We start from the raw sequence: 56,935 nt of genomic DNA on the forward strand, positions 1-56,935 counted from the left end.
GCCGCCTACCCCTACCAGCAGGCCTACCTGCCCTACAACCGCCTCATCGACGGAACGGTCCACGACTGGTGACCACGCGCTGCTGACGGCCGGTTATTACCGCGCCCGGTCACGAGGTGGCGTGCCCGGGCGCGGCATTGCCGGCATGATTGGCGGGGCAGCCGCGCTGGCCACCACTCCCTTCAGCCCCTGGCGGCCCTGCCGGGAATGCTTCACCGGGCAGCGCATTGGCGGCCGGCACCCCACGACCTGGGATTCCAATGGATGAAAGCCACCTTGGCGTGGGCCGGGGCGGAGGCGGTCCAGCGCCGGCCTCCGCCGGACAAGCCGCCCCCTACGACTCGCACTCCCGGCAGTACTTCTTGCCGTCCTTCTCCCTGGCGAGCTGGCTGCGGTGGTGCACCAGGAAGCAGGACATGCAGGTGAATTCGTCGGCCTGGACCGGCACCACCTGGATCAGGAGTTCCTCGTTCGAGAGGTCCGCCCCGGGCAACTCGAAGCTGTCCGCGAGCTCGGCCTCGTCCACGTCGGCTATAGCCTCCCGTCGGCCAGACTTCTGGGTCTTCAGCTCCTCGAAGCCGGCGTTCGGCTCTTCCTCGGGCGTCACCCGTGGAGCGTCATAGTCAACTGACATTGATGCGTTCTCCTGTCGGCTGGAAGCAGTTCGTTCTGAACAGAGCAACAACATGAAGGCGGGCCGCGTTATTCCCGACGGTTAAGTAGGTAGACTGATCTAACTACTTTTGACCCAAGGAGCCGCTTTGTCCCTCCCGGAGATTGCCCGATCCGCCGCTCCCACTGCTTCCGCCGGTGCAGCCGCCGCCGCGCCAGCCCGTGCCGGCTCGACCAGGCGTAAGGCCCGAATACTGCTGCTTGACGCTGCAGCCCGGCTCTTCTACGCCCAGGGTGTGGGGGCCACCGGCATCGACGCCATCACCGCTGAAGCCGGCGTGGCCAAGAAGAGCCTCTACAACAATTTCTCCTCCAAGGCGGAGCTGGTGGCGGCCTACCTGGAAGCCCGGCATTCGGAGTGGCTTGGCCTCTACCGCCGGCGGCTGGAAACCGCGAAGACTCCGCGGGAACGGGTGCTGGCCGTCTTTGACGCGTACATGGACCACGCGAATTTCGCCTACCGGGACGGGTTCAGGGGATGCGGGCTGCTCAATGCAGCAGCGGAACTGCCCGCGGGGGCGGCCGGGCGGGCGGCGGTCCGGAAGCACAAGGAAGAGGTTGAGGAGCTGCTGGCCGGGCATGTCGCCGAACTCCTGCCAGGGGATGAGCGTGCCGCGGGGCTGGCCCGGCACCTGGCTTTCCTGCTTGAGGGTGCCATGGCCAGGGCAGGGCTGGAAGGGGACGACCAGCGCCTGAAGGACGGCCGGACCATCGCTGCCCGGCTGTTGGAGGGGCTGTGAACCCGGGAACCGGAGATTTCAAAGTGCCGCTCTGGGGCGCTTTATGCGTTGCCGTCGCATCCGTGCTGTGGGGAACCACGGGCACGGCTGCCACCTTCGCCCCGTCGTTGAGTCCGTTGGCCGTGGGCGCGGTGGCCATGGGTATCGGCGGCCTGCTCCAGGCCCTTTACGCCGTCGGTGCCATCGCGGGGCAGTGGCCGGGCCTGCTGGACCGCTGGCGACTGGTGTCCCTGGGTGCAGCGGCGGTGGCCGTCTATCCCCTCGCCTTCTACAGCTCGATGCGTCTTTCGGGGGTAGCAGTGGGAACTGTGGTTTCCATTGGCTCGGCGCCGGTGGCGGCCGCCCTCATCGAGCGCTTCGCGGACGGAAAGCCGCTCACCCGCAGGTGGATGGCCGGAGCTTTCCTGGGTGTCACGGGCGCAGCAGTGTTGTCCTTCGCCGGGCACGGGCAGGCAGCCGGTTCCCCCGGCGAGTCATGGACGCCATTGGCGGGAATAGCCCTGGGCCTGGTGGCCGGTGCCACGTATGCACTGTATTCCTGGGCAGCCCACCGCCTTATCGGCGGAGGGCTGTCCACGCGGGCTGCCATGGGAACTGTCTTCGGCCTCGGTGGGCTCCTGCTGATGCCCGTGCTTGCGGCAACCGGCGCGCCCCTGCTGGAATCCTGGACCAATTTCTCGGTGGGTGCCTACATGGCACTGGTTCCGATGTTTGCCGGCTACGTCCTGTTCGGCTGGGGCCTGGCCAGGATCCGGGCCAGCACTGCCACCGGCATTTCCCTGCTTGAAACGGTGGTGGCTGCGGTCCTGGCGGTGCTGGTGGTGGGTGAACGGCTGCCGCCGCATGGTTGGCTTGGCGCCGCCGTCGTGATTTTCAGCCTGTTCATCCTGACGCCGCGCAAGCCGGCCGCCGGCCCGGAGCCAGGGCCGCTACCGCCGTCGTAGTTCCGCGAACTCAATCGACGGGACGATCGCGCCGGCGTCCCGCTCCACGAAGTTGGTTCCCGGCGGCACAACGTCATCGATGGCGTCCAGAACGGATTCGCTGAGATGGACGTCCGCTGCCCGCAGGTACGCCTGCAGGTGTTCCTCACTGCGGGGCCCGATGATGACACTGCTGATGGCGGGGTGGCTGAGGGCGAACCCGACGGAAAGGTCCACCAGCGAAAGCTCCAGCTTGTCCGCCAGCCTGGCGAGTGCATCGGCAGCCAGGAGCTTGCGTTCGCTGGCGGGCCCGGAGATGTCGTACCGGCCGGGCAGTGAATGCACGCGGGTGGGTGCCTTGCCGGATTCCAGGACGAAGCTGCCGGACAGCCAGCCGCCGGCCAGCGGCCCGTAGGCCAGGACGCCCAGCCCGTATTGCTGGGCAATGGGCAGGACGTCGCGTTCGTTGCCGCGCACCAGCATGGAGTACGGCACCTGGTTTCCCAGCGGCGGGATGAGGTGGTTGGTGGTGGCCAGCCACTGTGCCTCCACAAGCTGCGCCGGGGTGAAGACGGACGTGCCGTAATAGAGGATCTTGCCCTGGCGGATCAGGTCGTTGAGGGTGGTGATGGTCTCCAGGACATCGGTGTTGTAGTCCGGCCGGTGTGCCTGGTAGAGGTCGATCCGGTCTGTCTGGAGCCGGCGGAGGCTGCCCTCCACCGCCTGGGTGATCCAGCGGCGCGAGTTTCCGGAATGGGCCGGGTTGGCGCTCATCTGGCCATGGAACTTGGTGGCGAGGAAGACGTCGTCGCGCCGTCCGCGCAGAGCCTGGCCCACCACCTGTTCCGACTCGCCCTGCGAATAGACATCGGCGGTGTCGACGGCGGTGATCCCGGCGTCCAGCGCAGCCTGGATGATCCGGATGCCCTCATCGGCGCCGGTGGGGGCGCCGTGCGGTCCGCCGCTGCCCTCGCCGAAATTCATGGTGCCCAAAGTGAGCGGGCTGACCGGGGTCCCCGACCGACCGAATACCCGCAGTTCGCTGAGGCTCATCCCCGGTTCCTCCCGTTGCCTTGCCACTAATGCCTTCGATCGTCATGAGGCTACACAGCTTCACGCGGGGCTGGCAGGCATACGCCTTAGTCCTTCGCTTTTCTTCGCACGGAGTAACGCAGGAGCCCGGGCGTGACGAATTATGGCGGGCGTTTCCCCCGCGGATCCGCTTATATTGGTGCATGGGCACCCCGAGCAATGATGAACAGTTCATCAAGTTGCATGACCTGATTATTAGCAGCAGCAACGTGAACGACTTCCTCACGGAGCTCTCCGAAGTGGCTGCATCCGCCCTGAGCGAGTCGGCGGGTTCGCGGGTTGAGTGCGGCGTGACATTGCGGCGACGCAAGCGCAGCGCCACCGTGGCGGGCAGCAGCGACCGGGCCAGGGAACTGGACAGGCTCGAGCAGGCTCTCGGTGAAGGCCCGTGCCTGGCCTCGCTGGAGACCATGCAGCCTGTTGTCCTGGCTGACGTGGACACCGATACCCGCTGGCCGGAGTACCAAAAGATCTTGGCCGCCAACGGCTGCCGGAGTGTGCTGGGCGTGCCCCTCGCCCTGGATGAGGACCAGGCAGCGGCCCTGAATTTCTTCGCCTCGGAATCCGGCGTCTTCTCCGACGCTGTCATCAGCAGGGCCCAGGGTTTTGCCGACCAGGCGGGACGGGCCGTGCGGCTGGCCCTGCAGATCGCGGACGCCCGGAACATGGCAGACGACCTCTCGGCCGCCCTGCAGAACCGCACCACCATCGATCTGGCGTGCGGGGTGATCATGGCCCAGAACCGTTGCTCGCAGGAAGAAGCCATGGCGCTGCTCACGAAGGCGTCCAGCCACCGGAACCAGAAACTGAGGGACCTCGCCGCGGAAGTCCTGAGCCGGGTGAGCTCCGGCTCCGTCAGCACGCACTTTGATCCGTAGCCCCGCGAGGTTTAACGGGTGAAGCCTGCAACGGGCAGCCTGTGGAGGCGCTGCCCGTTGCAGGCTGATCTGCGGCCGGGGCGCTGCGTTACGAAACGGCCGCCAGGGTGTATTCGAACCGGCCGGGCCCGACGTCGGCAGGCGCCCGCCCGGGCAGCTCCACCCTGGCGGTGGTTCCGGTGGGGACTTCGATCTCCACTGTGTGTCCCGTTCCGGTGCGCTGCCAGGAGATGGAAGCCCGCCCGTAGGGCGTTTCGTGGACCGCGGCCGCGGAGGTTAGCCCGCCGCCAGGCCGGGGGCGGAAAAGAATTCGCTTGTATCCGGGCTCCAGGGGTGCAAGGCCCGCCACCGAGCGGTGCATCCAGTCCGCCACCGCGCCCAGGGCGTAATGGTTGAAGGACGTCATTTCCCCGGGATTGACAGTGCCGTCGGGAAGCAGCGAGTCCCATCGTTCCCAGATTGTGGTTCCGCCCTGAGCCACGGAGTAGAGCCAGGAGGGGCACTCCTTCTCCAGGAGCAGGTCATACGCCGTCTCCAGTTCGCCAACGTTGGTAAGCGCATCTGCGATGACCGGGGTGCCCGCGAAGCCGGTGGCGATGCGGTTGCCCGCCTCGCGGACCAGTTCTGCGAGCCGTTTGCCGGCCAGCTGACGGAGTTCGCCGTTGGGAAACAGGCCAAAAACGATGGCCAGGGCGTAGGCAGTCTGGGCGTCACTGGTCATGCGCCCGTCAGGGAGGATGTATTCCCTTGCGAACGCCTCCGAGGCCGCACCTGCCAACTCCAGGTAGCGGAGTTCGTCGTCGGCCTTGCCCAGGACCCCGGCCATCTTTGCCAGGTGCCGTGCCGACCAGGCAAAGTAGGCGCTTGCCACTAGATGGCGGTCCGTTTTGGCTTCGCTCGGTTTCTCCGGGGGTGCGCTGGGGTCCAGCCAGTCGCCAAGCTGGAACCCCGTATTCCAGAGATGGCCCTCGCCAGCCAGTGAGTCCAGCAGATCCACCCAGGCCTTGGCGCTCTGGTACTGGTCAGCCAGGATCTTCGCATCGTTGAACCGCTCGTAGAGCACCCATGGCGTCAGGACCGCAACATCCCCCCAGACGGCGCCCGGGCGTACCGGTGTCCAGTAGTCCCCGCCGGGAATGACGGGCACGTACCAGGGCACGGTTCCGTCCGGCGCTTGTTCCGCCGCCACGTCCTTCAGCCAGGACGAGAGCATGCCGGAGCAGTCGTAGAGGAAAGTGGCAGTAGGCGCGAACACCTGCAGGTCACCGGTCCAGCCAAGACGCTCATCCCTCTGGGGACAGTCAGTGGGAATGTCCACGAAGTTGCCCTTCATGCTCCAGCGGACGTTTTCGTGCAGCCGGTTGAGGTTGGGGTCGGAGCACTCAAACCAGCCGGTGCGGGCCATGTCCGTGTGGTACACCCGGGCCGTCACGTTCGCCGCCACATCTCCGCCTGTCCAGCCGCTGATCTCGGCGTAGCGGAAGCCGTGGATGGTGAAGCGCGGCTCCCACGTTTCGGTTTCTCCGCCAGCCAACCTGTAAACGTCAGTGGCGGCCGCGCCGCGCAGGGGACGGGTGTAAAGCTCGCCGCCTTGGAGGACCTCGGCATGGCGCAGGGTCACTTCGTTCCCCGCTTCGCCCTGCACATTGATTCGCAGCCGCCCCACAAGGTTTTGCCCGAAGTCCAGGATGAGTTTCCCCGACGGCGACGTGGTCACCGTCACCGGCACCACCTCGTCGGTGCATCTCACCGGCGGCCCTTCGGGGGCCACCAAGGTGGCCGGGTCGCGGGGGACCTCGACGACGGGCTGCCACCCGCCGTCGTCATATTCCGCCTTGCTCCAGCCTGCAGGAAGCAGGCGGGCGTCGTATTCCTCGCCTTCGTAAAGGCCGGTGAAGAGAATCGGGCCGAAGGAGGCCTTCCATTGCCCGTCCGTCCCCACCACGGTGACCGAGCCGTCGTCGTGCGTTACCTGCAGCTGGGCAAGCAGCGCCACCTTGTCGCCATAGAGGTTGCGGTGCCCGCCCTGGAACCCGAAGCGGCCCCGGTACCAGCCGTCAGCGAGCCACGCCCCCATTGCGTTCCGGCCCTCGGCGAGGTGGTCGGTGACGTCGTAGGTGTAGTAGCGAAGCCGCTCGCCGTAGACAGTCCAGCCGGGCGAAAAGGCGTCCGTCCCGATCCGGGTTCCGTTGAGTTCCATCTCATACAGCCCGTGGGCGGTGACATACAGGCGGGCGGAGGCCACGGGCCGGGGAAGCTCGAAGCCGCGGCGCAGCAGCGGCGGGCGCCGGTCTGAGTCGCGGTCCTCGTCCCAGGCGGGGCTGACGGGGGTTGCTTCCCAGTCATCGGGGGAGAGGAGGCCCGTTTCGACGGCGGCGGCCCGGCTCCAGTCGCTGGGCGCATCCCCTGCCGTCCCCCAGACCCGGACGCTGACTTCCGCACGCTGGCTGGAGCGGAGCGCCGGGGCAGGCCACGGCTGGAGGACGGATTCCCCGGTCTGGATGCGGCCGCTGGTCCAGCGGCCTGCCTCGGTGGTAATGGCTGCCTCGTAGGCAACCTGTGCCCAACCCGGCGCGGCGCGTGTTTTCCAGGAGAAGCGGGGTGTTCCGGTTCCAATGCCCAGGGCATCGGGGAGATGCTCGAAGGTCACCGGTTGGACGGCGGCTGTCATGGCGTGCCCTCTTCCTTGCAGGGGTGATGAACGGGGAGTGGGAAAGCCCCGCGGATGACTTGGTGATGTTGGGTTTGCCGGGAGCTAGCCCTTGACCGCGCCGGCGGTCATGCCCGCCACGATCTGGCGGTTGAAGAACAGGTACATGACCAGCGGCGGGATGGTGATCAGCAGGATGTTCATGAAGAGCAGGTTGTAAGCAGTGGTGAACTGGCTCTGGAAATTGAACAGGGTCAGCTGGACCGTGGCGTTGGCATCTCCCGGGAGGAAGTACAGCGGGTGCTGGAAATCGTTGAACACGGCAACCGACTGGACCACGATCACCGTGACGATGACGGAGCGCAGCAGCGGGAAGATCACCCGGAAGAACAGCCTTACCGGCCCGCAGCCGTCAATCACTGCGGCTTCGTCCAGTTCGCGGGGAATCGTGGAGATGAAGGCGCGGAACAGCATGATGCAGAAGGACAGTCCGAACGCCACTTCAATGAGGATCAGCCCTGGGAGGGTCTTGAAAAGGCCGAGTCCCTGGAGGACCCAGATCGTGGGAACCACTGCCGGCGGGATGATCAGCCCGGAAAGGATCAGGAAGTTGATGAGCGGGTTCCAGCGGCTGCGGCGGCGCTGCAGGACCCAGGCCACCATGGCCGCCAGGATAACCATCACGGCCACGCTGGCAACGGTGAGGATGGTGCTGTTGACGAAGGCGGTGACCAGCATGAACCGCCTGGCTGACAGGACTTCCTGGAAGTTCTCGACGAGGGCGAAGTTGGTAGGCCAGGAGAACTCCAGCCGGTTCGCCTCCCGGCGGTCCTTCATGGCCGTCAACACCATAAAGAGCAGGGGGACGACGAAAAGTACGAATGTGGTGGCGATGGCCAGGATTCCGAGGCCGTACCGTTTCAGTGCGGTGGTCATGCCTCCACCTCCTTGCGGTTCAGGAACATTGACAGGGGCACGATGACGGCCGTGACGATCAGGAAGAGCACCACGTTGCCCGCCGTGGAGAGGCCGTAGAAACCGGCCTGGTACTGCTTGTAGATGACGGAGGCGATGACGTCGGAGGTGAAGCCGGGGCCACCCTTGGTCATGGCCCAGATCAGGTCGAAGGAGCGCAGGCCGCCGATGAGGGAAAGAATGATCACGGTGGCGGTAGCCGGGCGGGCCAGCGGAACGGTGATGTTCCAGAAGCTCTTGAACGAGCTTGCGCCGTCCACTTTCGCGGCTTCGAAGTATTCCTGCGGGATGGACACGATTCCGGCGATGAAAATCACTGTTGCCAGGCCGACGCCTTTCCAGACGTCCACAAGGGCAACAGACATGAGTGCCCAGGCGGGGTCAGTGAGCCATTTAGGCCCCTCGATACCCACAACGGCCAGCGCTTCGTTGATCATTCCCCGTGAGGGGTCCATGAGCACGGTGAACACGATGCCGACGCCGATACTGCTGAGGAGGACAGGGAAGAAGATCACGGAGCGCAGGTAGCCGCGGGCGATGATCTGGGAGGTGAGCAGCACGGCCAGCAGCATCCCGAGGACCACCTTGATGCTGGAGGTCACCAGCCCGTAGATGAAGGTGTTCGTAAGGCCCTTGAGGAGCGCCGGCTCGGAAAAGAACTGGACGAAATTGTCCATGCCGATCCACGTAAACTCGGTCAGGTTCCACCGGGTGAAGCTGAAGAAGAACGAGGCGAAGGTGGGGACTAGGAACAGGGTTGTGTAGATCAGGGCGGCCGGCAGGTAGAACCAGTAGGGGTAGGGCGACTTGCCCTTGCTCCTTCTGGCTGCCGCTGGTTTAAGGGCCCGCCTGGCCGGAGCGGCCACTGTGGTGTTGGTCATGTCAGTATCTCCAAGGTTGCCGTCCGGGCCGGAGCGCGGCCCGGACGGCAAGGGTGGTAATGAAGGCTAGTTCCAGCCGGGCAGGTTGAGCTGCTGTGCCTGCTTCTTGACGTCCTCGTCGTAGAGGGCGGCGCCGTCCTTGGCGGAGCGGATTCCGGAGCCCACCTCAACGGTTATCTGTTCGAGGGCAGGGCCCTTGACGGGGGACAGGAATTCGAGGGCCGGGCTGTTCCTGGACTTGTCCTCGAAGAACGGAAGCATGTCCTTCACCGCGGTGGGGACGTCTGCGGGGAGGTCGCAGCCCTCCACGAGGTAGGGGCCGTTCGCGCCGACAGCTGCAGTCTGGGAGGCGCAGCCTTCCTTGCTCGCCACGAATGCCAGGAACTTCTTGGCCTCTTCGACGTTTTTCGTGGACTTGGGGAGGTAGATGCCGCCGGGCAGCCAGACAGTCAGCGGGTTCTTGGCGGCATCGTCGCCCGGCAGGGGGAAGAGCCCGATGTCGTTGAGCTGGTCCGGGAAACTCACTTTCAGTTCCGGCAGGGCGAAGCTCAGGATGGGGTACTGGGCGCCCTCGCCGTTGGCCAGCTTCTCCAAGGCCTGCGGATAGGTAGTGGATGCGAAGTCCTCGTTGAAGAGGCCCGCTTTGTAGGCTTCCTCAAGGTGTTCGAAGCCCTTGACGGCAGCCGGATCCGTCGCGAATTTGACCTTGTTGGCGGTGTAGTCCTCGGCGAAGGTGGGATTCACGGCGGCTACGTTCGCGAAGTCGCCCAGGACGAAGAGCTGGGAAGTCCAGGTGGTCTGGTAGGACTGGATGATGGCCGCTGTTCCGGATTCCTTGATCTTGCGGCTGTTCTCCATGAACTGGTCCCAGGTCTTGGGAACCGAGAGGCCGAGTTTCTCGTAGACCTTCTTGTTGTAAAGCACCGCGCCGGCCGAGCCGGTGCCGACAGGAACGCCGTACACCTCTTTGCCGGCGGTCACCACGGGCTTGAAGGAGTCCGAGACGTTGTCCATGTAGGACTCGGCCGTGAGGGGGACGAGGTTCTGCTCCGGGTTGATCTGCTGGAAGAGGGAGCCGGTGTTATAGGAGAACAGGTCCGCCATGTCGCCGGTGGCGAGCTTGGTCTTCACGATGTTGTCACCGTCGCCGCCCTGGGGGCGGGTCTCTATCTCAACCTTGATGCCCGGATTGGCCGCAGTGAAGTCCTCGGCGAGCTTTTCGGCGTAGGTGATGGTGTTTTCCGTGTTGTCGACCAGCCAGGAGATGGTCTTTGCATCCGTGCTGCCGCCTCCGCTGGCGGAACAGCCGGTAAGCACCAACGCCGCTGCGGTGACGCATCCGGCAAGGACGGGCCAGCGCCGTCTGGGGGTGATATTCATCTTTACCTCCTCGTAAAGCCGCAGGTCCTGCCGGTCCTGTGGAACGTTTCAAAACGGATGCTTCCCGGGGGAATGTCCGGAAGTGTGGCTTTTGTAGATCGGTCTACGTTTTTACTGTAAGCGAAGTCACGGAGGTAAGCAAGGGATTTTCGTAGATCAGTCTACAATTTCTTGTGGGGCTACCAGGGAGGCTGGGACGTGAACGGACATCCGAAGAGGGCGACGATCAGTGACGTCGCGGAGCATGCAGGAGTGTCGCGTGCCGCAGTTTCGAAGGTGCTCCGGGGAGCGTACGGCGTAAGCGACGTCATGAAGGCCCGGGTGGAGGCCTCCATGGAGGTGCTGGGATACCGCCCCTCCGCGCTCGCGAGGGGGATGCGGGGCCGGAGCTTCACCCTGGGGGTCTTCGTAGTGGATCTTTCGAACACGTTCGTTACAGTCCTGATCGAGGGCATCCGCGCTGAGGCTGGACGCCGGGGATACCAGGTGTTCATCGGTGAGGCGAACATGGGGCTTTCGCAGCAGCAGGGGATGATCGAGGCAATGATTGACCGGAAGATGGACGGACTGGTTCTCATCGCCCCGTTCGGTCCGGACGAAGAACTGGAAAAAATCGGGCGGATTACTCCAACTGTTGTGCTCGGCCGGCACGGACCAGGACAGAGCTACGACACTGTGGCCAGTGACGATATGGCCGGGAGCGCGCTGATCATCGATCATCTGGTTTCCTTGGGACACCGGCGGATCGCCCACCTCAAGCACGTGGGGAAGGAAAAGAACGAGGCAACCATGCCCCAGATTGTCCGTGCCGAGGGCTACGTTAAGGCGATGGTCCGCCATGGGTTGGCGGACGAGATCGACGTGATCGAAACCAGGTGGAACCACCAGGGCGGCGAGACTGCAGTGGACCTGATGCTGGCGCGCAAGACTCCGCCAACTGCAGTGCACGCCGGCACGGACATGGCGGGGTTTGGTGTGCTTTCGCGGTTGCATGAGCTGGAGGTGCGCGTGCCGGAGGCTTTCTCGGTGGTGGGTTATGACAATGCGTTCGCGGCTTCACTTCCCCAGATCGCCCTTACATCGGTGGACCAGTCCGGGTTCGACATGGGCTCGCTGGCCTCGAAGCTGCTGGTGGAACGTATCGACGGCAGAACTGAGGCCGTATCCACCCTGGTGCAGCCGGCTCTGATGGTCCGCAAAACCACCGGCCCCGCGCCCCTTGGCGTTGTGCCCAGCCGTCGGCTCCTCGGCGAAGGGATAACTGGCTAGCCGGAATCGCCACCTTGTGACCGGGCCGTGATGCGGAACCGGTTTCGTCTCGGCGCCGCCCTGCAATAATCTGAACCAACGGTTGTGCGCGGGGGTGCAGGCGCCCCGGTACAACAGGCAGCAACAGGCAGCACTGTAAGTTCGGGCCACATCACACCAGACGAGGCGGACACGCATGACGGCTTCAGACCAGCAGCACTCATATCGTCCAGGGATGCCAACTGATCCTCCGGGCACCCTCCCTGCTGCGGGGGAAGCTGCTGCCGGCGGAGCCATAGACCCCCACCTGCTCCAGAAGCTCGCGGACGCCCATGGAGTGGGCACTTCCTTCCAGGGCTGGGACGGGCTGCCGCACACTGTGGCAGAAAGTACCCTGATCAAGGTCCTGGCTGCCCTTGGCGTGAAGGCGGACACCAACCCGGCGATTGAGGCCGCGCTGGCGGAAGCGGAACTGGCGCCGTGGCGGCGGATGCTGCCTCCCGCCGTCGTCATCCAGCAGGGCGAGCCGGCGCTGGTCCCGGTCCATGTGCCCGACGGTGCCGCCGTCCGGCTGGGCATTGCCCTTGAGGACGGGGCAGGCACCGTGGACGCCGTCCAGCAGGACGTTTGGGAACAGCCCAAGGATATCGACGGCGTGTCCACCGGCCGTGCCACGTTCGCCCTCCCGCAGGACCTGCCCCTTGGCTGGCACACCCTGACCGCCGAGTCCGGCGGCGCCACTGCCACGGCAACCCTGGTGGTGACGCCGCGCCAGCTCACCACTGCCGAGCCCCTCGAACAGCGCCGCGGCTGGGGGCTTGCCATGCAGCTCTATTCCGTGCGCTCCAAGCGGTCCTGGGGCATTGGCGACTTCGCCGACCTGGCTGACCTGGCTGCCATCAGCGGTGAGCGCGGGGCCGACTACGTGCTGGTCAACCCGCTCCATGCGGCCGAGCCGGTGCCGCCGGTGCAGCCGTCCCCGTATTCGCCGTCCACGCGCCGGTTCTTCAATCCGCTCTACATCCGCATCGAAGCAATTCCCGAGCTGGCCTACCTGAGGCCGCGCAGGCGGGCCGCTGTTGAACAGCTTCGGGAGGAAGTCGCCGGGCTAAACAAGGAGGCCGGCCGGCTGGACCGGAACGCCGTCTATGCCGCCAAACTCCAGGCCCTGGAAATGCTCTATCACGTCCGCCGCTCCCCGGCCCGGCAGGCCGGGTTTGACGAGTTCTGCCGGATCTCCGCGACCGGGCTGGACGATTTCGCGCTCTGGTCCGCCATCCGTGAAGACGTCGCGCCGGACGATCCCCTGTGGACGGACCCGGCCACTTCCCTGGGCACACCGCAGGCTGAAGCACTGCGCGAAAAGCTTGCGGACAGGATCGGATTCCACCGCTGGCTGCAGTGGATCTGCGATGAGCAGCTCGAGGAGGCCCAGAAGGCAGCCCTGCGCTCCGGTATGCGCCTGGGCGTGGTGCACGACCTCGCCGTCGGAGTGGACCACAGCAGCGCCGATGCCTGGACGCTCCGCCACGTGCTTGCTCCCGGCACCAGCGTGGGCGCACCGCCGGACATGTACAACCAGCAGGGCCAGGACTGGGGGCAGCCGCCGTGGCATCCCGCCCGCCTGGCCGAGGCCGGTTACATCCCGTTCCGGAACATGCTGGCCACCGTTCTGCGGCACGCCGGCGGCATCCGGGTGGACCACATCCTTGGGCTTTTCCGGCTCTGGTGGATCCCGGTCGGGAACGCCCCGGGTGATGGCGCCTACGTCCGCTATGACCATGAAGCGCTGATCGGCATCCTGGCACTGGAGGCCCAGCGCGCCGGGGCCGTCGTGATCGGCGAGGACCTGGGCACCTTCGAACCGTGGGTGCGTGACTACCTTGCCGCCCGCGGCATCCTGGGAACGTCCATCCTTTGGTTTGAGTACGACGGCGATTCCCCCCTTGCGCCGGAGAAGTACCGGACGCAGGCACTTTCCAGCGTCAACACCCATGACCTTCCGCCCACCGCCGGCTACCTTGCCGGCGACCACGTGGCGCTCCGCAGTCGGCTCGAACTCCTGGAACGGTCCGAGGAAGAGGAACGGGCCGAGCACAACGCCTCGCTGGAGAAAATGCTGGCCCTGCTGCGCGAGCGCGGCTACCTGCAGGGGGACCCTGGCTCACTGGCGGGGACCGAGGAACAGACCATCGAGGCGCTCCACCTCCTGCTCACCCAGACGCCGTCGGTCCTGCTGGGCGTTGCCCTCGTGGACGCGGTGGGGGAGCGCCGCGTCCAGAACCAGCCCGGCACCACCGAGGCCCTGTACCCGAACTGGCAGGTCCCGCTGGCCGGGCCGGACGGCAGGCCGGTGTTCCTTGACGACCTTCCCGCCAACGCGCGGTTCAACTCGCTGCTGGCAGCGGTGGACGGTGCCCTGCGCAACTAAACGCCACGTGGGCCCACACCCGCAGGGTTCCCTGGCCGAGCTCGCCAGGCTAGGGTGCGGGTGGGGAGGGCCACTTCGCGCCCATCCAATGCTCCGGATGGGGCGCGAAGTGACCCCGCGATTTCGGTTTTCGCGGGGCTCCGCTAGCCGGCCGTGATCAGGTGGCTGAAGTGGTCATAGCGGAAAGTGACCGGGCCGCCGTCGTGCTTGAACACGATGTTGCCGCCCGGGGAACTTCCGCCCGCGCCGTAGCTGACACCCCAGGACCGGTCAAGGGCGGCCTTGAACTCGTACGTTCCCGCGGCGAGATTCGGCACGGCCAGCTTCCAGACGAGGCCGGCCAGGTCCAGCACCAGCTGCGCCTGGTCGCAGGCCGGATCCCAGTCCTTGATGCAGCCCAGTTCGCTGTTCATGCTCCCCGCAGCCGCAACGGCGCCGGGCTGCTGGGAGGCGTACACGGCCGTGATCACGTGCGTGCTGTTGTCATAGCGGAACGTCACGGGGCCGCCCGGATGGTCCAGGGCGATGTTCGGCCCGTTGAGCTTGCCGCCGGCGCCGTAGTTCTCCGCCCAGCCGCCGTTCAGTGCAGCCTTGTACTCGTACTGGCCGGCAGGCAGGTCCACCGTGAGCCGCCAGATCTTGTCGGCCGGGTCCAGTGCCATCCTGGCCTGTGAACACGTGGGCTCCCAGGGCGCCGCGCAGCCCATGGCCTGGTTCAGGGACCCAACCACGGTCACTGAGCCGGGCTGCGGGGCATCGCCCACCGTGACCGTCCGGGCCGCGCTGGCCACGCTGAAACCGGGACCGGTCATTGTGGCCCGGTAGGCCACCTTGGTGCCGTCCTCAAGGTTCGAGATGTCGTCCGTTGCCGAGTAAACGGGTGAGGACCCGTCGGTGGCAACCGTGGTCCACTCGCCGCCGGCCACGCTGCGTTCGAAGGTAACCTCGTGGCTTGCCTTCTCGGGATCGACGGTGGCGCTGAGCTCCACCGAGCCTTTCACGTTGCTGCCTTCCACCGGCTTCTGCAGCGTGATGACGGGTGCGGGAACGTTTGCCGTGCGGGACTGTGACGTGGCGGTGTGTCCGCCGTTGTCCAGTACGGTGGCGCGGTACTCCATCGCCGTGCCGGCGTCGAAGGCCGCCACGTCGTGGAACACCTGGTACGGAGCCGTGTCATCAGTGCCGATGGGCGTCCAGTCCCCGCCTGCTGCCTTGGCTTCGAAGGTGACCTCATAGAACGAGGAACCGCCGACGTCGGCCGTCACCTTGAGGCGCCCGTTGTCACCCTGCGCGGGTGCCGGCTCCTGGAGGACGACGGCGGGCGCTTCCTTGGAGTGCGGGATCCTGCCGGAGGACTGGTACACCACGGCGGAAAGCGGCGGGACGGTGACGGCCAGCTTGCCGTCCGCCGACGTCTTCGCCTCGTCCGCGCCTTCGCCGTAGATCCGCGTGTAGGTGCGCTTGGCGATGTAGGCGGGTACCTCTGCGGTCTGTGCCTGTTCGCTGTTGTTCAGCGCCACGACATACTCGCGCTGGTCCGCCGCATCCGTGCGGGAGAAGGCGTAGATGCCGGGCCCGTCGGAGGCATAGCGGTGCTGGTGGGCGCCGTCGCGCAGGGCCGGGTGCTCCTTGGTGAGCGCGGCGAGCTCGCTGATCTTGCCGTACAGCGGGTGCCCGGGGTTGAAGTTGTCCTCGGCGTGCGTGGCCTCGGTGCCCAGCAGGTCGTCGTCGAGGTATGCCTCCACTTTGCTGGGGAAGAGGGTCTGGCGTGCGTCCTGGTCCCCGCCGGGGCCGGTGAAGCCCTGCTCGTCGCCGTAATAGATCACGGGGTTGCCGCGGGAGAAGTACATCAGTTCGTGGGCCAGCCGGTCGCGGGCCACCTTTTCGTCGTCCGTCGCTCCGGGGTTGTCCGCGGCGATGAAGCTGCCGATGCGGCCCATGTCGTGGTTTCCCAGGAAGGTGGGCAGCTGGTACACGTTCGAATCTGCATCCGTGTACCAGTCATCGCCGGCGAAGAACGTCTCCAGGGTGCGGGTGTCCTGTCCCTTGGAGGCGAAGCTCCGGGCTGCCTCCTGGAAGGGGAAGTCCAGGACAGCCTGCATCTGGTTGCGGGTGGTGAACTGGGAGGTGAAGCTCTTGGTGGTGTCGAAGACCTCGCCGAACATAAAGAACTCGTCCTTGCCCTGCGCCTTGGCGTAGTTGAGGACGTCCGGGCCGAACTCCTGCCAGAACTCGTTGTTGACGTGCTTCATCGTGTCGATCCGGAAGCCGTCCACGCCGAAGTCGCCGATCCAGGTCTTGTAGATGTCCTTCATGCCGCTGACCACTCTGGGGTGCTCGGTGAACAGGTCATCCAAGCCGAAGAAGTCGCCGTAGTAGGCGTCCTCACCCGCGAAGGTTGTGTCACCGCGGTTGTGGTACAGCGTTGGATCGTTCAGCCAGGCGGGGACCTTCAGGTTTTGCTCTTCGGCTGTCAGTTCGGGAATGTAGGGGAAGGATTTCATTGGGTCGAGTTTCGGGAAGCTGTCCGAGCCGGCGTAATCGCGGTCATCGAACGCCACGCCGTCCGCGGTCTTGTAGGGCACTTCATCCTTGGAAACGTATCCCTGGCGTGCGCCGTCCTTGTAGCTGATGACATCAGCCGTGTGGTTGGTGATGATGTCGAAATAGACCTTCATGCCGCGGCTGTGGGCCTCATCAATGAGGGCCTTGAGCTCGGCATTGGTGCCCAGGTGCGGATCGATCTGGGTAAAGTCGGTGATCCAGTAGCCGTGGTATCCGGCCGATCCGTCCTCTGTCTGCACCGCTTTGTTCTTGAAGCTGGGGGTGAGCCAGATGGAAGTGGTGCCCAGGCCCTGGATGTAGTCGATCTTGTCCAGGAGGCCCGCAAGGTCTCCGCCGTTGTAGAACCCCTTGTTTGTGGGATCGAAGCCGGACACCATGGGATCGCTGCCCAGGCCGCCCTGGTCATTCGCGGTGCTTCCGTTGCTGAAGCGGTCCGCCATCACAAAGTAGAAGTTCTCATCCGTTACGGGGGCGCGGAGTGAGTGAAGGGCCGACGCCGACCCAGGGTCTTTGGGGCCAGGTGCAGCCTGGGCGGGAAGGACTGCCGCGGAGGCGGCGACGGCGGCTGCCAGCAGTCCGGCGGCAACGGCCCGGGCCGGCGCGGCCGGGGGTGTGGTGGATCCTGGAGACTTTCGGGCGCGTGGGGGCGCGCTGGGACGGGTGCGGAATATCAAGGCTGAGACCTTCCTGGGAGCGGCGCTGCTGTTCAGGCTTGCCGGCGGACAACAGCCGGCAATTGCTGTGAGGGCTCACAGGTAAGCAAGCTTCCTTGTGAGCCACGGCACAACTGTAAGCGCTTGCATTGAATAACTCCAGTGTTTAGCCAATGGCGTCCGCGGTTCCGCTTGGCCTCAGCGCTTCCTGCCGGCCGCCCCTTGGAACCTCCAGCCGGCCGGCGCCGGGGCGGGGACCAGGGCAGTCGGCGACGGGACCTGCACGTCGTTGACCATCCCGGTAGGGATGCCGGTCACGTCATCCAGGGCGAACGTTGCCACGTTGTCCGACCGCTCGTGGGCTACGTGCAGCCACGTTCCCCTGACCAGGTGGTGGCGCGGCCAGTTTCCGCCGCTGGGATCTCCGCGGCGGAGTCGCCCGGAGCCCGGCCGCCGGAGGTGGCCGGACCACGGAAGATCACCTCGAATGTCCCCGCTTCCGGCCTCACGACGAACACTTCAACGGAGTACTCGGACACCACGAGCACATTGCCGCCCTGGTGCTGCACCACGTGGCGGGGACCGCTGCCGAACGGGAGGGCAACCTCATGGTCAGCCACCAGGCCGGTGCCCGGCACATAGTTCCAGACCCGGAGGGTGTCATGGCCCAGGTCCGTCGTCATGACGCGTCCGTCCGCCAGCATCAGGCTGGCGTGGGCCCGGCTTTGCCGAGGTTCACCCGGGTTGAGGCCGGCGTGCGGATCCACCGATGGTGCCGCCGGGAAGCAGCCTGTCATCCCGCCGTCGTCATCCAGTTCGTAGAGCAGGACCTGCCCGTCGCCCCCAGCAGGCTGCCGTGAGGAAGCGGCACCGCGGGTCCACTGCCACATGGCATGTTGCATCTCCGGCGGGCTGTGGACCACCCAGTGGTTCCAGTCCAAAGTCACCCGTGCGGCGGAAAGCCCGGACCATCCCGCGCTGCTCGGCCACCGCGTACACCACCGGCAAGGCGGGATGAACGGCAAGGAACGACGGCGAATCCGCCTTCACCGCCGTTTCCAGCCATTCGAGGCTTCCTTCCGCGTGCGCGGCGAGGGCACCGATGCCATCGGCACGGCCGCCTCCATCGGCGGTGTAGCTACCGGTCCAAATGAGATCGTCCTGTGCGGGCGGGGTCATAGGTCCAACCTGCCAACAAGCGCTGCCGTGCGGTGCAATTGCGGACTAGCATTGGACTCCATCCGGCCCAGGCCGGCTCGGCTTGTTGAAACGCCCGGCTCGCAGAAAGGTGTGCCCTTGCCAGTTTCCGGGATCTCCGCGCCCCACCCGTTTGCCGCCACAGTTTCCGCGTTGCGGGCCGCCGGATGTGTATTTGCCGAAGATGAGGCGGGGCTGCTTATCAGTGAGGCGCCCGGCCCTGCAGCGCTCGCTGAATGGGTTGGCCGGCGCAGATCGGGCGAGCCCCTGGAGTACATTCTTGGCTGGGCCGGCTTCGACGGACACCGGATCGCTGTCGAGCCGGGGGTCTTTGTGCCCCGGCGCCGGACCCGACTGCTGGTGGACGAGGCCGTGGGACTGCTGCAGGGCGGCCGGTTTTCTGCACCCCGCATTGTTGTTGACTTGTGCTGCGGGTCCGGGGCAGTCGGGGCGGCCATTGCCCGGCGGGACCCGGGCATCGAACTGCATGCTGCAGACGTCGACCCGGGCGCCGCGAAGTGCGCGCGCCGCAACGTGGGCCCGGTGGGCGGACGCGTGTACGAAGGGGACCTGTTTGCCGCGCTTCCGCCCGGGCTCCAAGGCAGGGTGCGCGTCCTGGCCGTGAATGCCCCCTATGTCCCCACAGATGCGATAAGAACGATGCCGCCGGAAGCCCGCCTCTATGAGTCGCGGACAGCACTCGACGGCGGCCCGGACGGGCTCCACTTCCACCGACGCGTGGCCGCAGGGTCGCTGGAGTGGCTGTCCTCCGACGGGCATCTGCTCATTGAGACCAGTGAGCAGCAGGCTGAGGGAACCGCATCCGTTGTGGCCGCGGCGGGCCTTGCCGTCCGGACAGTCCATTCAGACGAACTCGACGGCACTGTAGTTATTGGCAGTGCCGGCGTTGGCAGTGCCGGCGTTGGCGCTGCCGGGCCTGGCACTTCTTTAGCCTGAGCCCGGTCCAGGGCGGCTCGGCTGGACCCCACCGAACCGCTAGGGCGGGAAGGGAGGCATGCGGGCCAGCAGTTTAGCTAAGACGCTGCTGGCCGCCGCGTCCCCCAAGGATCGCGACGGCCAGCAAAGCCATTCAGTTGTAGCACAGACCCGCTGTTTTTCCGCTGTCAAGCGGGACGGGCCGTCACAGGCCGGACGGTGTGCCGGGGCTAGGCCTTTGAATTGGTCTCGTCGGAGGTGCCGAGGTTCAAGGTTTCCGGGTGGGTGGAGTGCGCGGGGATGTGGTCCTCGCCAAGGTCGTCGCCACTTGGGGTGCTCCTGCCTGGAGCTCCAGCGGTAGAGGTACCCGGAACTGTGGTGCCAGGGGCACTGGCTGTCGTGCCGGCGTCGGACGTTGACGATTTGGTGCCGCCGGAGCCGGAGGAGCCTTCACGATGCACTGCTGAGCCGATCACCGTACCTGCCCGGCGTGCGGCCTCACTCAACTGGTCCGCGACCTCGGGAGCCTTTTCCTTGATGGCCTCCGTTGCAACCGCAACCTTGTCCTGCACGGGCTTGCTGTCCCAGATGCCCGCAGCGCGTGCCTTGAGCTTGTCATAGGCGGCCCTGCCGGACCGCGACCCAAGCACGTACCCGGCGGCAATGCCAACGCCCAAAAGAAGTTTGTTTTTCAAGATGAACTCCTGCTCACTGAGAAGGTTTCACTTCCGGCCAGAGAGGCCGGGAGATAGGAAAACCGGCCCGGGGATGTTGTCCCCAGGCCGGTTTCCTGGCGTACGCGACAGTTAGCCGCGAGCGCCGCGCTTGGTGACCAGGCCGTAAACCAGCAGCACGATAAGCGCGCCGCCGATGGCCAGCAGCCACGTCTGCAGGGAGAAGAACTCCTGCAGTCCGCTGCCAAAGATCATTCCGCCGATCCAGCCGCCGAGGAGTGCTCCGACGACGCCCAGGACGAGGGTGATGATCCAGCCGCCACCCTGCCGGCCCGGGAGGATCGCCTTAGCGATCGCACCAGCAATAAGTCCGAGAATCAGAAATGCAAGAAATCCCATTTTTCGTTCCTCTTCCTAAATAAAGGAGGCCTCCGGATCCCGGAAGCACTTCATCCTTCTGCCTCAATAGTAATCATGCTTACTATCTATTTGCCAACCCCGGGTTCCCGGAAAAGCCCACTTCAGGCCCGTTTCAGTGCCCTGTCACGTCGGAATCATTGCCCGCACCGGGACCTTCGTCCAGGACGGCTAATTCCGCTAGATCCTGCGGATCCAAGGCGAAATCGAAGATGTCCAGGTTTTCCCTCATCCGGTCCGGATTCGACGTTTTCGGAATCGTTACAATTCCGTTTTGAACATGCCATCGAAGGACCAGTTGGCCGGGCGTTTTTCCGTGCTTTTCGGCTAGTTGGAAGAGGATGGGAGCACCGAGCAGGCTGGCCCCGGCGCCTCCCAGCGGGCTGTAGGACTCGGTGACGATTCCGTGCTTTGCATGGAATTCCCGCTCGGCCGCGCGCGTGACCGCCGGCGTCAGCTGGATCTGGTTGACGGCGGGGACCACGTCAGTAACGGCCATCAGCCGTTCCAGGTGGGAGGGTTTGAAGTTGGAGACGCCGATGGAGCGCACTTTTCCTTCCGCCTGGAGCCGCTCGAAGGTCTTCCACGTGGAGATGTACTCGTCCCGCGCGGGCAGGGGCCAGTGAATAAGCAGCAAGTCCACGTAATCCAGCCCCAGCCGCTTCAGTGACCCTTCCAGCCCCTCCACCGCCCTGTCGTTCCCCTGGTATTGGCCGTCCAGTTTGGTGGTGATGAACAGCTCGCCACGGTCCACGCCGCTGGCCCGGATACCGTTGCCCACGCCCTGCTCGTTGCCGTACTTCACGGCTGTATCGATGTGCCGGTAGCCGGCTTCCAGGGCCTGCACGACGGCGGTGGCCGCCTGGTCGTCGTCCAGCGGCCAGGTGCCAAGGCCCACCTGGGGGATGGAGTAGCCGTCATTGAGTTTGATCAGCGGTGCAAGTGTCATTTCACCAGTCTCTCCCGGATCGGCTTCCCCGGGCCCTTGAATGCCCGGGGAATATTCGAAGGCGGCGCTGCCCGCCCGGCGTTAGGCACCCCGCCTGGCCCAGCCGGTCAACCGGTCACTGAGGTCCATGAATTCCCGGTCCACCACCTGGAGGCCAGGGTTCGCGTCGTGCCAGTCCACGATTTCGCGTGCGCCGTCGGCGAAGGGAATGGTGGCGCAGTAGCCGGGGACCAGGGACTTGATCTTGGTGTTGTCGAAGACCACCGAGTGGGAGCGGTCGCCCAGGAGGTTGGGTCCCAGCTCCGGGCTGTGGGCGGCGATGGTTTCGGAGGCAACGTGGACCAGTTCCGGGTCCGCAACACCGGCTGCACGGGCGAACAGCCGGTAGATCTGGTTCCAGGGCAGGTACTCGTCGGATGTGATGGTGTAGCTCTCGCCTACCGCTTGCGGCAGGCCGAGCAGCCCCACAAAAGCCTTGGCAAAGTCCATGCTGTGCGTCAGGGTCCACAGCGAGGTCCCGTCCCCGTGCACCATGACCGGCAGCCCCGCCCGCATCCGGTGGAGGTCCGTCCAGCCGCCCACCATGGCGATTTTGGTGCGGTCGTACGTGTGGGAAGGGCGCACCACGGTGAGCGGGAAATCCTGTTCTCTGTAGGCCTGGTAAAACAGTTCCTCGCAGGCGATCTTGTCCCGCGAGTACTGCCAGAACGGGTTCTTCAGGGGCGTGGATTCGCGGATTGGAAGCCGGGTGGGCGGCTTTTGGTACGCAGAGGCGGAGCTGATGAACACGTACTGCCCGGTGCGGCCTGTGAACAGGTCCAGGCTGGCCTTGGCGTGGTCGGGGGTGTACGTGATGAAGTCCGCGACGGCATCGAAATCGCGCCCGCCCAGCGCGTCACGAACCGCGGAGGCGTCCCGCACGTCCGCGGTGAGGGTTTCAGCCCCTTCCGGAACCGGCCTTGTGGACCGGCCCCGGTTGAGGATGGTCAGCCGGTGCCCCAATGCGACGGCGCGTTCTGCGGCCGCCGCACTGATGACGCCGGTGCCGCCGAGGAACAGGATGTTCCTCGGCGCCACCGTACCGGCGTCAGGGGTGGAGGGGTTCACCACGCGTAGTCTTCCGGTGCCGTACGGTGCCCCGGGAAGATGTCGTCCAATCGTTTGAGGGTGTCGGCGTCCAGGGTTACGTCCAATGCCCTGACGGCGGCGTCGAGCTGTTCCTGGGTGCGCGGTCCCACGATGGGTGCCGTGACGGCAGGCTGGTGCAGGAGCCAGGAAAGGGCGATGTCGCCCGGTTCGTGGCCCAGCTCATCGGCGAAATCCTCGTACTGCCGGATCTGGTCTTCATGCTTCTTGAGTGTTTCGGCTGCACGGCCCTCGGTGCGCCGAACGCCGTCGCGCTCCTTCTTCAATACCCCGCCCAGGAGCCCGCCCTGCAGCGGCGACCAGGGGATGAGCCCCAGCCCGTACTGCTGGGCCGCCGGGATCACTTCCAGCTCCACCTGGCGCATGAACAGGTTGTAGATGGACTGCTCGCTCACCAGGCCGGTGTAGTTGCGCCGCCTGGCCGCCTCCTGTGCCTGGGCAATATGCCAGCCGGCGAAGTTGCTGCTGCCCGAGTAGAGGATCTTCCCTTGCTGGACCGCCACCTCGATGGCCTGCCAGATTTCGTCCCACGGGGTGTCCCGGTCGATGTGGTGAAACTGGTAGACGTCGATGTAGTCCGTCTGCAGGCGCTTCAGGCTGGCGTCGAGTGCGCGGCGGATGTTCAGGGCGGAGAGCTTGGACTCGTTGGGGCGGTCCGTCATGGTGCCGTAAAGCTTGGTGGCCAGGACCGTGTGCTCGCGGCGCTCGCCGCCCTTGGCGAACCAGCGGCCAATGATTTCTTCGGTCCAGCCGCGGTGGCCGGCGCCGCCATAGACGTTGGCAGTGTCGAAGAAGTTGATGCCCTGCTCGCGGGCCGAGTCCATGATGGAGTGGGCGTCCGCTTCCTCGGTCTGCGGGCCGAAGTTCATGGTGCCGAGGCAAAGGCGGGAGACTTTTAGGCCGGAGCGGCCCAGATGGGTGTACTGCATGGCTGAATCCTTTGGGTTTGGTGGTTCTACAGCTGCGTGAAGGCGGCGACGGCGGGATCGGAGCCGATGCGGGCCCCGGACTCAAGGGCGCTGATGGCGGCAAGCTCCTCGTCGGAGAGGGTGAGGGCGGAGGCAGCGAAGTTCTCCCGGATCCGGGCGGCCTGGCTGGACTTGGGAATCACGATGTTTCCCGCGGCCAGATGCCAGGCGAGCACCACCTGCGCCGGGGTGGCATTGTGGGCGTTGGCGATGCCGGTCACCGCATTGCCGTTCAGGTCTCCGCCCTGTCCCAGCGGGCTGTAGGCCTCCACGGCGATGCCAAGGCCCCGGCACTTGGCCGCAAGGTCTGCCTGCTGGTAACTGGGGTGCAGTTCGATCTGGTTGACGGCCGGGACGATCTCCGAGGACTCCAGCAGGGTGTCCAGGTGCTCGGCGAGGAAGTTGGAAACGCCTATGGCGCGGATCTGGTTGTTCTCGTAGAGCCGTTCCATCTCCTTCCAGGCCTGGACGTACAAGTCCTGCGACGGGACGGGCCAATGGATGAGGTAGAGGTCAACGTAGTCGAGGCCCAGGGCTTTGCGGCTGTTCTGGAACGCTTCCTGCGCGCGGTCCTGCTCGCCGTTCCGAAGCTTGGTGGTTACAAAGATGTCCTCGCGCGGAATGCCGGTAGCCGCGATCGCGGCACCCACGCCCGCCTCGTTCCGGTAGGCGGCGGCCGTGTCTATGTGGCGGTACCCGGCCTCGAAGGCGTCCTCCACGGTCCGCTGCGTGTCCTCCGGCGGTACCTGGAAGACGCCGAAACCAAGCTGGGGGATGGTGACGCCGTTGTTCAGTGTCAGCTCTGACATTGGGGCTCCTTGAAACATGCGGGGGTGGGGTGCCGTTGACTCGACGGGAGAAAGCGGTTTCCGCTGGCTCGCTTTTGAGCCTATGCACTTTTGGCCGGGAAGTCAGCAGGGGAACCTGATTCTGTTTTTCCTAGGACTCCCAGTCCTACCTTCGTTGTAGGAGAGAGCCACCATGGCGGGCACAATGGTCTGCATGGGTCAAAGCGCGGAGTTCGGAAAATTCCTCAAAGCCATGCGGTCCCGCCTGAGCCCTGAGGACGCCGGTGCGGGACCCACCTCCGGTGCCCGCCGGGTTCCCGGCCTCCGCCGCGAAGAAGTCGCCCGGCTGGCAGGGGTGAGTACCGACTACTACGTCAGGCTGGAGCAGGGCCGGAACATCCATCCGTCGCGGACCGTCCTTGAGGCAGTGTCGAGGGCCTTGCGGCTGGACGGCAGCGAGCATGCGCACATGATGGACCTGCTGGAAAACTGTGCCGGGTCCGCGAGGTCCAGCACAACGGCCGCCCAGGCTGTCCGTCCGGCGCTGCGGCAGCTCCTGGAGGCGATGGGCGACGTTCCGGCCATGGTGCTGGGCCGGCGCAGTGACGTCCTCGCCGGCAACAGGATGGCCTTCCTGCTGTTCGCGGATTTCCCCGCGCTGCCGGCTGCCGAACGCAACCTGACCCGCTGGCTCATTCTTGACCCGTCAGCCCGCGAGCTCTTCCGTGACTGGAAAACCGTGGCGGCGGAAGCGGCCGGAGCGTTGAGGCTGGATGTAGGCCGCCACCCCAACGATGCCCAGGCCAACCAGCTGGTGGGCGAACTCGCTGTCCATAGCGAGCACTTCCGCCAATGGTGGGCCGGGCACCGGGTGGCCACCCGGTCGGCAGGAAGCGTGCGCCTGCACCACCCCGCCGTCGGGGACCTGGAACTGAACTTTGAAAACCTTGTCCTCCCGGACGATCCCGACCAGACGCTTCGGGTGTATTCGGCCCGGGCCGCTTCGCCGTCGGCCGACGCGCTTGCACTGCTCGGCAGCCTGGGAGCACCCCAGCCGGCGGCCGAACGTGAATCCGACCGCAACACCGCTCCGGCCACGGCGGAAAGCGGGGAGTGACGGCGGCCGGAGCCGTTGTACTTTTGGCCATTTGAGGCGGGTGTTTCTGGCCACGAGCCCATTGGGGAAAGATTGCACTTTTCCTAGGCTGGAGGAGCAAGGTTTCTCCACCAAGGATGGTCTCAACGATGAAACGCATCGCACTGCTCAAGGAACGCCAGGCTGCCGCCGCCGACGCCCCCTCCACCGCCACCGGTTCGCACTGCCCGGCGTCGGGCCTGTGGAGCCCGGACCACGATCCGCACACCGTCCTGTCCTTCTTCGAAGGACAGGTTTTTCCCGCGTTCGACGGCATTCCAACCGTCTGGCGGCGCCGCTCGGCCGGCACCGTCTCGGCGAACTAGGCCCGCTTAAACGCCAACTGACTCGCAGCAGACGTCGTCAAAACACGGTTTCGCGACGTCTGCTGGGAGTCAGTTGGGCGGGAGTTAGTGCTCTTCCAGCCGGAAGCCGATCTTGATGGTGACCTGCCAGTCGGCGATCTTGCCTTCTTCGAGGTGGCCCCGGATCTCCTTGACCTCGAACCAGTCAAGGTTGCGGAGGGTCTGGGAAGCCTTGGCGATCCCGTTGCGGACGGCGTCGTCCACTCCCTGGTCCGACGTGCCGACGATTTCAGAAATGCTGTACGTGTGGTTGGACAACTTCGCTCCTCGTGATCAACGGTGCTCCCGGTTGCGGGCGGTCCTTGAAGACTAGTGGCACTTCCAGAACGTTGACCAGCCCTTATCCGATGTTCCGCACCGCCGTCAGGACGAACCCGCGGCCTGCTTCGCCTCGAGCACCAGGTTCTTCAGGTCGTCCAGGGTCTGCTGCATGTGCGCGTCCATGGCCTGCCGAGAACGGGTGGCATCCCGCGACTCCAGCGCTTCGGCAATGTTCTGGTGGTGCCGGATCGCATGCTCCTGGATCTCACGGACGGCCGAGGTTTCAGTGCGCCGCTTTTCCAGCACCCGGTGCAGCGGCTCGAACAGCACAGCCACGAAGACGTTCTCCGAGGCATGCAGGATCAGGTCGTGGAAAGCCAGGTCCGCGGCCACGAACGCGGCCACGTCATTGACTTCGTGGGCGGCACGCATGGCCGCCACATAGCTGTACAGGGCCTGGATCTCAGCGTCGCTGATCCTTCCCGCCGCCAGTTCACAGGCGCCGGCTTCCAGCATGCGCCGCAGTTCGATGAGCTGGATGGAAGCGTCAGCCTCGTTCTTGCCCTCGGAAGCGGCGCGCAGCACGGCCTCCAGCGATGCCCAGCGGTTGAGGGGGTTCACGAACGTGCCCCGGCCCCGCTCGACGCTCAGGATCCGCTGCGCCTGGAGCGTTTTCATGGCCTCGCGGACCGTCATCCGGCTGACCTCATGCCGGGCGCTGAGCTCATGCTCGCCGGGGACGGTGGCGCCGGGCGGGAACTCACCGGCGATGATGCGGTCCAGGAGCTCGTCGGCCACCTGGCCCACCAGTGATTGCCTCGCCATGCTGCCCCCGTTATTCCCTCATTGGATATGTCAGACAAGTCTACTTGCGCGTCGTTATGTCCTGTGCCACACTAAAAACCAAATGCAAGATGTCTGACATCTTACACCTGTCTTTTACATCAGGATCTGTCAGAGGATCCATACACAACGGAGTGCACTGTGACGCTTGAAACAGACGTCCTGGCCGCGTATCCGGCCGAGGTCCGGATTCCCGCCGAACTGGTAGCCAGCATCCTGGCTGCCTCCAACGCGGAGACCCCGCGTGTCCTGGTCGTGCTCGACGACGACCCCACCGGAACGCAGTCCGTGGCAGACCTGCCCGTGCTCACCCGCTGGGACGTGGAAGACTTCATTTGGGCTTTCAGCCAGTCGAAGCCTGCCGTCTACGTCCTCACGAACACCCGCAGCCTGGACCCTGCCGAGGCTGCCGCCCGCAATGAGGAGGTGGTCCGCAATGCCCTCGCAGCAGCGGGTTCCCCGGAAGAACTGCGCCTTGGCTTCGTCAGCCGCAGCGATTCCACCCTCCGCGGCCACTACCCCCTGGAGCCGGACGTCATCGCCGCCACAGTATCGGACGTCAGCGGGGAAAAAACCGACGGCGTTGTGCTGGTTCCAGCCTTCCCCGACGCCGGGCGGGTCACCATCGGCGGCGTCCATTACATGCGCGGCACCGCAGACGCGGCCGGCACCCTCATCCCGGTGTCCGAAACAGAGTTCGCCAAGGACGCCACCTTCGGCTTTTCCACCTCCGTAATGGCTGACTACGTCGAAGAGAAGTCCAGGGGCCGCTTCGCCGCGGACACGGTCATCGTCCTGGACCTGAACATCATCCGCGCCGGCGCGGCAGCCCAGGACCCTGCCATCTCTGCCAACGCCATCGCCGACGCAATCGAACGGGCCACGGATTCCACCCCCATCGTGGCGGACATCGTGACCGAAAACGACCTCCGTGCCCTGTCCCTCGGCCTGGAAGAAGCCGAACGGCGCGGCAAGAAGCTCCTTTACCGCGTAGGCCCTCCCTTCGGCCGTGCCCGGATCGGCCAGGAAATCCGCGCCGAACTCAGCGGTGCGGAAGCCTACGCCGGAAACACACCGTCGGAAGCAGGCGGCCTGATCGTCGTCGGCTCCCACGTTGGCGTCACCACCCGCCAGCTCAAGGCCCTGACGGAGCAGCACAGCGCCGCACGCATCGTGGAGATCGACGTCGAAAAGCTCCTCGGCCCGGAATCCGCCAGCCACTTGGACCAGACGGTGGACACCGTCGTCGAGGCCCTCCACGGCGGGGACGTCATCGTCCACACCAGCCGCCTGCTCATCAAGACAGACGACCCGGCCGAAAGCCTGCGGATCGCACGCACCGTGTCCGCCGCCGTCGTCGCCGTGGTGAACCGGACACTGAAGACCTTCCCGCCGCGGTTCGTCATCGCCAAGGGCGGAATCACCTCCTCCGACGTGGCCGCCCACGGCCTGGAAATCCGGCACGCCATTGTCCGCGGCCCCATGCTTCCCGGCATCGTCTCGCTCTGGGAACCGGTGGACGGCCCCGCCAAGGGCATCCCGTACATCGTCTTCGCCGGCAACGTGGGCGACGACCAGTCACTGGCCGACGTCACCCGCAAGCTCAGCAACACCTTCTAACCCCCACCGGCTCCAGATTCCGCACACATTCAATGGAGAACACCATGACCAGCAACTACACCGTCACAGTCCTGGGCCTCGGCGCCATGGGCCTGCCCATGGCCACCCGCCTCGCGTCCCAGCTGACAGTCCACGGCTTCGACATCGCCGAACCGCGCCTGAAGCTCGCCGAAGAAGCCGGCATCGCCACCTTCGCCTCTGCCCGCGAAGCCGCCAAGGGTGCCGACGCCGTGCTCCTGGCCGTCCGCAACGGCGAGCAGCTCAACGACGTCCTCTTCGGCGAGAACGGCGTGGCCTCCGTGCTTGAGCCCGGCGCCGTCGTCATCCTTGGCAGCACCGTGGGCACCGAAGCCATCCCCGCCACGGTGGCCAAGCTCGCCGAATACGGCGTGGACCTCGTTGACGCACCGCTGTCCGGAGGCCCCAAGCGCGCCGGCGAAGGCGACCTGCTGATCGTGGTCGGCGCTTCCCCCGAAGCCCGCGAAAAGGCAGCCCCCGCGCTGGACCTGCTGGCTTCCACCCTGACCGTTGTGGGCGACAAGCCCGGCGACGGACAGGCCCTCAAAACCGTCAACCAGCTCCTCTGCGGCGTGCACATCGCCGCAGCGGCCGAAGCCATGGCCCTCGCCGACGCCCTCGGACTGGACCAGGCCAAGACCCTCGCCGCCCTCGAGGCCGGCGCCGCGGGCTCGTTCATGCTGTCCAACCGCGGGCCGCGCATCCTTGAGGCCTACAACGAGGAAGGCGCCGAGGTCCTCTCCCGCCTGGACATCTTCGTCAAGGACATGGGCATCGTGGGCAAGGCCACCCGTGCCGCCGGCCTGGCAGCCCCGGTTGCCGCTGCTGCCGAGCAGCTCTACCTGCTGGGCCAGGCCCAGGGCCTCGCCGCCGCCGACGACTCCGCCGTCATCAAGGTCGTTGCGCCCACAAAGCGCACCGCGTAGCCACTTTCCTCAACCAGCGCCTGATGGCCAGTCTTCCGGAAGACCGGCCTGTCAAAGGAGACACCCCGAAATGAACCACCTGATGCACCCGCTGATCGCGCGGGCGGCTGAAACTCCAGCCATCAAACCCGCAGTGGAGCTTGGCACTCCGCTGCTCCTGACCATCGCAGCCCTCGGCATTGCCGTGCTGCTGGTCATGATCATCCGCTTCAAGATCCAGGCCTTCGTTGCCCTGCTCACCGTCAGCATCCTGGTTGCCGTCGCTGCCCAGATCCCGCTCAAGGACGTCTTCACCGTTGTCGCCAACGGTGTCGGCAGCACCATGGGCAAGGTGGCATTGCTGATCGCACTCGGCGCCGTCCTGGGCCGCATGATCGAGGTGTCCGGCGGCGTCCAGTCCCTTGCCGCCCACTTCACCGCAAAGCTCGGCGCCAAGCGGGTTGCCGTGGCCCTCACCGCCGTCGGCTTCCTGGTAGCCATTCCGGTCTTCTTCGAAGTCGGCGTCATTGTGCTGGTCCCCATCGTCTACGCCTTCGCCAAGATCGCCAAGGTGCACCCGGTCAAGTTCGGCCTGCCCATGGCCGGCATCATGCTCGCCATCCACGTGGCCGTTCCGCCGCACCCCGGCATCGTGGCAGGTGCCGGCGTCTTCGGTGCCGACATCGGACTCATCACCCTGATCTCCCTGGCCATCTGCATTCCCCTGGGCTTCCTGTCCTACTGGGTTGCCAGCATCATGAACCGCAAGGAGTACGAGCTCCTCCCGTCCGTCAAGGCACAGGTTGAAGAATTCGGCTCCGACTCGCTGGTCAAGGTAGGCCACGACGGCCCCGGCGCCATGGCTGTTGCCCCGCCCCGTCCCGGCCTGATCATCTTCCTCATCGCCGCCCCGATTGTGCAGATCCTCCTTGGCACCCTGGGCACCCTCTCCATCCCCAAGGACAACTCCTGGTACGGCCTGGCCGCGTTCATCGGCAACCCGTTCTTCGCGCTGCTGGTGGCCGTTGCGCTGTCCTTCTTCCTGCTGGCCGTCCGCCGCAACTGGTCGCTGAAGGAAACCGGCGAAATCTTCGAGGGCGCCCTGCCCCCCATCGCCTCCATCCTGATGGTGGTTGCCGCCGGCGGCGTGTTCGGTGAAGTCCTCCGCACCTCCGGGATCGGCGCCGCCCTCTCCCAGACCCTGGACCACCTGGGCCTGCCCGTCATCGCCCTTGGCTTCGTCATCTCCCTGGCCCTTCGCGCTGCGCAGGGTTCGGCCACCGTTGCCATCGTGACCACCACCGGCCTGCTGACGTCCGCCGTGATGGAAGGCGGCTACACCCCGGCCCAGATCGCCGTGATCGTCATCGCCATCGGCTTCGGTTCGCTCGGCCTGTCCCATGTCACCGACGCCGGGTTCTGGACCGTGGTGCGCTACTACGGACTCACTGTTTCGGACGGCCTGAAGACATGGACCGTCCTGACCACCATCCTGGGCCTGGCCGGCTTCGTCCTGACCTTCATGGCCTGGATCCTGGTGGGAGGCCTGGGCGTCTGATGCGTACCCGACTCGACCGCCTGGTGACCGCCGCCCTCCAGCAGGGTTCCGCCATCCCGGCCTTCACCTGCTACGACTTCACGACGGCGCTGGCCGTGGTGGCAGCGGCGGAGGAATCCGGCCGTGGCGTCATCCTGCTGGTGGCCCCGAAGACTGCCGCCACGTCGAACGGCCTGCGCCTCATCGGTGCCCTCCGTGGCCTCGCTGACGCTGCGTCCGTCCCGGTGGCGGTGCAGCTTGACCACGCAACGGACCTTCGGGTGATGGCCGACGCCGTTGCGGCAGGGGCGGATTCCGTCCTCGCCGACGGTTCCTCCCTCCCTTACGAGGACAACATTGCGCTGGTCCGGGCGGCCCGTGCGCTGCTGGGGCCGGACGTGGTACTTGAAGCCGAGCTTGGCGGGCTCGCCGGCGACGAGGACCGCGCCTTCAGCGCGGACCAGTCCGGCGTCGCCGTGGCCGGCCTCACCGACTCCGCCCTGGTGGAGGACTTCGTGGCCCGTACCGGCGCGGAACTGCTGGCCGTCGCCGTCGGAAACGTCCACGGTAAATACAAGGGCGAGCCGCAGCTGCGCTGGGACGTGCTGCAGGACATTGCGGTGCGCACGCACCTTCCGCTGGTCCTGCACGGCGCTTCCGGAATCCCGGCGGAGGAGCTGGTGAAGGCGGCCTCCATGAACGTTGGCAAGGTCAATTTCAACACGGAGCTCCGCACCGGCGTCCTGGCCACACTGGAGGAGCAGCTACCGGGCCACCGCGCCGACGGCGAGAACCTGCAGGCGCTCCTGGGCCACTGGAACAGCTCCGCCCGCGACTTCGCAACCACCACGCTGGCGACGCTCACGCGCTGAGATTTCCGCAGGGGAGGGAGGCCGGGATCAACCATGATCCTGGCCTCCCTCCTTTTTGTGATCCTGGTGCCCTCCTCAAGCTCACCCTTAACCTGAGCCTGCTTCCGGGCGCACAATGGAGCTGTAACGAGCAGTTACCGCAAAGGAATGAACATGGGCGGCGCACAGGAGCAGGGGACATCTTCGCAGCCCGGTCCGGCGGGCACCCGCGACGAGGTGCTTGACCTCGTCCGGTTCTTTTGCCTGGCACTGGTGGTGGTCGGCCACTCCATGATGGGTAGCCCCGTACTGCATCCGGACGGAACGGTCACTACCCACAACACCCTGGCCGAGCAGGACTGGTTTGAACCCGTGATCTGGGTGTTCATGGTCATGCCGCTGTTTTTTGTTGCCGGCGGCACCACGGGCCTGCAGTCCTGGCAACGGCTCAAGGCCGGGGGCGGCACCGCCGCTGAGTTCCTCCAGGCACGGCTCCTGCGGATGGTGCGCCCCGCCGCTGCCCTGCTGGCGGTAATGTTCCTTGGGCTCTGGATGGCCGGGCTGCTTGGCGTGCATCCGCAGGTGGTGGAGCTGATGGCAGCCGGGGCCGGGATGCCGCTCTGGTTCCTCGCGGCGTACCTGGCGGCGCAGCTTTCCATTCCGCTCCTGGCCGCCTTCCATGCGCGGAGCCCGTGGCTGGCTATTGGGGTCCTTGCTGCCCTCGTGGTGGCCGTGGACTGCCTTCGCGGAACGCTGCCCTTGCTCGCATATGCCAACCTGGTATTCCTCTGGTGTGCGGTGCAGCAGCTGGGGTTCCTGGCCGCCGACGGCCGCTTCGCCAGGCTCTCCAAGTCCGGCCTGCTGGCGCTCATCCTCGCCGCGAACCTCCTGCTCGGCCTCGTCGCTGCCCTGGGCTTGTACTCCGGGAACATGCTGGTGAACCTCAACCCGCCGAACCTGACCCTCTTCCTCCTGGGTATTTCGCAGGCCGCCCTGATCGAACTTGCCCGGCCTGCGCTGGTTCCGCTCTGCTCCCTCGGATGGGTACGGACGCTGCTTCGGGTGGCGGGCGGCCGTTCGCTGACCGTGTACCTGTGGCACCTTCCCCTGCTGGTGGCAATGTCAGGCCTGCTCCTCCTCACCTCCGTCCCCAAGCCCGCCGCCGGAACCGCGGAGTGGTGGTGGTCGCGCCCCGTGGTCCTGCTGTCACTGCTCCTGCTGCTGCTTCCGGCGGTGGCGGCGTTCGGCCGCCTGGAGGATCGGCCGACGGCGGCACTTCAGGGCCGCCGTCCGCCCGCCATGGCGGTGGCGGCCGCCGTCGTGGTGGTCTTCACCCCCGCCGCGGTAGGGGCCGCAATCAATGGGCTGACGCTGGGATTGCTGGGGGCCGGGGCAGCCTGCTTCCTCCTGGCACTGGTGCTGCTTCACGGGGTGCGGCGCCCGCTGCGGACCGGATCCGCTCCCACGGCAACGGAAATGTCCCGCTAGCCAAACTTCCCGCTAGCCCAACTACTTGGCCGGAGGAATCGCGGCCCGGGCGGCTTCGCCGGGCTGCATGCCCGTCATGGCGTCGGCGGAACAACTGAGAGCGGGCTCGGAACCACCGTCCGCGAAGCGGGAGCTGACATCCAGTCCTGGCTCCAACGCACCGGACTCCTTCCGGCCGGGCAGGACACCGGGGCGGAGGCATTGCCAGCGGAGTGAAGTAGTGCCAGTGTCGAACCATGACCGAGAACACGATGTCCAGCGAGGATAAGTTCGCCCCCGACGTCTCTGTGCGGCGCAACGATGCGCAGCACCGTTATGAGCTTCACGTGGGTGATGTCCTCGCCGTCCAGTCCTTCTACCGGGACCTGCCGGGCCACATAGACTTCTCCCACACGGAGACCGGCGAGGAATTCGAAGGGCAGGGACTGGGACGTGTCCTGGCCCACTTTGCGCTCGACGACGTGGTGGCGTCAGGAAAGCGGATCATTCCGCATTGCCCGTTCATCGCCGGCTACCTTCGTAAGCACGAGGGGTACGAGCAATACGTGGATTGGCCGGACAGCTGATCCGCTCCTGAACACTTGAGCCGGACGGCTGAGGGGGACCAGCCGATCCAGCGCCGTCGGGGAGCCCGCCGAGGGGCGTTTCCCAGCAGTCAGCTGGCGAGTGCGTGTTCGGCGAGGACCGGGACGTCGATGGTGAAGCCGCAGGCACAGCGGTACGTCTCCACGTGCTCGGAAGCAGCTCCCAGGCCCATGCCCACCGGGATCACCGAGGTTCCGTCCACATAAACGGGCATCCGAACAGGGAGTGCTTCCGGATCTACCAGCTGCATCGGCGCCCGGCAGTGCATCCGTGAATTGAGTGTGACCAGCAAGCCCATATCCGCGGGCCGGGTGACGCCCAAAGAAGATTCTGCTCCTGCGTCAGGCTCCCCGGGCACCGTAAGCTGGTCTTCAATAACGCTGGTCATGATGTTCATCCTTGGGCTTCTTTCACGAAGCTGCCGGCGTTGGCAGCCCCGCCGCGAACTGCTTGCGGAGGTTCATTTACCCCATAAGCAAAGCATGCTTACTAATTGTTCGCCAAATTGACGCTTGCGCCCTCAGTGCATCTTGCCCGCTTCCGGCTGGCCGGTTATTTTGCAGCAGGACTGCCCCGGCTGCCAGTCAATGACGCCGAAAGGGGCCCGCGCAGGGCAGTTTCACGACTCCTTCGCTAAATACATCACAAAAGTTTGATTAAAAGGGTTACCTAAGTAAGGCTTGCCTTTGTTCGATGTAATGCCGACCGAAGGAAAACCAGTGCCGCTGCTGCCCCGCCTTGACGAGCTGGACATGGATGACCCGCCCAACACCAATGGAGCGACGAGCCATGACCGGCCAAACCATGACCGGCCAAACCATGACCGGCCAAACCATCAGACCCCAGTTCAGGAACCTGGCGGCAGGGACTTCGGCTCGCGTGTGGAACTCGCGCTGGCGGCCAGCAACCACCTCCTCAACGCACGCAACTCGCCGCGGTATGTGGCCCAGGTGCTGCAGGGCGTAACGGCCGTTGCCACGAAACTTGAGCGGACCGCCCGGCCGTTCACCGGCGTCGGACCCTCCGAACTGGAGGCCCGCGTAGGCGCCGTGGACCTCGAAAGACCCCTGCCGGACACGGCCGCCGCCCTCCAGGAACTCGAGGATGTGTACCTGCGCGATGCCGTGTACTTCCACGACGCCAGGTACGCCGCCCACCTTAACTGCCCCGTGGTCATCCCGGCGCTGGTGGGCGAAGCGGTCCTGTCCGCGGTGAACTCCTCCATGGACACGTGGGACCAGAGTGCAGGCGCCACCATGATCGAACGCCGGCTTATTGACTGGACCGCAAAAAGGCTGGACCTTGGTGACGCCTCGGACGGCATCTTCACCTCCGGCGGCAGCCAGTCCAACCTGCAGGCCCTGCTGATCGCCCGCAACCACGCCGTTGCCGGCCTGCGGCAGGACCCTGCCCGCGCCGGGCTCCGGCTTCCGGCGCTGCTGGACACGCTGCGGATCTTCACGTCCGAGGACAGCCACTTCAGTATCCAGAAGTCGTCATCAATGCTGGGCCTGGGGTTCGACGCCGTCGTCACCGTCCCCTGCACGCCGGACCACCGGATGGATCCTGCCGCCCTCGCCGAGGCCCTGGCCGGCGCACGGGACGCCGGTTTGACCCCGATGGCGGTGGTGGCCACCGCGGGCACCACGGACTTCGGCGCTGTCGATCCGCTCCCGGAGCTCGCCGCACTGGCCCGGGCCTACGGGGCATGGTTCCACGTGGACGCTGCCTACGGCGGCGGCCTCATTGTCTCCGGCCGCTACCGGCACCTCCTTGACGGCACAGGGCTTGCCGACTCGGTCACCGTCGACTTCCACAAAACCTTCTTCCAGCCGGTCAGCTCCAGCGCCCTGCTGGTGCGCGAACGGACCATGCTGCGCCACGTCACCTACTATGCGGACTACCTGAACCCGCACAGCGCAGCGCTGGCAGCCATCCCCAACCAGGTGGACAAGAGCATCCAGACCACCCGCCGGTTTGACGCCCTGAAGCTGTGGCTCACCCTGCGCATCATGGGCGCGGACGCCATCGGCGCCCTGTTCGACGAAGCCATCGACCTCGCCGCGCGTGTGGGCAAGCTCCTCGCCGCCGACGACGCCTTCGAACTCGCCGCCCCGCCCCGGCTCAGCACCCTGGTTTTCAGGTACCGGCCCCGCCTGGACAGCGGCGACCGGATCAGCGAGGACGCGGCGGATGCCCTCAACCCGGCCATCCGGGCGGCGGTCTTCGCCTCCGGGGAAGCGGTGGTTGCCGGAACCACGGTGGGCGGCCGGCACTACCTGAAGTTCACGCTCCTCAACGCCGAGGCCACGCTGGAGGACATTTCCGGCATCATCAACTTCCTGCGCCGCACGGGCGCCGGGCTGCTGCGCAGCGAGGCGACCGCATGAGCAACACCGCCACCCAAAAGGCAGGCAGGCGCAGGATCTACGACTTTGCCGCGGTCGGCGTCGGGCCCTTCAACCTGGGCCTCGCGGCGCTGGCTGAACCGGTGGAAGGGCTGGACGGCATCTTCCTGGAACGCAGGGAATCCTTTGACTGGCACCCCGGGATGATGCTGGCGCCGGCCCACCTGCAAGTGCCCTTCATGGCCGACCTCGTCACCCTGGCCGATCCCACCTCGCCATACTCATTCCTGAACTTCCTCAAGCAGGCCGGCAGGCTCTACCGGTTCTACATCCGGGAAAATTTCTACCCGCTGCGGGCGGAGTACAACCAGTACTGCCAGTGGGTGGCCGGGCAGTTGCCCGGCGTCCGATTTGGCACAGCTGTGCTGGACGTAACGCACGACGACGGCGTGTACAGGCTTTCCGTCTCCGGTCCGGGAGGGCATGAGGTGCTGCTGGCGCGGCGGCTGGTGCTGGGCACGGGCACCTCCCCGTACGTGCCCGGGGCTGCGGCAGGGATCGTGGCCGATTCACGTGCGGGAGCCGGGGGAGCGGTCCTCCACACCGCCGACTACCTGGCGCGGAAGGCAGAACTGCAGCAGCAGCGCAGCATCACCATCCTGGGCAGCGGCCAGAGCGCCGCCGAGATCTACTACGAACTGCTCCAGGAATCGGACGCCCACGGGTACCAGCTGAACTGGGTGACCCGCTCCGGCAGGTTCTTCCCGCTTGAATACACCAAGCTGACGCTTGAGATGACTTCGCCCGAGTACGTGGACTACTTCCACGCCCTCCCGCAGCACCAGCGCGATTACCTGAACAAGGCCCAGAAGAACCTCTACAAAGGCATCAACTCGGACCTGATCGACGCCATCTACGACCTGCTCTACACCAAGAGCATCTCCGGAATGGTGGACACCCGGCTGCTGACCCACTCGAGCCTGACCGCTGCCTACTGGAACCCCGAGGCCGGGACCCACACCCTGCACCTGGAACACGCGGAGCAGGGCACGTCCTACACGCTGGACAGCGAAGCGGTGGTGCTCGCCACCGGCTACGGCTACCAGGAACCAGGTTTCCTCGCCGGCATCCGGGACCGCATCGACCGGGACAGCGCGGGCAGGTTCGCCGTGGACCGGAACTACAGCACCGGCGTCCAACCCGGCGAGATCTTCGTCCAGAATGCCGAGCTGCACACCCACGGGTTCGCCACCCCGGACCTGGGCATGGGCGCCTACCGCAACTCCTGCATCCTGCGCGAAATGACCGGCCGCGAGGTGTACCCCGTGGAGCGCAGCATTGCGTTCCAGCAGTTCGGGCCGCCGGCTGCGGTTGGCTCCCCGCTGGATTGCGGACCGGTGCCGGCATGACGTTCACCTTCCGCTGCCTCGACGCCGAAGCCGACGCGCCGCTCCTTCACAGCTGGGTGACCCAGCCCTACGCCTCGTTCTGGGGCATGCTGTCCGCCAGCGTGGAGGACGTGGTGCAGGAATACAGGAACATCCAAGCGAGCGGCCACCACCGCGCGGTGCTGGGGCTCGACGGCGGCGTCCCCGCCTTCCTGATGGAGGAGTACCTTCCCGCGTCCTCGCCGCTGGCCGCTGTGTACCCCGTCCTTCCCGGGGACGTGGGGATGCACCTGCTGGTGGCCCCGCCGTCGGCCGCACCCGTGCGCGGCTACACCGCCGCGGTGATGGACGCCGTCCTGGCACGACTCTTCAGCACGCCGGGAGTGGACCGCATTGTGGTGGAGCCGGATATCCGGAACACCAGGATCCACGCCCTGAATCAACGCCTGGGCTTCCAGCCCGCCGGGGCGGTCACCCTTCCGGACAAGGACGCGCTGCTGAGTTTCTGCAGCCGCGACGATTACCTGGCCGCCCGAACGTCCCTTCTGCCCGCCCTTCCGCCCGTAACCCAGGGAGCACCACTATGACTATCGATCTCGATCCCGCCGCCACAACCACCCCCGTGCAGCCCTCCGCCGGCCCTGCACCGCATCCCGGCCCTGTACCGCATCTCACCGGCGAAAGGTGGGACAACGCCAACCGGCACCTGCTCCGCAAGGCACTCGCCGAGTTCTCCCACGAACGGATCCTCACCCCGGAACCGGTGGGAGGTAAGCCTGGCGGGGCCGGGGCGGACGGGCGCGGCCGCTACCGGGTCCGCAGCGATGACGGCACCTCCGAGTACCAGTTCAGCGCCCGGATCCTAAGCATGGACCACTGGGCCATCGATCCCGGCTCCATCCGGCACTTCCGGGGCGGCACCGAGGCGCCGCTGGACGTGCTGGAGTTCATCACCGGGTTCCACGGAATGCTGGGCATCAACCTCCAGATGCTCCCCGTCTACCTCGAGGAGGTCGGCAGCACCCTGGCGAGCCACGCCTACAAGCAGTGGGCCGGCCAGCCGACGGCGGCTGAACTCGCCGCAGGGATCACCGGCGGCGAGGACCCGGCGGCCGACTTCCAGGCCATTGAGCGCAGCATGACCGAGGGCCACCCCTGCTTTGTTGCCAATAACGGCCGCCTGGGCTTCGGCATCAGCGACTACCACGCCTTCGCACCGGAAACGGGCGCCCCGGTGCAGCTGGAGTGGATCGCCGTTCACCGCACCCGCGCCGCCTTCACTGCATCGGAAGGGCTGGACTACCGGGCGCACCTGCAGGCCGAACTCGGATCCCTGCTGGGCACCTTCACCGCTGAACTGCAGCTGCAGGATCTCGATCCGGACCAGTACTTCCTCATGCCGGTACATCCCTGGCAGTGGGAGAACAAGCTCACGGTCACGTTCGCGGCGGAGATCGCCCGGCAGCGCATCGTCCACCTGGGCGCCGGGACGGACAGCTACCAGGCGCAGCAGTCGATCCGGACCTTCTTCAACACCAGCGACCCCGCCCGCCACTACGTCAAGACGGCCATGTCCGTGCTGAACATGGGCTTCATGCGCGGGCTGTCGCCGGAGTATATGAAGGCCACCCCGGCCATCAACGACTGGCTGCGGCACCTGATCGAGGCGGACGATGCACTTCAGCGCCGCGGGTTCACCATGATCGGCGAGGTCGCCGCCATCGGCTACCACAACGGCTACTACGAGGCAGGCGCTGCGGGCGGTTCGCCGTACCGGAAGATGCTCTCCGCCCTATGGCGCGAAAGCCCCCTGCCGCTGCTGCAGGACGGGCAGCAGCTGGCCACCATGGCCTCGCTCCTGCACGTTGACGCGAGCGGCAGGCCCATGGTTTCGGCGCTCATCGAGCGCTCCGGCCTGCCGGCAGGGGACTGGCTGCGGCGGTATTTCGAGGCCTACCTGGTTCCACTGGTTCATTGCCTCTTCCGGTATGAGATGGCGTTCATGCCGCACGGCGAGAACGTGATCCTGGTGCTCGAAAACGGCGTACCCGTCAGGGCCGTCATGAAGGACATCGCCGAGGAAATCGTGGTGATGGGGGACCGGCTGGACCTGCCGGAGGATGTATCCCGGATCCGGGCGGAGATCCCGGACGGCCAGAAGGTGCTGGCCGTCTTCACGGACATCTTTGACTGCATTTTCCGTTTCCTGGCCGCGCTCCTGGACGGGGACGGAAGACTGGGCCAGGACGACTTCTGGCGGATTGCCGCCGCTGCGGTCAAGGACTACCAGGGGCAGCATCCGGAACTTGCCGGCCAGTTCGCCCGGCATGACCTCTTTGCCGCCGACTTCGAGCTGTCCTGCCTGAACCGGCTGCAGCTGCGCAACAACCAGCAGATGCTGGACCTGGCAGACCCGTCCGGCGGGCTGCAGATGGCAGGACGCCTGGCCAATCCGCTGGCGAGGTTCGCCTGAGGACCACGCCTGGCACCACACGGACAGTGGACCGGGACGGGAGATCGGCGCCTCGCTAGGCTTGCAGCATGACCACGCCGCACCCCCAGCAGGATCTTTCCGGGACAACAGCCCTCGTCACGGGGGCCAGCGCGGGGCTGGGGTCCGAGTTCGCGCGCCAGCTGGCCGCCCAGGGCTGCAACCTGGTGCTGGTTGCGCGGAACCGGGCCCGCCTCGAGGAAGCAGCGGCGGGCCTGGAACGGCGCTACGGAACCACTGCCGAGGTGCTTCCCGCAGACCTGACGGACGACGCCGGCGTGGCCGCCGTCGTCGAACGCCTGTCCGATGCGCGGCGTCCGGTGGGGATCCTCGTCAACAACGCCGGAATCGGCCTGCTGCACAACTTCGAGGACAACCACATCTCGGAGGAGAAGAAACACCTCAAGCTGCACGGGGAAACCGCCATGGAGCTTACCCATGCCGCGCTCAAAGGCATGCTGGAGCGGGGCGAGGGCCGGATCATCAACGTGGCCAGCATCGCCGCTTTCCTGCCGCGGGGCACCTACTCCGCGGCGAAGGCCTGGCTGGTGAGTTTCAGCCGCTGGGCAAACCTGGCCTACGGCAGACAGGGCATCAAGGTCACCGCGGTGTGCCCGGGCTTCACCCACACGGAGTTCCACGACCGGATGGGCATGGACAAATCGGTGGCGCCGTCCTGGGCCTGGCTGCATGCCGAGCGGGTGGTGCGGGAAGGCCTGGCGGACAATGCCCGGGGCAAGGCGGTGTCCATCCCCTCCAAGAGGTACAAGGTGGTGGCGGCCGTTGCCCGGGTGGCGCCGGCAAAGCTAATGGCGGGGCCGCCGCGGAAGCCGAAACAGGGACGGAAACCCGAGTAATGCTGACGGCGGGCGCGACCCCGCCCGCCGGACAGCCACCACCACGCCGATTCCCACCAGCGCCCCCACCATGGTCTCCACAGCGCGCTCCAGGATCAGGACCGCCGGATCGGCGGGGGCTGCGAGCTGGGTCATCAGCAAAATGACCGGCGTGAAGGAAACCATGGCCAGGCCGTAGTGGCGGGTCATGAACAGCTCGGTGGTGAACTGGAAGAGGATCACCAGGAGCGCCAGCACCACGGCCTGCCGGCCCGGGAACAGGCCCGCCAAGGACCAGGGCACCGGAAGAATGGCGGCGGCGGTGACCCCCAGTCCCACGAACGTCCCCACGATCCGGTGGATGCCCCGCCGGACGCTGCTCGGAAGGTCGGCCCCGGCCAGCGGCACGGCAGCCGCGGCCATGGCCCAGTGCGGATGCCCGCTGCCCGTCAGGACGCCCACAGTGCCGGCCGCACCCACTGCCAGGACGTACCGGGAGGCATGCACCAGCATCTCCCGGTGCCCGGCGGGGCTCACGGCCGGAGCAGCCCGGACGGCGCCGCGCTGCCAGGACCTGCGGCGGACCCAGCCGCCGAAGCCCACCAGCATGGAGAACGCGGCAGACCCTGTGGCGATCAGCATGGCCACCTGCCACGGAACCACAGTGGGCACTGAGGCGCAGGCTCCCAGCGCGAGGATCCCGAAGAACGGTCCGTTGGGCTTGAGCCGCACGCGGTCCGCGAAGAGGGATCCGACGCCGGCGAGGACGGCCTCCACTCCCACGAGCCACCACGAGTGGAGATGGTTGACGGACAGGAACACGCCCACCGCCACACCGCCCAGCAGGACGACGGCGGCCTGGGACTGGTGCCGGAGCCGGAGCTGGTGCGGCTCGGAGCGCCCGTACATGCCGGTCAGGGCACCAAAGACGGCATAAATCATGAGGTCTGAACGACCTGTGGCCAGGAGCAGGAGTGACGGAACCGCAACGCTGAGGGCAACGCGCAACGCCGCCAAATGGTCATTGTTGGCCGGTTCCAGCCGATGGAGCGCGCGCACCTGCACGAGGACGCGTTCCATGACTCATCACCTCTTGCTGTTCCAGTACGGCCTTTTGGAAGTTATCACCGTGGGGTAGGGCCCGTCATTTCCACTGCCCGGCGCAGGACTCGGAACGTCATTCCGGCCGGTACGCCAAAGGCCCGCCCCTTCGTGCTTCCTCCAAGGAAACACGAGGGCGGGCCTTCTGGGCGTGGGCCGCAAGACGGGGCTCCGGACCGGCAGGACCGGTTCCGCCGGAGTGCGACTAGGCGCCGGCAGGAACCTTGTCGGCCTCGCGTGCATCGGCGTCGCGCGCATCGGTGATGTCCTGGGTCTCGAACGGGAGTTCGTCCAGGTTGAGCAGCGGGTTCTCGTCCTGCGTGGCAACCAGTTCGCGTGCCTCGGCCTGGGTATCCACGCTGGGCATGGACCCGGGCAGCGGGCGCTGGGCCGACTCCTTGAGGAAGTAGATGGCCACGGCACCCACCAGGGAGGTTCCCATCAGGTAGTACGCGGGCATCATGTCGTTGCCTGTGGCGCTGATGAGGGCTGCCACGATGAACGGAGTGGTGCCGCCGAAAATGGCCACCGAGAAGTTGTACGCGATGCCCATCGCCCCGTACCGGCTGGAGGTGGGGAACTGCGCCGGGAGGGCGGAGGCCAGGTTGGCGACGTAGAACGTCACAGGGAATGCGATCAGCGCCAGGCCGGCCAGGGTGGACCAGATCTCGCCGATGCCGATCAGCAGGAAAGCCGGAGTGGCCAGGACCACTGTGCTGACTGCGCCGATCCACAGGACGGGCCGGCGGCCGATTCGGTCCGACAACTTTCCGGTCAGCGGAATGCAGAGGCTCATGACCACCAGCACGGGGATGGTCAGGAGGGTGCCGTGCACCGGATCGTAACCCTTGGACTCCGTGAGGTAGGTGGGCATGTAGGACGTCAGCGCGTAGCCGGCGGTGTTTGCTGCGGCCACCAGGATCATGGCAACAATGATGGAGCGCCAGTAGGCCTTGACGATGCCCACCGGGCCCTTCGCCGTTGCCTGGTCGGATGACGCCGCATGCTTCGCGAGATCCTCCTGGGCATCCAGGGTGGCCTGGAACTGGGGGGACTCCTCGATCTTGCTCCGGAAGTAGACCGCGATCAGGCCCAGGGGCCCGGCCACCAGGAACGGAATACGCCAGCCCCACTCCTCCATGGCTGCCTGGCCGAGCGTCAGCTGCAGGACCGAGACCAGGGCGGCCCCGATGGCGAAGCCCATGTAGCTGCCCAGGTCCAGGAAGCTGGCGAAGAACCCGCGGCGCTTGTCCGGGGCGTATTCGCTGACGAACGTGGTGGCACCGGCGTATTCACCGCCGGTGGAGAAGCCCTGGACGATCTTCAGCAGCACCAGCAGGCCTGCGGCCCACAGCCCGATCTGGGCGTAGCCGGGCAGGAGGCCGATGGCGAACGTGCTCGCTGCCATCAGCATCAGCGTGGCGGCGAGGATCTTCTGCCGGCCCATCTTGTCGCCCATCCAGCCGAAGATCACGCCGCCCAGGGGGCGGGCAATGAACGTGGCGGCGAAGGTGCCCAGCAGGAACAGCGTCTGGGTGGTGGGGTCCGACTCCGGCAGGAAGACCGGACCCATGGTGGTGATGAGGTAGCCGAACACGCCGACGTCGTACCATTCCATGGTGTTGCCCACGATGGTGCCGCCGAGGGCTTTCTTCAGCATGGGCTGGTTGACGACGTTGACGTCCGATTCCTTGAGCCGGCGCCGCGCGAGCAGCTTAGGCTTGCGCGGGCTTTTGGTAAGAGCCGACGACGGGGCGCCAGGGGGTGTAGCTGGGTTGGTTCCAGAGGCGCTGTTGACGCCTGCGGAAGAGTCTGTCGTGCTTCGGTCTGTGGGCATTTGGGCAACTCCTGTGGAGGTCATTTGCTTGCGACTTGTAGCTGCGCCGCTCCGGGCAGGCCTTCAATTTTACGCGAATGCCGTAGCGCCTGCGTGGTTTATGCCGTAGGATCACCCGTTTGGCAGCCGTATCCGGCAGGTTTACCCGAATTCTTTTCCCGGCTTTTCCCGCGCCATTACTGGCATGCGGCGGGACCAGGCCCATCGTTACCCAATCTTTTTCGTTTTATGCGCCACACCCCCGTGAATCTGTCCCAAGATGGCGCTGAAAGTGACCGGGACCACGCCGGGCCGGACCTCCCGGGCGCACACCGGGCCGCGGTCCAGGGGCACTTTTGCCGGCCCAGGCGGAGGGGGTTCACAGGTGCCGTGTGCGTCCCTAAGGTTGTTCCATGGAAACACTTTCTTTCAGGTAGGGGACGCCTGCGGCCAAGCCACCGCGGGCCGCTTCGAAAGTTTTTGCCGGGGCCCGGTTTTGGCCACTCTCGATAGCACTTCATCTGTGGAAGGGAAGAACAAATGGCTGACGAAAAGCGTGAATTCCCCATCAATCCGGAGGTTGCGGACCACCTCGCCGCGGCAATGGACACTCCGGACATGCCGGGTGCCGAAGCGCCCCTTGCCCCACTGGGGGGAACCGGGCAGCACACCTGGCCGGATGGATACGGAAAGCGCCGGCACCCGAAAGAGCGGGATGCGGGCCACGGCCGGATAGGGCAGGGAGCCGCAGTGACGGCGATCCACCGCACCAGCCGGCCGCAGATGCCGCACTCGTCCTAGGCCCGGACACTTTAGGACGCGCATCCTGCCTGGCGACGCGTACATGGCCTGGCGACACCGAAATCCGGTGCGCCAGGCCTTTTGCGTGTCCCGGATCAATCTGGCCTTCTTCGCGAGTGGCCGGCCGGCTCAGCCTTCGCGCACAACCTCCGCCGGGTCCTTGTCCAGCCGCCAGCCCCGCCACACGGGATGCCGCAGCCTCCCGGTTCCCGTCCACTCGCTGTAGGTCACTTCGCCGACAAGTTCGGGGGCAATCCAGTGCGCGTCGGCGGCATCCGGGCGCGGAACGTCCAGGAACGGCGAGGTCTTCCGGGCCAGCCGTTCCACGGTTTGCCGCAGTTCGGCAAGTTCCCTCCCGCTGAAACCGCTGCCCACCCGCCCCGCGTACTGCAGCTTCGTCCCGTCCGGAATGCCCACCAGCAGTGAGCCCACGGTGTCTTCCCGCCCGCCTTTGCCCGGGCGCCAGCCGCCCACCACAACCTCCTGCGTCTGTTCCACCTTCAGCTTGATCCAGGTACGGGTCCGCTGCCCGCTCACGTACCGGCTGTCGGTCCGCTTGGCCATCACCCCTTCGAGGCCCAGCTCCCGGGCACTCTCCAGGATGTGGTCCACCCGGTCCTCGAGGACCGGAGAAAGCCCCGCGGGGCAGCCCGATGCGGTGAAGAAGTCCTCCAGCCGTTGCCGGCGCTCGGCGAGCGGCAGCCTCCGGAGGTCCGTTCCGTCGTCGTGCAGCAGGTCGAAAAGCATCAGCTGCACGGGAATGGCAACCCGGGCCCGTGCGACGTCGGCGGGCCGGGTGAGCTTCATCCTTCCCTGCAGGAGCCCGAAGTCGGGCCTTCCCGCCGCGCCGATGGCCACGATCTCACCATCGGCAACGAACGGCCGGGCCGGCCAGCAGGCCCGGTCCACGAGTTCGGGGTAGGTGCTGGTGACATCGTTGCCGTTGCGGCTGAATATCCGTACCGTCCTTTCGTCTCCCACGAGGATGGCGCGGACCCCGTCCCACTTGAGTTCGAACTGCCAGTTGCTGCCCTGCAGGTCGGCGGCGTCTCCGGAGGTGGCCATCATGGGCCTGTAGTCCCCGGGCCGCACCGCAACGTCTTTATCCCGTGCCTCCTGGCGCAGCTCATCGTGGCGCGGCTCGTGGTGGTTCGGCGCCCCGTGTGGCTCCTCGTGGGCCGACTCCCTAGCCGGAGCCTCCTCCTGTCCTTCCCGCGGCGGTGCGTGCCGCCGTCGTCCGCCAGGCCGCCCGGGCTCCATGAGGTGGATAAGCCACTGGCCCTCGGAATCCCTTCCCTGCCCCCGCCCTGTGTGGATAAGCGCGAACTTCCTGGTCCCGCCCAGCCCTCCTCCTTCCGAACCGGTGAGGGTGGCAATGACTTCCCTGCCGTTGATCCACTTGTCCAGCTCATACGTCCCGTGGTCCCAGATGGTTACCTCGCCGGCGCCGTATTCCCCTTTGGGAATAGTCCCCTCGAAGCCCGCGTAGTCCAGGGGATGGTCCTCGGTCTGCACTGCCAGGTGGTTCTTGCCGCCGGACTCAGGCACCCCCTTCGGCAGTGCCCAGGACACCAGCACTCCTTCATGCTCCAGGCGGAAGTCATAGTGCAGGCGGCTGGCGTGGTGCTCCTGGATCACAAAGGTATTCCCGCTGCCGGCCGTGCCCGTGAAGGGTTCCGGAGTCTTCCCGGGATCACGCATGGAGCGGTACTTCTCCAGCCGGGGGTCGTTGCCGGCGTTATCGACGGCGGCGAACGGGTCCTTGCCTTCCTGCACGCGCCGGATCACCGCCTTATGGTCCAGGTGGCTGAGGCCGGGGGAGCCGAGCTCCTCCCAGGTCCGGGGCGCAGCCACCATGGGGGTGGGGCGGCCACGCAGCGAGTACGGCACGATAGTCGTCTTGGCTGCATTGTTCTGGCTCCAGTCCACCAGGACCTTGCCCTTGCGCAGGCTCTTTTTCATGTCGCTGACGGCCAGGTCCGGGTGGTCGGCCTCAAGGGCCCTGGCAAGTTCGCGGGCGAAGCCGGAGACCTGGTCAGAGGTCTGGCTCCGGTCCAGGGCGGCGTACAGGTGGATGCCCTTGCTGCCGCTGGTCACCGGCACGGGGTCCAGGCCCACGTCCTGGAGGATGGCGCGCGCCAGGAGGGCTACTTCAACGCACGCCTCCAGGCCGGCGCCTTCGCCGGGGTCCAGGTCCAGGACCAGCCGGTCGGGGTTCAGTTGGTTGCCGTGGGAGTCCACCTGCCACTGCGGAACGTGGATTTCCAGGGAATTGATCTGCCCGAACCAGGTAAGGGTGGCGGGGTCGTTGACCATCGGGTAGTAGATGGTGCGGTCCTTGTGGGTGATGGCTGCCCGGGGGAGCCAGCCCGGAGCCGAGTCCTCAAGGTTCTTCTGGAAGAACACCTCGCCGGGCTTATCGGCGGTCCCGACGCCGTTCACCCAACGCTTCCTGGTGGCCGGCCTGTTGTACGCCGCCGGGATCAGGACGTGGGCCACGGCGGCGTAGTAGGCCAGGACGTCCGCCTTGGTGGTGCCCGTCTCCGGATAGATGATCTTGTCCAGATTGGTGAGGGTCAGTTCCCGCCCTGCCACCCTGACACGCTCCTTAGCGGCGGGCACGGGGCTTCACCTCCGGCGTTGCGTGATGTTCACTTGAGGAATGAGAGCCATCTGGAAAGGTGCCATCGCGTTCGGCCTGGTCAACGTGCCCGTGAAGGTCTACAGCGCCACTGAGGATCATGACATCAGTCTGCACCAGGTCCACAACGCCGACGGCGGCCGGATCCGCTACCAGCGGCGGTGCGAGGTCTGCAGCCAGGTCATCGATTATTCGGACATCGAGAAGGCCTACGAGGAGGACGGCCGGACGGTGGTCCTGTCCAAGGACGAACTCAAGGCCATTCCGGCGGAGAACAACCATGAGATCGAAGTGGTGCAGTTCGTCCCGTCCGAGCAGCTTGAGCCCATGATGTTCGAGAAGAGCTACTACCTTGAGCCGGACTCCAAGTCTCCCAAGGCCTACGTGCTGCTGCGCAGTGCGCTGGAAGACACGGACAGGGTGGCCATTGTCCAGTTCGCGCTGCGGGAGAAGACCCGGCTGGGCGCTTTGCGGATTAAGGACGATGTCCTGGTGCTCCAGTCCCTCCTGTGGCCGGACGAGGTGCGGGAAGCGAAATTCCCTTCCCTTGATGCATCCGTCAAGATCTCCCCGCAGGAGCGCGATATGTCCGCGGCCCTGGTGGAGTCCATGGCGGCCGATTTCGATCCCGCTTCCTTCACGGACGACTACCAGGTCCAGCTCCGCCAGCTTATTGAGGCCAAGCTGGAGCAGGGTGAATCGCTGGACACCGAGGAAACCTTCGGCGTGGAGGCCGGCGAGGGCAGCAAGGGTGAAGTCATCGACCTGATGGAGGCGCTGAAGCGAAGCCTGGACCGGAAACGGGGCGGCGGGTCCGATGCCGCGGCAGGACGGGCGGGTGGCGAAGCCGGCGGGGACTCCGGCAGCGACGCCGGCGAAGACGAAGCCGCCAAACCGGCGCGCAAGCGGTCTACCGCGGCTAAGACCAGTGCCGAAAAGACCGGCACCACGGCGAGGTCCGCGGCAGCAAAGTCCACGGGAACGCAGTCCGGCGCAGCCACATCCGGCACGGCCAAGTCCGGCGCAGCCAAATCCGGCACGGCCAAGTCCACCACGGCAAAATCCGCCGCCGCCAAGTCGACAGCGGCCAAGTCCGCCGAAAAACCCGCCGCCAAGGCGTCCACCAGCAAGGCGACGGGCACCCGGGCGCGCAAGCCTGCGTGATGGCCCCTGTGATGGCCAGCCGCCTGCGGATCCTGATCCGGTACCCGATGCCATGTACATGAAACTACTAAGCTTGCTTGCGTTCCGGTAGCGGGGTGCTCTTTACAGCCGGGTCCGGTGCGTCCACAATGAGTCGCATCGCAGCCACCGCTGTGCCCACAGCGTGCTGACACTCCAACGGCCCTGTGAGGAGCGCTGAACATGAACGATCAGACAGATGCAGCCGAGGCGGACCGGGCACTCAAACAGAAACACCGGGCCATGTGGGCATCCGGTGATTATCCGGCCCTCGCTGACGAGATGCTCCTGGACCTCGGCGCCATCCTGGTTGAAGCCTGCGGCATTACCTCCCGCCACAATGTGCTGGATATCGCCGCCGGATCAGGCAACGCGGCCATTCCCGCGGCCATGATGGGAGCCAAGGTGGTGGCCAGCGACCTCACCCCCGAGCTTTTCGAGGCCGGCCGCCGTGAGGCCGCGAACCGGGGAGTCAGCCTGGACTGGAAGGAAGCCGACGCGGAGGCCCTGCCCTTCGCCGACGCCGAGTTCGACGTCGTCATGTCCTGCCTCGGCGTCATGTTTGCCCCCCACCACCAGGCGGCGGCGGACGAACTCCTGAGGGTGTGCAAACCGGGTGGAAACATAGGACTGTTGAGCTGGACCCCGGAGGGGTTCATCGGCAGGATGTTCGACACCATGAAGCCCTTCGCCCCGCCGCCACCGCCGGGAGCACAGCCGGCGCCGCTGTGGGGGAGCGAAGAGCACGTGCGGGAACTGCTGGGGGACAGGATCACGGATACCGCTGCGCGCAAGCAGACCCTGGCCGTGCGGAGCTTCCATCAACCCGGCGACTTCGTCCGCTACTTCAAGTCCCACTACGGCCCCACCATCTCCGTCTACAAATACATCGGGGAGGACGGGGACAAGGTCAAAGCCCTGGACCAGGCCCTGACGGAACTGGCTGATTCCTTCGGCGATGCCCACGGCGACACCCCGTTCCAGATGGAGTGGGAGTACTTGCTGTTCACTGCGAAGAAGGCCAAGGAAAGTGCCTGATTACGTGGCCACGTCCTCGGTCACGGTTGATGCCCCTCCCACCCGCGTGTGGGATGTCATCACGGACCCGGCGGCCACGAAGGAGTTCATGTTTGGCACCGAGCTCTCCACGGACTGGACCGTGGGCGGACCCATCACCTGGAGCGGCAACTGGGACGGCAAGGACTACGAGGACAGGGGCACGATCCTCGAGGTGGTGCCCGCCAGGAAACTGGTCTACACGCATTTCAGCCCCCTCGCCGGGCAGGAAGACAAACCGGAGAACTATCACACCCTCACCTGGACGCTTCAGGACAAGGGCGGCCGGACGCTTTTGACGCTGACCCAGGACAACAACACCACGGCGGAGGCGGCTGACCACTCAAAAGGCATGTGGGACAAGCTCGTGGCGGACGTGAAGAGGATTTCCGAGGGCAGTTAACCCGCCTGGTTGGGATGGGGCGGGGGATTAACGCAAGCGGCCGTCGTCGGGCGTTTCCCTGGGAGGGAAGGCCCGACGACGGCCGTGCGGCTTGGCCGCCGGGGCAGCCTGTCAGCTGCCAGTCAGCTGCTAGGCGTCGTGGTCCGTTTCCAGGATCTGGACGAGGCGGTCCAGCGCGGTGTCCGCGCCGTCACCTTCGGCGCGAAGGACCACCACGTCGCCGTGCGAGGCGCCCAGGCTCATGAGGGACAGGATGCTGGCAGCGTCCATCGCCTCGTCCACCGGCTCGCCCTCGCGGGCGATGGTGATGTCCAGGTCGTACTCTCCTGCTGCCTCGGCAAAGATGGCGGCGGGGCGGGCGTGCAGGCCCACGCGGCTGGCGACGGTTGCTGTGCGTTCTGGCATTGTTGCTCCTTAGTCTTCCGGCGGCTGGTTGAAATGCCGGGGTAGAGGTAGTGGGTGAGGCAGGTCAGACGGTTGCTGGGACGGTTTCCACCGTAGCAGCGCTCTTGGGGGCGGCCCAGCGCTTGAGGCCGATCACGGCCAGGGCGGTCACGATGGCACCGGCGACGATCGAGAGGACGAACATCAGCACGTTGCCGATCGCGAAGAACACAAAGATGCCGCCATGGGGAGCCTGCGAGGTGACCCCGAAGGCCATGGTCAGTGCGCCGGTCAGCGCGCCGCCCAGCATGCTGGCAGGAATGACGCGGAGCGGATCAGCAGCAGCGAACGGGATAGCGCCTTCGGAGATGAAGGATGCACCCAGCAGCCAGGCAGCCTTGCCGTTTTCGCGCTCAGCCAGGCTGAAGAGCTTGCGGTCCAGGACGGTGGCCAGGGCCATTGCCAGAGGGGGCACCATGCCGGCGGCCATGACCGTTGCCATGATCTGCCACGGCGCCTGGTTGTCCGCGCTGCCGGCGCTGAGTCCCGCAACGGCGAAGGCGTAGGCCACCTTGTTGACGGGACCGCCCAGGTCGAAGCACATCATGAGGCCAAGGATGATGCCCAGGACCACGGCGGAAGCGCCGGTCATGCCGGAGAGCCAGCCGTTAAGGGCGGTGGTGAGGCCGGCGATGGGGCCGCCGAGCAGCAGGAACATGAGTCCGGAAGCCGCGATGGAGGCGAGCAGCGGGATGATGACCACGGGCATGAGGCCGCGCAGCCAGCGGGGAACCTGCCAGGTGCCGATCACGTGGGCAACGTAGCCGGCCAGGAGGCCGCCCACGATGCCGCCGAGGAAGCCGGCACCCATGAAACCGGAGACTGCACCGGCCACGAAGCCGGGGGCGATGCCGGGCCTGTCAGCAATGGCGTAGGCGATGTAGCCGGCCAGCGCCGGGACCAGGAAGCCCATGGACAGGGCGCCGATCTTGAACAGGACTGCGCCCAGGTAAGCGGCGAGTCCGCCCTCGGGAAGGTTGCCGAAGTTGTTCTCCACAACCACCTTGTCCGCGACTTCGGTGATGTCGTAACCACCCAGGAGGAAGCCCAGGGCGATCAGGAGGCCACCGCCGGCCACGAACGGGATCATGTAGCTCACGCCGGTGAGCAGGGCCCTCTTCAGCTTCTGGCCGATGTGCTCGCCCTTTTCGGCGGCGGCCTGCTCAGCCTGTTCCTCGGCACCGAAGTGCGGGACGCGCCGCGCGTTCGGGTCCGAGGCTGCGGCCAGCGCCTCCTGGACCATCTTGGCGGGTTCGTCGATGCCCCGCTTCACAGGGGCGTTGATGACCGGTTTGCCGGCGAAGCGCTCCTTGCCGCGTACGTCCACGTCCACCGCGAAAATTACGGCGTCGGCGGCAGCAATGACGGCGGGATCCAGCGGCTTGGCGCCGGAGGAACCCTGGGTTTCCACCTGCAGGTCGACGCCGGCCTCCTGGGCAGCGGCCACCAGGGAGTCAGCTGCCATGTAGGTGTGCGCGATGCCGGTGGGGCAGGCGGTCACGGCCACGAGGCGCTTGGGACCGGCCGGGGCTGGTCCGGCCGTAGCCGCGCCGGCCGGAGCCGTGCCGGAAGCAGCGGCGCCAGAGCCCGCCGAAGCAGTGCCTGCCGACGCCCCCGCGGACGCGCCGGAAGCAACAGCTTCAGCGGGTACCGCGGCTGCATGGGCTGCAGGCTTGTCGGCCAGCGCACCGTCCACCAGTTCCACGATCTCTTCGCGGGATGAGGCGTTGCGCAGGGCCGTGGTGAAGTCCTTTTTGATCAGGGACCTGGCCAGCTTCGAGAGCAGCTTCAGGTGCTCCTGGTCGGCTCCGTCCGGGGCTGCGATGAAGAAGACCAGGTCCGCCGGGCCGTCCTTGGCTCCGAAGTCCACCTTGGGATTGAGGCGGGCCATGGCCAAGGTGGGTTCCGTGACGGCGGCCGAGCGGCAGTGCGGGATGGCGATGCCGCCCGGAATGCCGGTGGCGGTCTTCTGCTCGCGGGCGAAGGCGTCAGCGAAGAGGCCTTCAACTTCTGTTGCGCGTCCGGCGGCAGCTACTTTGCTTGCCAGGTGCCGGATCACCGCCTCGGGCGCGTTGCCCAGGTTCTGGTCGAGCTCGACCAGGTCCGTGGTGATGAGCTGGGTCACTGTCAATCCTTTCGAAGGGCCGTGATGGTTACGGCATCCGGGGTGGTTTGGTGTACTGCCGGAACCGTTGAACCGGGCAGGGAGGCGGCTGCGGCACCGTGGGCCACAGCCTGGCGAAGGCAGTCGGCCGGGGCGGCGCCCCGGCCATGGGCGAGCAGGTAGCCGGCCAGCGCGGAATCGCCCGCGCCCACCGTACTGACCGCGGCGACCGGCGGATGCGTGGCCAGCCACGCGCCGTCGGCCGTTACCAGGACAGCTCCCTTGGATCCGAGAGTTGCCAGCACAGCACCCACGCCGGAACGTACGACAGCGGCCGCGGCGGCCGCGGCCGCCACCGGATCCGCTTCCAGTTCGTCAGCGGTAGCCGCGGCGAAGCCGGCTGCAGCAGCCAGTTCCGCCAGTTCTTCGGCGTTGGGTTTGAGGAGGTCCGGTTTCCCGGAACCGTTGACGGCCGGTTCAGCACCGGCATCGCCTCCGGACATTGCGGCCGCGAGCGGCGCACCGGAGGAGTCCACGGCAATGAGCGGTGCGCTGCCGTTTCCGGCTGCGCGGATCCGGCGGGCCGCCGTCGCGTAGAAATCAGCAGGGAATCCCGGCGGCAGCGAACCTGCAAGGACCACCCAGCTGGCTCCGCGGGAGCTCTCCAGCAGCAGTTTGATCAGGGCTTCCTGCTGGTCCGCATCCATGACCGGACCGGGCTCATTGATCTTGGTGGTCACGCCACCGGGTTCCGTGAGGGCCACATTGGTGCGGAGCGGTTCGCTGATGGGCAGGGAAACGAACGGCACCGCGCTTTCCCGCAGCCCGGCCAGGACGGGATCGCTGTCCGCGCCGGGGAGGACGGCAACGGAGTCCAGGCCGGAGGCAACCAGTGCACGGGACACGTTGACGCCCTTGCCGCCCGACTCCTGGCTGACGGAAACGGCACGCTGCACTTCGCCCCGAACCAATGGGCCCGGCAGTGCCACGGTCCGGTCAAGGCTGGGGTTGGCGGTGAAAGTGACGATCATGCGATCACCACGTCAACGCCGGCTTCTTCAAGGGCGGCCGCCAGTTCCGGGCCGGGCTCGCTGTCTGTAATCAAGGTGTCCAGATCTTTCAGGGAGGCGAACTGGACCAGGGTTTCCGTGTCCAGCTTGGAGGAATCGGCCAGCACAACAATCCGGCGGGCCGAGTGGACGAAAGCTGCCTTAACCGCGGCTTCCTCGGGGTCGGGCGTGCTCAGCCCAAAGCTTGCGTGGATTCCGTTGGTGCCGATGAAAGCGATGTCCGGCCGCAGTTTGCCGGCGGCCTCCACGGTTGACTGACCCACGGCAACCTGGGTGATTCCGCGGACCCGGCCGCCGAGTATCTCAAGGGCGATGCCGGGAACGCTGGAGAGTTTGCCTGCGATGGGAACGGCGTGGGTGATGGCCACCAGTTCCGCCCGCGGTCCGGTTGGGTCGGAAGGTTCGACGGCGGCGCGCCGCGAGAGCATGTCCGCCAGGACTTCCGTAGTGGTGCCGCCGTCGATCAGGACGCTGCCGGTGGAGTTGCGTGGAATGAGGGCCAGCGCGGCTTCGGCGATCCGGATTTTCTGGTCCGGCCGCTGGATGGCGCGCTCGTTCACGCTTTCCTCGGTGGTGCTGAACCGGTCTGCGGCAACGGCTCCGCCGTGGACGCGGCGGACGGTGCCGGCATTCTCGAGGGCGGCAAGGTCGCGGCGGACGGTTTCGGTGGTGATGCGGAAGCGCTCGGCCAGGAGGGTCACGCTGACCCGGCCGCTGCCGGCAACAAGCTCGGCAATCTTTTGCTGGCGCTCCTCGGCGAACACGTACCCTCCGTTGCGTAGGTCTTCTGGTGGTGTGGATTGTTCACTGTGGATGCCGTTCCTGCGTGACTGGCATCACATGATGTTGAGTTACTTGACTTTATCTTTGCTTGTGTTGGTTTGTCAATGGAAACCCACATGAAACAAAGTGGCACTTTCGGGGACGGCAAAAAGCCGGGCCGGACCATGGATGGTCCGGCCCGGCTTCTCGGGTCAATGTCGTGTCCTGCGCTGCGGCGGGGACCCCGGTGGTGCTACAGCCCGCCGTCGCGGCTTTCGTTCCGCGTAATGCGTTCCCCGGTGTTCGGGTCAACGACGGAGCGGGTCTCGCTGATGCGCCGGCTGCGGCCCGGGGAAGCGAGGATGAGGGAGGCGATGAGTCCAATGACGCCAACCGCCATCAGGATGTAGCCGATGAGCACCTGGTCCACGAAGGGGATGAGGCCCGGAGCGACCGCCCAGGCAAGGATGGCGCCGAGGGCGATAAGGAAGATGGAGGATCCGATTCTCATGCTTTGCTCCTTGTTGTCACGGATGGAAGCCTTATTGGGCCGCGGACTTTTGGTAAGCATGCTGTCCGTTAAGCGTCACGCTACAGCCCGGGGTGGCTGTATTCAATGGCGGGGGCCGGCGCGTAACCCATTCGTTGTGCTGTGGCGCCTGTGAAGAAAGAGGCTGATGCGACTCGATGACGTTGCCCGCGGACCGGCACGGCTCGGGCATCAAGCCACGCTTGCTGGCTAGGCTGATCCGATGGAAACAGTTGTGTGGTCCAAACCTGAAGGCGAGCGGGCGGGCACCCCACTACTTGTGATGATGCACGGTTATGGCACTGACGAGTCCCGCATGGTGCGCCTTTTTGAGTACCTGCCGCCCGAGTTTACGTGTGCGGCGCTCCGAGCGCCGATGCCGATCGGTGACCATTACGGCTGGTTCATGCTGGACTACTTCCTGGCCAATGACTTCGCGGATGTCATTAAAGCCTCGAGTGCCGTCCAGGCCTGGATCAACAGCGTCAAGGCCCGGCACAGCAGCGTAAGCCTGCTCGGCTACTCGCAGGGCATGGCAATGGCGAGCACTCTGCTGCGCCTCCACCCTAAGGACTATGAGGCGGTGGTGGGACTTTCCGGTTTTGTGCTCCGGAATGAACTGCTGTCCCTCACGGAGTCCTTCGACACCAGGCCGCCCTTCTTCTGGGGCCGGGACAAGGCAGACCTGGTCATCAACGAGGACGCGATCGCCTACACCGAGGAATGGCTCCAGCAGAACACGCTCCTGACCGCCAGGACCTACCCCGGCATGGGCCATGCGATGTCGAAGACGGAGATGGTGGACGTGAGCGTCTTCCTGCGACACTATGTGCTCCGCCCGGACGGGTCCGGAAAAATCGACGCGTGAGGCCCTCCCCTGCTGAGACGTGCCTCACGCAAGGCTCGCTAGAAAAAACAGTTGCCAGCTAAATTTGTAAGCGCTTACACTCATCTTCGGCCGTTATCGCGGCCCTGAACTGGGCGGACAAGGAGATCAGCGCGGTGTCGAGGGTTTACTGCAGCCGGATACTGTCCCATGCCCTTTATCCGGCCAGCGATGCTGGAGGTGCCGCCGGTTTGTCCGACGACGGGCGCCGCGTCCATCATGGTAGGGATACACCGATCAGCAATGCCAGCGCCGAGGCGCTCCCCATACAGACCGCCGCCCGTGGCCGCAGATCGTTCGGGCACCGATGCCTCCCCAACTCCAAGCATCCAGCCTTCAGGGCTGCCCGCCGTCCTGAAAGGACAACACACCGCTGATGACTGAAAACACCGCAGCAGACAACGCAGCAGCCGAGGTGTCCTCCTGGGCTGGTGCCTCTGCCATCCTTTTCGACCTGGACGGGGTGCTGACCCCCACGGCAACCGTCCATGAGCGGGCATGGCAGGAACTGTTCGAGGACTACCTGGCGGCGCAGCCCCAGGTTCCCGGCTACCGCGAGAGTGACTACTTCGACCACATCGACGGCAAGCCGCGCTTTGACGGTGTCCGCGATTTCCTGGCCTCGCGGGGGATTGTCCTCCCCGAGGGCCCCACTGACGACGACCCCGCCAACACCACTGTGCAGGGCCTGGGTAACCGGAAGAACAGGATTTTCAACGACATCGTGAGCGCGGGGGTGGAGCCCTTCCCCGGGTCGGTGCGCTTCCTCGAAGCCGCGCTGGAACGCGGACTGAAGGTCGCCGTCGTCTCTTCCTCCCGAAACGCTCCGGCCGTCCTGGCGGCAGCCGGACTCAGCGCCCGTTTCCCGGTGGTGGTGGATGGCGTGGTCGCGGCAAGCGAAGGCCTGCCCGGCAAGCCCAGTCCCGCCACCTACGAGTACGCCGCCCGCCTGCTGGGCCTCCCCAGCGGGGAGTGCGTGGTGGTGGAGGATGCCGTGTCCGGCGTCCAGGCCGGCGAGGCCGGAACCTTCTACTCGGTCATCGGCGTGGACCGCGGCGCCGGGCGGCAGACGTTGCTCGACGCCGGAGCCACCCTGGTGGTCAATGACCTCAAGGAACTTCTGCCCTAGAGACGGCAGCCTTCCCCGAGGCCGCCCGCTGCTACCCCCGGCAGCTCCCGTGAGTACGCATTACCCCTGAACGCATCACCCCCCGAAAAGTATCCCCAGGCCGGCAGCAAACCGGTTGCCCGGCCAAACGCCTAAGGACCCAACACCATGGCCCTGATCTCAGCGGACCGCGAAAGA

The 56,935-nt window shown here is 66.1% G+C and carries 52 protein-coding genes and 1 pseudogene (1 of these 53 cut by a window edge); 27 read left to right on the top strand and 26 right to left on the bottom strand.

Annotated elements, in window-relative coordinates; genetic code table 11:
- Positions 1-268 (top strand): hypothetical protein (locus PV768_RS17605; RefSeq protein ID WP_421093706.1); only part of this gene is annotated, 268 nt, incomplete at its 5' end.
- Positions 269-334: 66 nt separating this feature from the next.
- On the opposite strand, the gene PV768_RS17610 is transcribed toward PV768_RS17605, so the two are convergent.
- The gene (locus tag PV768_RS17610) at positions 335-634 is read right to left on the bottom strand and encodes a DUF4193 domain-containing protein (RefSeq protein WP_157239592.1); all 300 of its coding nucleotides are present in this window, start codon (positions 632-634) and stop codon (positions 335-337) included.
- Between the two features lie 229 nt (positions 635-863).
- On the opposite strand from PV768_RS17610, the gene PV768_RS17615 reads away from it, so the two are divergent.
- Positions 864-1,412, top strand: coding sequence for a TetR/AcrR family transcriptional regulator (locus PV768_RS17615; protein ID WP_421093748.1), 549 nt, complete (start codon positions 864-866; stop codon positions 1,410-1,412).
- Positions 1,409-2,356 (top strand): DMT family transporter, encoded by a 948-nt coding sequence (locus PV768_RS17620; RefSeq protein ID WP_421093707.1) that lies wholly within the window; start codon positions 1,409-1,411, stop codon positions 2,354-2,356. Before PV768_RS17615 ends, PV768_RS17620 begins: the two co-directional genes overlap by 4 nt.
- On the opposite strand, the gene PV768_RS17625 is transcribed toward PV768_RS17620, so the two are convergent.
- Positions 2,342-3,388, bottom strand: a complete 1,047-nt coding sequence (locus PV768_RS17625; protein ID WP_421093708.1) for an aldo/keto reductase — start codon at positions 3,386-3,388, stop codon at positions 2,342-2,344. The genes PV768_RS17620 and PV768_RS17625 overlap by 15 nt on opposite strands.
- A 182-nt stretch (positions 3,389-3,570) precedes the next feature.
- On the opposite strand from PV768_RS17625, the gene PV768_RS17630 reads away from it, so the two are divergent.
- Positions 3,571-4,305, top strand: a complete 735-nt coding sequence (locus PV768_RS17630) for a GAF and ANTAR domain-containing protein (protein WP_157239586.1) — start codon at positions 3,571-3,573, stop codon at positions 4,303-4,305.
- Between the two features lie 88 nt (positions 4,306-4,393).
- Here the strand turns inward: PV768_RS17630 and PV768_RS17635 are convergent, their stop codons facing one another.
- The 4 genes from PV768_RS17635 to PV768_RS17650 all read right to left on the bottom strand — a co-directional run bounded on the left by PV768_RS17635 (position 4,394) and on the right by PV768_RS17650 (position 10,191).
- Positions 4,394-6,976: a family 78 glycoside hydrolase catalytic domain gene (locus tag PV768_RS17635; RefSeq protein ID WP_421093709.1), complete on the bottom strand. Its 2,583-nt coding sequence runs from the start codon at positions 6,974-6,976 to the stop codon at positions 4,394-4,396.
- 84 nt (positions 6,977-7,060) lie between these two features.
- A complete protein-coding gene (locus PV768_RS17640; RefSeq protein ID WP_421093710.1) occupies positions 7,061-7,891 on the bottom strand; it encodes a carbohydrate ABC transporter permease in 831 nt (276 codons plus the stop codon).
- Entirely contained in the window at positions 7,888-8,811 is a 924-nt protein-coding gene (locus PV768_RS17645; protein WP_421093711.1) for a carbohydrate ABC transporter permease, read from the bottom strand. The genes PV768_RS17640 and PV768_RS17645 overlap by 4 nt, the downstream gene beginning before the upstream one ends.
- A 66-nt stretch (positions 8,812-8,877) precedes the next feature.
- Positions 8,878-10,191, bottom strand: a complete 1,314-nt coding sequence (locus tag PV768_RS17650; protein ID WP_421093712.1) for an extracellular solute-binding protein — start codon at positions 10,189-10,191, stop codon at positions 8,878-8,880.
- 198 nt (positions 10,192-10,389) lie between these two features.
- Between PV768_RS17650 and PV768_RS17655 the strand changes: the two genes are divergently transcribed.
- Both PV768_RS17655 and malQ read left to right on the top strand, forming a co-directional pair.
- A complete protein-coding gene (locus PV768_RS17655) occupies positions 10,390-11,460 on the top strand; it encodes a LacI family DNA-binding transcriptional regulator (protein ID WP_421093713.1) in 1,071 nt (356 codons plus the stop codon).
- A 214-nt stretch (positions 11,461-11,674) separates the two neighbouring features.
- On the top strand, positions 11,675-13,870 hold the full coding sequence (gene malQ, locus PV768_RS17660) for a 4-alpha-glucanotransferase (RefSeq protein WP_421093714.1): 2,196 nt from the start codon (positions 11,675-11,677) through the stop codon (positions 13,868-13,870).
- Positions 13,871-14,013: 143 nt separating this feature from the next.
- Here the strand turns inward: malQ and PV768_RS17665 are convergent, their stop codons facing one another.
- The 3 genes and pseudogenes from PV768_RS17665 to PV768_RS17675 form a co-directional block, all read right to left on the bottom strand.
- Positions 14,014-17,109: an alpha-amylase family glycosyl hydrolase gene (locus tag PV768_RS17665; RefSeq protein WP_421093715.1), complete on the bottom strand. Its 3,096-nt coding sequence runs from the start codon at positions 17,107-17,109 to the stop codon at positions 14,014-14,016.
- A gap of 177 nt (positions 17,110-17,286) precedes the next feature.
- Positions 17,287-17,990: pseudogene (locus tag PV768_RS17670) on the bottom strand (lactonase family protein).
- Complete coding sequence (locus PV768_RS17675; protein WP_421093716.1) at positions 17,896-18,267, bottom strand: lactonase family protein; 372 nt, start codon at positions 18,265-18,267, stop codon at positions 17,896-17,898. Before PV768_RS17675 ends, PV768_RS17670 begins: the two are co-directional and overlap by 95 nt.
- A 117-nt stretch (positions 18,268-18,384) precedes the next feature.
- Between PV768_RS17675 and PV768_RS17680 the strand changes: the two genes are divergently transcribed.
- A complete protein-coding gene (locus PV768_RS17680; RefSeq protein ID WP_421093717.1) occupies positions 18,385-19,242 on the top strand; it encodes a putative protein N(5)-glutamine methyltransferase in 858 nt (285 codons plus the stop codon).
- Between the two features lie 209 nt (positions 19,243-19,451).
- On the opposite strand, the gene PV768_RS17685 is transcribed toward PV768_RS17680, so the two are convergent.
- From PV768_RS17685 to PV768_RS17710, 6 genes are all read right to left on the bottom strand, one after another.
- Positions 19,452-19,916: a YtxH domain-containing protein gene (locus PV768_RS17685; RefSeq protein WP_323058165.1), complete on the bottom strand. Its 465-nt coding sequence runs from the start codon at positions 19,914-19,916 to the stop codon at positions 19,452-19,454.
- Positions 19,917-20,027: 111 nt separating this feature from the next.
- Positions 20,028-20,294, bottom strand: coding sequence for a GlsB/YeaQ/YmgE family stress response membrane protein (locus PV768_RS17690; RefSeq protein WP_421093718.1), 267 nt, complete (start codon positions 20,292-20,294; stop codon positions 20,028-20,030).
- A 133-nt stretch (positions 20,295-20,427) separates the two neighbouring features.
- On the bottom strand, positions 20,428-21,261 hold the full coding sequence (locus PV768_RS17695) for an aldo/keto reductase (protein WP_157239577.1): 834 nt from the start codon (positions 21,259-21,261) through the stop codon (positions 20,428-20,430).
- 81 nt (positions 21,262-21,342) lie between these two features.
- On the bottom strand, positions 21,343-22,371 hold the full coding sequence (locus PV768_RS17700) for an NAD-dependent epimerase/dehydratase family protein (protein ID WP_421093719.1): 1,029 nt from the start codon (positions 22,369-22,371) through the stop codon (positions 21,343-21,345).
- Positions 22,365-23,336 carry an aldo/keto reductase gene (locus PV768_RS17705; RefSeq protein ID WP_157239576.1) on the bottom strand — a complete coding sequence of 324 codons (972 nt, stop codon included), beginning with the start codon at positions 23,334-23,336 and terminating at the stop codon, positions 22,365-22,367. Before PV768_RS17705 ends, PV768_RS17700 begins: the two co-directional genes overlap by 7 nt.
- Positions 23,337-23,362: 26 nt before the next feature.
- Positions 23,363-24,184, bottom strand: a complete 822-nt coding sequence (locus PV768_RS17710; RefSeq protein WP_157239574.1) for an aldo/keto reductase — start codon at positions 24,182-24,184, stop codon at positions 23,363-23,365.
- 193 nt (positions 24,185-24,377) lie between these two features.
- On the opposite strand from PV768_RS17710, the gene PV768_RS17715 reads away from it, so the two are divergent.
- The gene (locus tag PV768_RS17715) at positions 24,378-25,280 is read left to right on the top strand and encodes a helix-turn-helix transcriptional regulator (protein ID WP_421093720.1); all 903 of its coding nucleotides are present in this window, start codon (positions 24,378-24,380) and stop codon (positions 25,278-25,280) included.
- Positions 25,281-25,408: 128 nt separating this feature from the next.
- On the top strand, positions 25,409-25,624 hold the full coding sequence (locus PV768_RS17720; protein WP_157239572.1) for a hypothetical protein: 216 nt from the start codon (positions 25,409-25,411) through the stop codon (positions 25,622-25,624).
- A gap of 84 nt (positions 25,625-25,708) precedes the next feature.
- Here PV768_RS17720 and PV768_RS17725 read toward each other — a convergent pair whose 3' ends face one another.
- Entirely contained in the window at positions 25,709-25,921 is a 213-nt protein-coding gene (locus PV768_RS17725; protein WP_139027623.1) for a dodecin, read from the bottom strand.
- A 105-nt stretch (positions 25,922-26,026) separates the two neighbouring features.
- A complete protein-coding gene (locus PV768_RS17730; protein WP_321215149.1) occupies positions 26,027-26,749 on the bottom strand; it encodes a FadR/GntR family transcriptional regulator in 723 nt (240 codons plus the stop codon).
- 159 nt (positions 26,750-26,908) lie between these two features.
- On the opposite strand from PV768_RS17730, the gene PV768_RS17735 reads away from it, so the two are divergent.
- From PV768_RS17735 to PV768_RS17760, 6 genes are all read left to right on the top strand, one after another.
- Positions 26,909-28,387, top strand: coding sequence for a four-carbon acid sugar kinase family protein (locus PV768_RS17735; protein WP_421093721.1), 1,479 nt, complete (start codon positions 26,909-26,911; stop codon positions 28,385-28,387).
- 44 nt (positions 28,388-28,431) lie between these two features.
- Complete coding sequence (locus PV768_RS17740; protein ID WP_323058159.1) at positions 28,432-29,331, top strand: NAD(P)-dependent oxidoreductase; 900 nt, start codon at positions 28,432-28,434, stop codon at positions 29,329-29,331.
- 70 nt (positions 29,332-29,401) lie between these two features.
- Positions 29,402-30,868 (top strand): GntP family transporter, encoded by a 1,467-nt coding sequence (locus PV768_RS17745; protein WP_321215152.1) that lies wholly within the window; start codon positions 29,402-29,404, stop codon positions 30,866-30,868.
- Positions 30,868-31,719 carry a class II fructose-bisphosphate aldolase gene (locus PV768_RS17750; RefSeq protein ID WP_421093722.1) on the top strand — a complete coding sequence of 284 codons (852 nt, stop codon included), beginning with the start codon at positions 30,868-30,870 and terminating at the stop codon, positions 31,717-31,719. Before PV768_RS17745 ends, PV768_RS17750 begins: the two co-directional genes overlap by 1 nt.
- A 153-nt stretch (positions 31,720-31,872) precedes the next feature.
- A complete protein-coding gene (locus PV768_RS17755) occupies positions 31,873-33,186 on the top strand; it encodes an acyltransferase family protein (protein WP_421093723.1) in 1,314 nt (437 codons plus the stop codon).
- A 236-nt stretch (positions 33,187-33,422) separates the two neighbouring features.
- Complete coding sequence (locus PV768_RS17760; protein WP_157239560.1) at positions 33,423-33,752, top strand: GNAT family N-acetyltransferase; 330 nt, start codon at positions 33,423-33,425, stop codon at positions 33,750-33,752.
- 89 nt (positions 33,753-33,841) lie between these two features.
- Here PV768_RS17760 and PV768_RS17765 read toward each other — a convergent pair whose 3' ends face one another.
- Positions 33,842-34,159 (bottom strand): hypothetical protein, encoded by a 318-nt coding sequence (locus PV768_RS17765; protein ID WP_421093724.1) that lies wholly within the window; start codon positions 34,157-34,159, stop codon positions 33,842-33,844.
- 331 nt (positions 34,160-34,490) lie between these two features.
- On the opposite strand from PV768_RS17765, the gene PV768_RS17770 reads away from it, so the two are divergent.
- The 5 genes from PV768_RS17770 (at position 34,491) to PV768_RS17790 (ending at position 40,855) form a co-directional block, all read left to right on the top strand.
- Complete coding sequence (locus PV768_RS17770; protein ID WP_421093725.1) at positions 34,491-36,161, top strand: pyridoxal phosphate-dependent decarboxylase family protein; 1,671 nt, start codon at positions 34,491-34,493, stop codon at positions 36,159-36,161.
- Positions 36,158-37,528 (top strand): lysine N(6)-hydroxylase/L-ornithine N(5)-oxygenase family protein, encoded by a 1,371-nt coding sequence (locus PV768_RS17775; protein WP_421093726.1) that lies wholly within the window; start codon positions 36,158-36,160, stop codon positions 37,526-37,528. Before PV768_RS17770 ends, PV768_RS17775 begins: the two co-directional genes overlap by 4 nt.
- Positions 37,525-38,094 (top strand): GNAT family N-acetyltransferase, encoded by a 570-nt coding sequence (locus tag PV768_RS17780; RefSeq protein ID WP_421093727.1) that lies wholly within the window; start codon positions 37,525-37,527, stop codon positions 38,092-38,094. Before PV768_RS17775 ends, PV768_RS17780 begins: the two co-directional genes overlap by 4 nt.
- Entirely contained in the window at positions 38,091-39,980 is a 1,890-nt protein-coding gene (locus PV768_RS17785; protein ID WP_421093728.1) for an IucA/IucC family protein, read from the top strand. The genes PV768_RS17780 and PV768_RS17785 overlap by 4 nt, the downstream gene beginning before the upstream one ends.
- Positions 39,981-40,048: 68 nt before the next feature.
- Positions 40,049-40,855, top strand: a complete 807-nt coding sequence (locus PV768_RS17790; RefSeq protein WP_421093729.1) for an SDR family NAD(P)-dependent oxidoreductase — start codon at positions 40,049-40,051, stop codon at positions 40,853-40,855.
- Here the strand turns inward: PV768_RS17790 and PV768_RS17795 are convergent.
- Together PV768_RS17795 and PV768_RS17800 are read right to left on the bottom strand one after the other, a co-directional pair.
- On the bottom strand, positions 40,805-41,914 hold the full coding sequence (locus PV768_RS17795) for an FUSC family protein (RefSeq protein ID WP_421093730.1): 1,110 nt from the start codon (positions 41,912-41,914) through the stop codon (positions 40,805-40,807). The genes PV768_RS17790 and PV768_RS17795 overlap by 51 nt on opposite strands.
- A gap of 226 nt (positions 41,915-42,140) precedes the next feature.
- Entirely contained in the window at positions 42,141-43,772 is a 1,632-nt protein-coding gene (locus PV768_RS17800; protein ID WP_157239547.1) for an MFS transporter, read from the bottom strand.
- A gap of 519 nt (positions 43,773-44,291) precedes the next feature.
- Between PV768_RS17800 and PV768_RS17805 the strand changes: the two genes are divergently transcribed.
- Positions 44,292-44,552, top strand: coding sequence for a hypothetical protein (locus tag PV768_RS17805; RefSeq protein ID WP_421093731.1), 261 nt, complete (start codon positions 44,292-44,294; stop codon positions 44,550-44,552).
- A 129-nt stretch (positions 44,553-44,681) separates the two neighbouring features.
- Here the strand turns inward: PV768_RS17805 and PV768_RS17810 are convergent, their stop codons facing one another.
- Positions 44,682-47,174, bottom strand: coding sequence for an ATP-dependent DNA ligase (locus PV768_RS17810; RefSeq protein ID WP_421093732.1), 2,493 nt, complete (start codon positions 47,172-47,174; stop codon positions 44,682-44,684).
- A 40-nt stretch (positions 47,175-47,214) separates the two neighbouring features.
- Here PV768_RS17810 and PV768_RS17815 point away from each other — a divergent pair, with 40 nt between their 5' ends.
- From PV768_RS17815 to PV768_RS17825, 3 genes are all read left to right on the top strand, one after another.
- Positions 47,215-48,357 (top strand): Ku protein, encoded by a 1,143-nt coding sequence (locus PV768_RS17815; protein ID WP_421093733.1) that lies wholly within the window; start codon positions 47,215-47,217, stop codon positions 48,355-48,357.
- A 201-nt stretch (positions 48,358-48,558) separates the two neighbouring features.
- On the top strand, positions 48,559-49,413 hold the full coding sequence (locus PV768_RS17820) for a class I SAM-dependent methyltransferase (protein WP_421093734.1): 855 nt from the start codon (positions 48,559-48,561) through the stop codon (positions 49,411-49,413).
- Positions 49,406-49,834: an SRPBCC family protein gene (locus PV768_RS17825; RefSeq protein WP_321215163.1), complete on the top strand. Its 429-nt coding sequence runs from the start codon at positions 49,406-49,408 to the stop codon at positions 49,832-49,834. Before PV768_RS17820 ends, PV768_RS17825 begins: the two co-directional genes overlap by 8 nt.
- 129 nt (positions 49,835-49,963) lie before the next feature.
- On the opposite strand, the gene PV768_RS17830 is transcribed toward PV768_RS17825, so the two are convergent.
- The 5 genes from PV768_RS17830 to PV768_RS17850 form a co-directional block, all read right to left on the bottom strand.
- Entirely contained in the window at positions 49,964-50,239 is a 276-nt protein-coding gene (locus PV768_RS17830) for an HPr family phosphocarrier protein (RefSeq protein WP_157239538.1), read from the bottom strand.
- Positions 50,240-50,303: 64 nt separating this feature from the next.
- A complete protein-coding gene (locus PV768_RS17835) occupies positions 50,304-52,403 on the bottom strand; it encodes a PTS fructose transporter subunit IIABC (RefSeq protein ID WP_421093735.1) in 2,100 nt (699 codons plus the stop codon).
- A gap of 2 nt (positions 52,404-52,405) precedes the next feature.
- Positions 52,406-53,413: a hexose kinase gene (locus PV768_RS17840; RefSeq protein WP_321215165.1), complete on the bottom strand. Its 1,008-nt coding sequence runs from the start codon at positions 53,411-53,413 to the stop codon at positions 52,406-52,408.
- Positions 53,410-54,216 carry a DeoR/GlpR family DNA-binding transcription regulator gene (locus PV768_RS17845; protein ID WP_421093736.1) on the bottom strand — a complete coding sequence of 269 codons (807 nt, stop codon included), beginning with the start codon at positions 54,214-54,216 and terminating at the stop codon, positions 53,410-53,412. Before PV768_RS17845 ends, PV768_RS17840 begins: the two co-directional genes overlap by 4 nt.
- Positions 54,217-54,467: 251 nt before the next feature.
- Positions 54,468-54,725, bottom strand: a complete 258-nt coding sequence (locus PV768_RS17850) for a DUF6458 family protein (RefSeq protein ID WP_157239533.1) — start codon at positions 54,723-54,725, stop codon at positions 54,468-54,470.
- Positions 54,726-54,966: 241 nt separating this feature from the next.
- Here PV768_RS17850 and PV768_RS17855 point away from each other — a divergent pair, with 241 nt between their 5' ends.
- The 3 genes from PV768_RS17855 to PV768_RS17865 form a co-directional block, all read left to right on the top strand.
- A complete protein-coding gene (locus PV768_RS17855; protein WP_421093737.1) occupies positions 54,967-55,611 on the top strand; it encodes an alpha/beta hydrolase in 645 nt (214 codons plus the stop codon).
- A gap of 394 nt (positions 55,612-56,005) precedes the next feature.
- Positions 56,006-56,758 carry an HAD family hydrolase gene (locus PV768_RS17860; protein ID WP_421093738.1) on the top strand — a complete coding sequence of 251 codons (753 nt, stop codon included), beginning with the start codon at positions 56,006-56,008 and terminating at the stop codon, positions 56,756-56,758.
- 147 nt (positions 56,759-56,905) lie between these two features.
- Positions 56,906-56,935 carry the beginning of a glycoside hydrolase family 65 protein gene (locus PV768_RS17865; protein ID WP_157239527.1) on the top strand. Its footprint extends 2,313 nt past the window's final position, so 30 of the gene's 2,343 nt are visible here — the first part of the coding sequence; it begins with the start codon at positions 56,906-56,908; its stop codon lies beyond the right edge, outside the window.

The sequence above is a fragment of the Pseudarthrobacter sp. CC4 genome (assembly GCF_048957775.1).
GTDB lineage: Bacteria > Actinomycetota > Actinomycetes > Actinomycetales > Micrococcaceae > Arthrobacter.

Bases quoted from the DNA above. Each gene is read 5' to 3' on its own strand.
- PV768_RS17610 (WP_157239592.1), bottom strand. From the start codon at position 634: ATGTCAGTTGACTATGACGCTCCACGGGTGACGCCCGAGGAAGAGCCG.
- PV768_RS17625 (WP_421093708.1), bottom strand. From the start codon at position 3,388: ATGAGCCTCAGCGAACTGCGGGTATTCGGTCGGTCGGGGACCCCGGTC.
- PV768_RS17630 (WP_157239586.1), top strand. From the start codon at position 3,571: ATGGGCACCCCGAGCAATGATGAACAGTTCATCAAGTTGCATGACCTG.
- PV768_RS17635 (WP_421093709.1), bottom strand. From the start codon at position 6,976: ATGACAGCCGCCGTCCAACCGGTGACCTTCGAGCATCTCCCCGATGCC.
- PV768_RS17640 (WP_421093710.1), bottom strand. From the start codon at position 7,891: ATGACCACCGCACTGAAACGGTACGGCCTCGGAATCCTGGCCATCGCC.
- PV768_RS17645 (WP_421093711.1), bottom strand. From the start codon at position 8,811: ATGACCAACACCACAGTGGCCGCTCCGGCCAGGCGGGCCCTTAAACCA.
- PV768_RS17650 (WP_421093712.1), bottom strand. From the start codon at position 10,191: ATGAATATCACCCCCAGACGGCGCTGGCCCGTCCTTGCCGGATGCGTC.
- malQ (WP_421093714.1), top strand. From the start codon at position 11,675: ATGCCAACTGATCCTCCGGGCACCCTCCCTGCTGCGGGGGAAGCTGCT.
- PV768_RS17675 (WP_421093716.1), bottom strand. From the start codon at position 18,267: ATGACCCCGCCCGCACAGGACGATCTCATTTGGACCGGTAGCTACACC.
- PV768_RS17690 (WP_421093718.1), bottom strand. From the start codon at position 20,294: ATGGGATTTCTTGCATTTCTGATTCTCGGACTTATTGCTGGTGCGATC.
- PV768_RS17695 (WP_157239577.1), bottom strand. From the start codon at position 21,261: ATGACACTTGCACCGCTGATCAAACTCAATGACGGCTACTCCATCCCC.
- PV768_RS17705 (WP_157239576.1), bottom strand. From the start codon at position 23,336: ATGCAGTACACCCATCTGGGCCGCTCCGGCCTAAAAGTCTCCCGCCTT.
- PV768_RS17710 (WP_157239574.1), bottom strand. From the start codon at position 24,184: ATGTCAGAGCTGACACTGAACAACGGCGTCACCATCCCCCAGCTTGGT.
- PV768_RS17715 (WP_421093720.1), top strand. From the start codon at position 24,378: ATGGGTCAAAGCGCGGAGTTCGGAAAATTCCTCAAAGCCATGCGGTCC.
- PV768_RS17720 (WP_157239572.1), top strand. From the start codon at position 25,409: ATGAAACGCATCGCACTGCTCAAGGAACGCCAGGCTGCCGCCGCCGAC.
- PV768_RS17730 (WP_321215149.1), bottom strand. From the start codon at position 26,749: ATGGCGAGGCAATCACTGGTGGGCCAGGTGGCCGACGAGCTCCTGGAC.
- PV768_RS17740 (WP_323058159.1), top strand. From the start codon at position 28,432: ATGACCAGCAACTACACCGTCACAGTCCTGGGCCTCGGCGCCATGGGC.
- PV768_RS17745 (WP_321215152.1), top strand. From the start codon at position 29,402: ATGAACCACCTGATGCACCCGCTGATCGCGCGGGCGGCTGAAACTCCA.
- PV768_RS17750 (WP_421093722.1), top strand. From the start codon at position 30,868: ATGCGTACCCGACTCGACCGCCTGGTGACCGCCGCCCTCCAGCAGGGT.
- PV768_RS17755 (WP_421093723.1), top strand. From the start codon at position 31,873: ATGGGCGGCGCACAGGAGCAGGGGACATCTTCGCAGCCCGGTCCGGCG.
- PV768_RS17760 (WP_157239560.1), top strand. From the start codon at position 33,423: ATGACCGAGAACACGATGTCCAGCGAGGATAAGTTCGCCCCCGACGTC.
- PV768_RS17765 (WP_421093724.1), bottom strand. From the start codon at position 34,159: ATGACCAGCGTTATTGAAGACCAGCTTACGGTGCCCGGGGAGCCTGAC.
- PV768_RS17775 (WP_421093726.1), top strand. From the start codon at position 36,158: ATGAGCAACACCGCCACCCAAAAGGCAGGCAGGCGCAGGATCTACGAC.
- PV768_RS17780 (WP_421093727.1), top strand. From the start codon at position 37,525: ATGACGTTCACCTTCCGCTGCCTCGACGCCGAAGCCGACGCGCCGCTC.
- PV768_RS17785 (WP_421093728.1), top strand. From the start codon at position 38,091: ATGACTATCGATCTCGATCCCGCCGCCACAACCACCCCCGTGCAGCCC.
- PV768_RS17790 (WP_421093729.1), top strand. From the start codon at position 40,049: ATGACCACGCCGCACCCCCAGCAGGATCTTTCCGGGACAACAGCCCTC.
- PV768_RS17795 (WP_421093730.1), bottom strand. From the start codon at position 41,914: ATGGAACGCGTCCTCGTGCAGGTGCGCGCGCTCCATCGGCTGGAACCG.
- PV768_RS17800 (WP_157239547.1), bottom strand. From the start codon at position 43,772: ATGCCCACAGACCGAAGCACGACAGACTCTTCCGCAGGCGTCAACAGC.
- PV768_RS17805 (WP_421093731.1), top strand. From the start codon at position 44,292: ATGGCTGACGAAAAGCGTGAATTCCCCATCAATCCGGAGGTTGCGGAC.
- PV768_RS17815 (WP_421093733.1), top strand. From the start codon at position 47,215: ATGAGAGCCATCTGGAAAGGTGCCATCGCGTTCGGCCTGGTCAACGTG.
- PV768_RS17820 (WP_421093734.1), top strand. From the start codon at position 48,559: ATGAACGATCAGACAGATGCAGCCGAGGCGGACCGGGCACTCAAACAG.
- PV768_RS17830 (WP_157239538.1), bottom strand. From the start codon at position 50,239: ATGCCAGAACGCACAGCAACCGTCGCCAGCCGCGTGGGCCTGCACGCC.
- PV768_RS17840 (WP_321215165.1), bottom strand. From the start codon at position 53,413: ATGATCGTCACTTTCACCGCCAACCCCAGCCTTGACCGGACCGTGGCA.
- PV768_RS17850 (WP_157239533.1), bottom strand. From the start codon at position 54,725: ATGAGAATCGGATCCTCCATCTTCCTTATCGCCCTCGGCGCCATCCTT.
- PV768_RS17855 (WP_421093737.1), top strand. From the start codon at position 54,967: ATGGAAACAGTTGTGTGGTCCAAACCTGAAGGCGAGCGGGCGGGCACC.
- PV768_RS17860 (WP_421093738.1), top strand. From the start codon at position 56,006: ATGACTGAAAACACCGCAGCAGACAACGCAGCAGCCGAGGTGTCCTCC.